Raw genomic sequence first — 56244 nt, forward strand, 5'->3', positions numbered from 1 at the left:
AACTCTCGACCTCAACCTTGGCAAGGTTGCGCTCTACCAACTGAGCTACTCCCGCGTCATCAACAACAGGCCAGCATTATAGAGGGATTACAGGGGCTGTCAACGGGCAATATCTGGTCTTTTGCAAAATATTTGGGGTCGGACCCGAAGGGTACGCCCCCTTTCAATGCAAGTTGCCGGCCTTTTCCTTGATCAAGGGCCATGCCAGGCGCAAGTAATAGAACATCGACCACACCGTCAGCACGCAGGCGATCCACAGCAGCTTTTCGCCCCACACATGGGTATCGATCGCGCCAAAGATCACTTCGTGGTACAGCAGCAGGGGAATGGCCGTCATTTGCGCGGCCGTCTTGATCTTGCCGATCGAGCTGACGGCCACCGATTTCGATGCGCCGATCTGCGCCATCCATTCGCGCAATGCGGAAATCGTGATTTCGCGGCCGATGATGATGAAGGCCAGCACGGCATTGACTCTGTCCAGCTGCACCAGCACCAGCAAGGCGCCCGCCACCATCAGCTTGTCGGCGACCGGGTCGAGGAAGGCGCCAAAGGCCGAGGTCTGGTTCCAGCGCCGCGCGAGGAAACCATCGAACCAGTCGGTGACGGCCGCAACAATGAAGACCAGGGTGGCAACCAGGTTCTGGTCGCCATGCAGCAACATCGACGGCGGCAAATAAAACACGCCGACGACGAGCGGTATCAGGGCCACGCGCAGCCACGTCAGAAGGATGGGAATATTAAAAGGCATAAGGGTGCAATCGGCCGACGGGTAAATTGAATATGAAGAAAGGGTGAAGAAAGCGTCACTAGTCTACATGGCCCCGGGGTATTATCCTAGTCCGCTTGCCGCAGCGCCGGACCAGGCCACCTATCCATTAATGCAGCTGCCTGTAGATTTCTTCCGCGAGTTGCGTGGAAATCCCCTCCACCGACATCAGGTCTTCGACGCTGGCATCGACCACGCCGCGCAAGCCGCCAAAGCGCGACAGCAGCTTCTGGCGGCGCTTGGCGCCTATCCCTTCGATCTCTTCCAGGCGCGAGGTCTGGCGCGTCTTGGCCCGCTTGGCACGCATGCCCGTGATGGCGAAGCGGTGCGCCTCGTCGCGGATCTGCGCGATCAGCATCAGCGCCGCCGATTCCTTGCCCAGTTCCTGCGCCGCGCGGCCATCGACGAACAGCAGGGTTTCCAGACCCACCTTGCGCCCTTCCCCCTTGGCCACGCCGACTATCAGGCTGATATCGAGCCCCAGCTCGGCGAACACCTGGCGCGCCATTTCGATCTGTCCCTTGCCGCCGTCGATCAAGACCACGTCCGGCATCACGCCATCGCCATTCGCGACTTTCTCATAGCGGCGCATCAGCACCTGACGCATGGCCGCGTAATCGTCGCCGGGCGTGATGTCGTTGATGTTGTAGCGCCGGTATTCGCCGTTCTGCATGGCGTGGTGGTGGAACACCACGCACGAGGCCTGCGTTGCCTCGCCCTGCGTGTGGCTGATGTCGAAACACTCCACGCGCAGGCTGTCGAGGTCTTCCGTTTCCAGGCGCAGCGCTTCGGCCAGCGCGCGCGTGCGCGACTGCTGCGAACCCTGCTCGGACAACAATCGCGCCAGCGAAATCTCGGCGCCCTTCTGCGCCAGCTCCAGCCACTGACGGCGCTGCCCCTGCGGCTGGAAGATCAGGTTGATGCGGTGACCGCACTGCTCCATCAGCGCCACCATCAGGGCCGGCTGGTCGAATTCGATATTCAGGATCAGGGTGCCGGGGATGAATTTTTCCGTGTAGTGCTGCGCCAGGAAGGCCGCCAGCACTTCCACTTCGATCGGTTCTTCGGCAATCGCCGCCGCATCGCTGAGCTGGCTGGGGAAGTAGGCGCGGTCGCCCAGGTGGCGCCCGCCGCGCACCATGGCCAGGTTGACGCAGGCGCGTCCGCCCTGCACCAGCACGGCGAGGATGTCGACGTCGGCGTCGCCCGTCGTTTCCATGCTTTGCTGGTGCAGCACGCGCGACAGCGAGGCGATCTGGTTGCGCACCACCACGGCCTGCTCGAATTTCAGCTCGGCGGCGAATGCGTGCATCTTCTTTTCCAGGTCGGCCAGCACTTCGCTCTGGCGCCCGCGCAGGAAGCGCGCCGCGTTTTCCACGTCGTTCTTGTAGTCTTCCTTGCTGATCAGGTCGACGCACGGCGCGCTGCAGCGGCCGATCTGATGCAGCAGGCAGGGACGCGTGCGGTTCGCATACACGCTGTCCTCGCAAGTGCGGATCAGGAACACCTTCTGCAGGATCTGCATCGATTCCTTGACGGCCCAGGAACTGGGGAACGGCCCGAAATACTGGTTTTTCTTGTCCACCGCGCCCCGGTAATACACCATGCGCGGCGCGTCGCCATTCGTGATCTTCAGATACGGATACGACTTGTCGTCGCGGAACAGGATGTTGTAGCGCGGCTGCAGCGCCTTGATCAGGTTGTTTTCCAGGATCAATGCTTCCGCTTCGCTGTGCGTGACCGTCGTTTCCAGGCGCGCGATGCGCTCGACCATCATGGCGATGCGGGGGCTGGCCAGGTTTTTCTGGAAGTAGCTGGAGACGCGCTTTTTCAGGTCGCGCGCCTTGCCGACATACAGCACCTTGTCGGCGGCGTCGAAATAGCGGTACACGCCGGGCAAATTCGGCAGCTTGGCGACGGTGGCCAGCACCTGCGCGCGCGGGTCGGGCGGCGTGTCCGCGGAATTAAGGTCGGGTATTACTTCAGTCATTGCTGGCTCTTAAATGGGGTCAGACCCGCCGGGGGAATACGTCCCAGTGGGGCGCATTCCGATCGAAAAGACTGATCCCGGCATCTCATTGCTACTCAGCCTGCTCCACGATCACGAACGCGACCGCATAGTCTTCTTCGTCGCTGATGGTCACTTGCGCGCTCAGGCGGTGCTGCTCCATGAACTCCGCCAGCACGCCGCTGCAGACGATCATCGGCTTGCCGCTGGGGTGGTTCAGCATTTGCGCGGCGGGCCAGGTCATCGGCATGCGCAAGCCCAGGCCGATGGCCTTGGAAAACGCTTCCTTGGCCGCGAAGCGCGTGGCCAGGAAGCGCACGCCGCGCACGGCGTTCCTGGCGCTGCGGGCGCGGAATTTCTCCAGCTCCTGCGGCCCCAGTATCTTTTTCGCGAAACGCTCGCCGTGGCGCGCCAGAGCCGCCTCGACGCGGGGGATCTTGCAGATATCGGTGCCGATGCCGTAGATCATGCCCTGCTCCTCTGTCAGGCCCTGTGGCCCAGGCGCGTGGCCACCATGATGGCCTTCATTTCGCGCACGGCGTTTTCCCAGCCGACAAACACGGCATGCGCGACGATGGCGTGGCCGATGTTCAATTCAGCGATATCGGGAATGGCGGCGATGGCTTGCACGTTGGTGTAATGCAAGCCGTGGCCCGCATTGACTTTCAAGCCGCGGCCCACGCCAAACAGCACGCCCGCCTTGATGCGCTCGAGCTCCATCAATTGCTTGGCACCTTGCGCATCGGCATAGCGCCCCGTGTGCAGCTCGATCACGGGCGCGCCGAGTTCGGCGGCGGCGGCGATCTGCTGCTCGTCCGCATCGATGAACAGGCTCACGCGAATGCCCTCGCCTTGCAATTGCTGCACCGCCGCCTGCACTTCCTTGAAGTAGCGCACCACGTCCAGCCCCCCTTCGGTCGTCACTTCCGTGCGCTTTTCCGGCACCAGGCAGACATCGGCCGGCTTGATGCGGCAGGCGAAATCGATCATCTCGGCAGTGACAGCCGCTTCCAGGTTCATGCGCGTCAGTAATTGCGGTGCGATGGCGATCACGTCCGCATCCTTGATGTGGCGGCGGTCTTCGCGCAGATGCAGGGTGATGGCGTCGGCGCCGGCCTGCTCGGCCAGCAGGGCCGCGCGGATCGGGTCCGGATACGCGGTGCCGCGCGCATTGCGCAAGGTCGCCACGTGGTCGATATTGACGCCCAGGTCGATGACGGGGCCGGAAGGCTGCAAAAAGCTCATAAAATGGTATCCATAGTGTGCCGCAGTCAATCAACAACTACAGCTGCATTAAATCGATCAATATCTGGCGCGTATTCAAGGTGGCGCCACCCAGTTGATGGGCCAGCAAAAAGCGCATCAGCAGCTTGCTTTGCGCCTGCGTGGCCACGTCAAGATAATCTTCGCGCTCCATGTCGAGCAGGGTCTTGCCCGTGATCTTCGGCCAGGCGTCGGCCGCGCGGGCCGGGCGCGGCCCCCGTTCCGGATCGACCACGTACACCTGCCCCGCCTCGACAGCCTGGCGCGTGCCCGTGCAGCGCGTCAGGTCGGCCGCCACGCCCGTTTCCTTGAGCAGGGCGCGCTCGAACTTGCGCAGCACGATGGGCGGCGGCTCATTGTGCGCCAGTTGATTCAAGGTGGCAACGTAGTGGTCGAACAGGACGGGATGCGGGTCGTCGCGCGCGAGCAATTTGACCAGCAATTCGTTCAAATAAAAGCCGCACAGCAAGGCCGTCTTTTCCAGCGGCAACATGCCGCCCACCCATTCCGCGCCCGTCAAAATGCGCAGCTCGGACTTGCCCGTCCAGCCCGCCTGCAGCGGCTGGAACGTCTGCAGCACGCCACGCAACTGCGAATGGGGCCGCTTGGCGCCCTTGGCGACGAGCGCGATGCGGCCATACTCGCGCGTAAACACGTCGACGATGAGGCTGGTTTCTTTATGCGGATAGCTGTGCAGCACGAAGGCTGGCTGGCCCGTGATGCGACCGTCGCGCGCGGGCGGACGGCTGCGCCGGGGTGCTGCGGAAGGTGCGGCCGGCGGCGCGATGGCCACCGGCGCGGGGACAGGTGCAGATGCGGCAGATGCAGCAGGCGAGGCTGGCGCGATGTCAGGCTGCGCTGGCGTGGTGGTGCTCATGCGTGTAGCGTCGCCCCCGGTTTGCGGATTACTCGTAGCCGTAGGCGCGCAAGCCCGCCTCGTTGTCGGCCCAGCCCGACTTGACCTTGACCCAGATTTCCAGGTACACGGGGCCGCCGAACAGCTTTTCCATATCCAGGCGGGCCTGGGTGGAGACTTCCTTCAGGCGCGCGCCCTTGTTGCCGATGATCATGGATTTATGCGTATCGCGCTCGACCAGGATGGCGGCAAACACGCGGCGCAAATCGCCCTCCTGCTCGAATTTCTCGATCAGCACGGTGCTCGTGTACGGCAATTCGTCGCCGACAAAGCGGAACAGTTTTTCGCGCACGATTTCCGAGGCGAGGAATTTCTCGCTGCGGTCCGTGATGTCGTCCGGGCCAAAGATGGGCTGGTTTTCCGGCAAGAAGCGCTTGATTTCGTTCTGCAAGCCTTCCAGCTGGAAGTGCAGCTTGGCCGAGACAGGCACGATGGCGGCGAAGTCGCGCATGGCGGCGATCTTTTGCGCGAACGGCAGCAGCACGGCCTTGTCCTTGACGCGGTCCGATTTATTGATCACGAGGATGCATGGCACTTCCTTCGGCAGCAAATCCATCACTTGCTGGTCGGCCGGGCCGAACGTGCCCGCCTCGATCACGTACAAAATCACGTCCGAGGAAATCAGGGTGTTCGTCACGGTCTTGTTGAGCGTCTTGTTCAGCGCGTTCGAATGGCGCGTCTGGAAGCCAGGCGTATCGACGTAGATGAATTGCGCGTCCGGCACCGTCTGGATGCCCGTGATGCGGTGGCGCGTGGTTTGCGCCTTGCGCGAAGTGATGCTGACCTTCGCGCCGATCAGCACGTTCATCAGGGTCGATTTGCCCACGTTCGGGCGGCCCACGATGGCGATATAGCCGCAGCGGAAGTTGTCGGGCATTTTGGTGGCTGTCATGCTAGTGTCGATTCTGTTTAGTGTGAGCGGCGATCGCCGGGGCTGCAGGAGCTTGCGCGTCGTCGCTCTGGATGGTGGCAATGCCGGCCAGCTTGAGCTGGGCGGCGCGCGGTTTCGGCTTGCGGCTGGCGGCAGGCGACTTCAACAGCGCCTGCTCGGCCACGTCCAGCGCCAGTTTGGCGGCGGCTTGCTCACCGGCGCGGCGGCTTCCGCCACGGCCGTAGACCTGGATGTTCAATTTCGGCACCAGGCATTCGATCTCGAATTCCTGGCTGTGGGCGGCGCCGTGGGTGGCCACCACGTTGTACTGTGGCAGCGAAATTTTCTTGCTCTGCAAAAACTCCTGCAGCAGGGTCTTGGCATCCTTGCCCAGGGTTTGCGGATCGACCGAGTCGAGGATGGGAATATAGAACGCGCGGATCACCGTGCTGGCGGCGTCGAAGCCCGTGTCGAGGAAAATCGCGCCCAGCAAGGCTTCCAGCGTGTCGGCGAGGATCGATGGACGGCGGAAACCGCCCGACTTCAGTTCGCCTTCGCCCAGGCGCAAAAATTGCGACAATTCCAGCTTTTGCGCGATTTCATACAGCGACTGCTGTTTCACCAAATTGGCGCGCAGGCGCGACAGGTCGCCCTCGTCGATGGACTTGAAACGTTCGTACAGGATGGAAGCGACCACGCAGTTGAGGATAGAGTCGCCGAGGAATTCCAGCCGCTCGTTATGCAAACTGCTGTGGCTACGGTGCGTCAAGGCTTGCTGCAACAGGCCAGCATCCTGGAACGTATAGCCTAAACGGGTTTGCAATAGCTGAAGATTCATTATTGTTTCTGTATCATCTGAGTAATTCGGCTGGCCGCCGCGCGGGAAACGGCGCGGCGGCCATGGTTGGCCCATTACAGACCAGGCCGGCTTAGTGTATGCCGCCCACGCGTTTCGGATTGCTGAAGTTCATCCACACCAGGAAAGCCTTGCCGACGATATTCTCGTTCGGCACGAAGCCCCAGTAGCGGCTGTCCGCGCTATTGTCGCGGTTATCGCCCATCATGAAGTAATTGCCTTGCGGCACCACACACGTAAAACCGTCTTCGTTGTAGTTGCACGCCTCCTTGTGCGGGAAATCCTTCACTTCACGCAAGTTCAACGTGGGAGCGGGCTCGTCGTTGAGGATGCGGTGGCTCACGCCCGTCAGGTTTTCTTCCAGTTGCTTGTGGTAGACCGTGCTTTCATCGTCCAAGTAGTCGTCCAGCGGGGTGTACGCCACTGCCTTGCCGTTGACCGTCAAGCGCTTGTTTTCATAGGTGATTTTATCACCGGGCACGCCGATCACGCGCTTGATGTAGTCTTGCGACATATCTTTCGGATACTTGAACACCATCACGTCGCCGCGCTGCGGATCGTTGACTTCAATGATGCGCTTGTTGACGATCGGCAAACGAATACCATACGTAAACTTGTTCACCAGAATCAGATCACCCACCAGCAAGGTTGGCACCATCGAGCTCGACGGGATCTTGAACGGCTCGTACAGGAACGAGCGCAGGCAGAACACGAGGGCGATGACGGGGAAAAAGCTGCCCGAATACTCGACCCAGGTCGGCTGGCGCAACAGCGCCGCCTCGATGGTGGCGCGGCTGCCGCCCGCATCGGACTTGATGCCTTCGGCGGCCAGCTTGGACTGGCGCGCATCGAAATCAAACAGCGCGCGGTCGGCCGCCTTGCGGCGCTGCTTGGACAGATAAAACACATCCAGGCACCAGACCAGGCCCGTCAACACCATCAGCACGAACAGGATTAAAGCGAAATTTCCTAAAATCACTTGCAGGTTCATTGATTAACCATCCACTTGTAAAATTGCCAGGAATGCCTCTTGCGGGATCTCCACGGAACCCACTTGCTTCATGCGTTTCTTACCCGCTTTTTGTTTTTCCAGCAATTTTTTCTTGCGGCTGATGTCGCCGCCATAGCACTTGGCCAGCACGTTCTTGCGCAAGGCTTTCACGTTCTCGCGCGAAATGATGTTCGCGCCGATGGTCGCCTGGATGGCCACGTCGAACATCTGGCGCGGGATCAGTTCGCGCATCTTGGCGGCCACCTGGCGGCCACGGTACTGGCTGTTCGAACGGTGGACGATGATGGCCAACGCATCGACTTTTTCGCTGTTGATCAGCATGTCGACCTTGACCACGTCAGCCGCGCGGTATTCCTTGAACTCGTAATCCATCGAGGCATAGCCGCGCGACGTCGATTTCAGGCGGTCGAAGAAGTCCAGCACGATCTCGGCCATCGGCATTTCATACACGAGCTTGACCTGGCGGCCGTGGTAGCTCATGTCCATCTGGATGCCGCGCTTGCCGATACACAGGGTGATCACGGAACCGACGTATTCCTGCGGCATGTACAGATTGACCGTGACGATAGGCTCGCGCACTTCCTCGATGCGCGACGGATCGGGCATCTTCGACGGATTGTCGACGTTGATCATGGTGCCGTCGCGCTGGATCACTTCGTACACCACGGTGGGTGCCGTGGTGATCAGGTCCATGTCGAATTCGCGTTCGAGGCGCTCCTGCACAATTTCCATGTGCAGCAAGCCCAGGAAGCCGCAGCGGAAGCCGAAGCCCAGCGCCTGCGACACTTCCGGCTCGTACATCAGGGCCGCATCGTTCAGTTTCAGCTTTTCCAGCGAGTCGCGCAGCGCGTCGTACTGGTTCGCTTCCACCGGGAACAGGCCGGCAAACACTTGCGGCTGCACTTCCTTGAAGCCGGGCAATGGCGCGGCGGCAGGACGGCTGACCAGCGTCACGGTATCGCCCACTTTCGCCGCCTTCAATTCCTTGATGCCGGCGATGATGAAGCCCACCTGGCCTGCCGACAATTGCGGCAGGGATTGCGAACGGGGCGAGAACACGCCGATGTCTTCCACCAGCTGCACCGAATCGGTGGCCATCAGGCGGATCTTGTCTTTCGGTTTCAGGGTACCGTTGACCACGCGCACCAGCATGACCACGCCCACATAGGCGTCATACCAGGAGTCGACGATCAGCGCCTGCAGCGGCGCATCGGGGTCGCCCTTCGGTGGCGGCACCTTGACGATCAGTTGCTCGAGCACGTCCAGCACGCCGAAGCCCGTCTTGGCCGAGCAATGCACGGCGTCGGCCGCGTCGATGCCGATCACGTCTTCGATCTCGGCAATGGCGTTCGGCGGGTCCGCGTTCGGCAAGTCGATCTTGTTCAGGACGGGCACCACTTCCACGCCCAGGTCCAGCGCCGTGTAGCAGTTGGCCACCGTTTGCGCTTCCACGCCTTGCGACGCATCGACGACCAGCAGCGCGCCTTCGCACGCCGACAGCGAGCGCGACACTTCATAGCTGAAGTCGACGTGGCCAGGCGTATCGATCAGGTTCAGGTTGTAGATCTGGCCATCGCGCGCCTTGTAGTGCAGGGCCGCCGTTTGCGCCTTGATGGTAATGCCGCGCTCGCGCTCCAGATCCATCGAATCGAGCACCTGCGCCTCCATCTCGCGGTCGGACAAGCCGCCGCACAATTGAATGATGCGGTCAGCCAGGGTCGATTTACCGTGGTCAATATGGGCGATGATGGAGAAATTGCGTATGTTGTTCATTAACTAATATAAGTGCGAAGTTGACGACACTGCTTTAACAGGAATCAGGGGGGTCATGTCCGGGCCAAACAGGGCCAAAACCGGGCGCCCCACTCATGATGAAAAAAAGCGCCCCGAGCAGGACATCTGCATGCCCAGGCGAGCGCTTTTGAAGCGACAGAAGCTGCTGCCTCGGACAGTAGCTTTTTCGACCTCCCCATTTTACCGGATTTCAGAGTAGAAAGCCCGTCTTATGAGGCCGGCACCGGGGCAAGGTGACATTTTCGGCTGTTTTCGGCACCAGAATGGTGCAATGCAGTGTCAATATTGGTATTTAAGCTACATCAGGCGGCGCCGTACAGCCGCTTCGTCGAGGAAATAGTGACACAGCTCCGGCTGCGCCAGGTCGCCGAACAGCACCGGCACCAGCTCATCGAAACGGGCCAGCAGCGAGGCGTCGGACGACGCATCGATGTCGATCACGTCCACGGTGAACGGTTTGTCAGGCGGCTGCAGCAGGAGCAAGGCGTCGAGCATATCCTGGCAAAGGTGGCAGTAACTGCGGGAATACAGGGTGAAGTGCATACGTCGGTGGTTGGCAGCGGAGATCCGGGGTCGGACCCGACGGGGGAATTCAAGCCTGTGGCTTGAATTCCGATCCCGAAGGGACCGACCCCGGCAGTTAAAAGTTACTTCGCCGACGGACGCAGCGAAACGAATTGCGCCACGTCGCCACGGCGCACCAGCACGGCCGACGACTTTTTCGGATCGAGCTTGGCGACCAGGGCATTGAACTGCCTGGCGTCTTTCACAGCAACATTATTCAATTGCAAAATCACGTCGCCAGGCTGCAGGCCGGCCAGGGCCGCCACGCCATCCGCCTCGTCCACTTGCACGCCCGCATCGATTCTCAATTCCAGCTTCTTCGCGGCCGGCACGTCGCTGACCTTCAGTCCCAATGCATTGACGGCTTGCGCTTCCGGCTCCCTGGCGCCCTTCTTCGCCGTTTTCTCGCTTTCCAGCTCGACGACGGTGACGGGAATATCCTGCTGCGCGCCCTTGCGCCAGACGGTCACCGTGGACTTGCCGTTGACGGCGGCGCCGCCTACCAGGCGCGGCAGGTCGGAGGAGCGCTCGATTGCCGCACCATTGAATTTCAGGATGATGTCGCCCGGCTTGATGCCCGCCTTGTCGGCCGGACCGCCCGGCTCCACCATCGACACTTGCGCCCCCTTGGCATTCGGCAAGCCCAGCGATTCTGCCACGTCCTTGCTCACTTCGCCGATCTGCACGCCGATCCGGCCGCGCACCACCTTGCCCGTCTTTTTCAGCTGTTCGCCCACGCGCATGGCTTCATCGATGGGCACGGCAAACGAAATGCCATTGTAGGCACCGGACAAGGTGGCGATCTGAGAATTGATGCCGATTACCTCGCCGCGCATATTGATCAAGGGACCGCCGGAGTTGCCGGGATTGACGGCCACGTCGCTCTGGATCAGCGGCAAGTAGTCTCCCGTGTCGCGCGATTTGGCGGAAATGATGCCGGCGGTGACCGTATTTTCCAGGTTGAACGGCGAGCCGATGGCGATGACCCACTCGCCCACGCGAATCTTGTTCGAGTCGCCGATGGTCAGGCGCGGCAGATTGCCGCCCTCGATTTTCAGCAAGGCAACGTCGGTGCGCGCATCGGCACCGATCACCTTGGCCTTGAATTCGCGCTTGTCCGTCAGGGTCACGTACACCTCGTCGGCGCCATCGACCACGTGGGCATTGCTCAGCACGTAGCCATCGTTTGAGATGATGAAGCCGGAACCGACGCCGCGCTGCACTTCCTGCTCCTGCGGCACGGCACGGCGGCCACCGCGTGGCCCCTGCTGGCGCGGCGTCGGCATGGCGCCGCCAAAGAAGCGGCGCAGGAATTCCTGCATTTCCTGCTCGTCCTGGCCACCGGCGCCGACACCGGTGCCGCCCATTCTCAGGCGCTCGGTGGTGCGGATATTCACCACAGCCGGGCCGACGGCGTCGACCAGGTCCGAGAAATCAGGCAATTTCACGGCCGGCACGGCGGCGTGCGCCTGTGGCGCCAGGCCCAGCATGGCAGGAGCAAGGAAGACGCCAGCCGTACCGAACAATAAGGCGGAAAGCGTCTTCACTGAAAACGCCTTGCTGGCAGCACACATGTTTTTTTTCATGGAAAGGATCTTTTCGAGTATATAAACGGATCAAAACGCGGATCTGGCGACTGCCTGCGTGCATGATTGACCGTCATGACGGAATCCCAGGGGCAGGCCCACCTGATAGCGCGCATGGCAGCAACAATATATCGCAAAAGCAAGACATTGCCTGCGCACAGTGTCAATCGTACCGAAGGCCAATGTCAAGAGGGCAAAGAGGGCGTTAAGCCTGGCATAAGATGGAAAACGCGGCAACTAGCGCTGCGCCAGCGGCCCCGCCTCCAGCGGTTCGGCCGCGCCTGGCGGCACGATAGCAGCGGACAGCGGTGGTAGCGGCCCGACATGGACAGCCGGCTCCCCAGGTGCCGGCTCGACGGCCAGGCGGCCGGCCAGGCGCGCACCGAATTGGGCGCTCAGTGCGTGGCCGCACTGCTCCGAGCGCAGCACGTCACCGATATGGCGATACGCCTCCCAGGCCTGGCGGCCCTCATCTGTGTCGAGGGCGGCAAAAGCCAGTTCGAGTTCGCTCGCCGCCAGCTCGCCATCGGCCAGCGCGGAAATAGTCTCGTGCAATCGTGTATGCGTATCCATGATGGGTCCTGCCATTTCAAGAGGATAGTTGCGGAAACCGGACGCAGCCATGCCAACCTCATACTCTCCAGATTACCAGCGCTTGTCAATCGGCATGTCCAACAACGGTTTCAATTTCTCCGCAATCACTTCGCGCGCACGGAAAATGCGGCTGCGCACGGTGCCGATGGGGCACGCCATGATCTCCGATATCTCTTCATAGCTGAGGCCCTCGATCTCGCGCAGTACGATAGCCGTGCGCAATTCGATGGGCAGCACATCCATGGCCGCATTGACGGTGGCTGCAATCTGCTTGCTGGCCAGCACCGATTCGGGCGTATTGTTGTCGCGCAATTTATTGCCGTCATCAAAGGACTCCGCCTGCTCGGCGTCGGCATCGCTGGACGTGGCGGCGCGCCGCCCCTGCGTGACGAGATAATTCTTGGCCGTATTGATGCCGATGCGATACAACCAGGTATAAAAAGCGGCCTCGCCGCGAAAATGGCGCAGCGCCCGGTAAGCCTTGATAAAGGTTTCCTGCACCACATCTTCGGCCTCCGCCGGGTCATGCACAAGGCGCGACACGAGGCGCATCAAGCGGCGCTGATATTTCGATACCAGCACGTCGAATGCCCGTTTGTCGCCAGCCTGTACCCGCTCGACCAGTAACTGATCATACTCGCGCTCTGTCCTCACGCCCAATGTCCCTGGTGGCATGCAGCGTGGGCGCCTGTATGGATATAGAGTTGGCCCGCTGCAAGAAGTTCAGTGTTCGTCCCACTTTTATTCTTCCCTGTTCCGCGCCGCGATGGCCCGGCAAGCCACGGCCAGCGGGCGGAAGGCGGCGCAACTGCTGCCGCGCTGCACCAGCACATCCGTGCGCCGGCCGGCGGCATCGGCCAGGCACAGCACCAGCAGTGACGGCCACAAGGTCGAGCCCGGCAACAGGCGCAACCCCGGCACCACCACAGGCCCCGGCCCGGCCGGCTCCGCTACCGCGTTGGCAATAGCCTCTGGTAGCTCGCCATGCTCCAGATATACCGCCAGCCGCAACTGGCCAACCGGCGAAATATCAAGCGCCTGCGGCTTTCTGCGCCGGCGCAGCAAAGCCAGAAAAAACACGCCACCAGCCGCACTCAGCAGCGCACCACTCCAGCCCAGCGCGTAGCCGCCCACCAGCTGACCGGACACGGCAGCAACACGCCACGCACCGCTCAAGGGCCAGGCGGCCAGCACCGCGCACAGTCCCAGCACCGCTTGCAACAGGCGCAAACAGACAGGCGAGCGAATGACAGCCGCTACCGCGATCGACATACTTCATGGGAAAAAAAAGGCGCGCCGGCACTATGCCGGGCAAATTCAGGCGCCAACGAGCGTTGGCGCCGAATCAGCGCTCACTACGGTTTGACCGTAGCGAGCGCTTGAAAGTTCCTGCTTATTTCGCTTTGCCGAAAATCAGCGTGCCATTCGTACCGCCGAAGCCGAACGAATTCTTCACTGCATAATCGATCTTCATATCACGCGCCGTGTTGGCACAGAAATCGAGATCGCACGCCGGATCCTGGTTGAAGATGTTGATGGTCGGTGGCGACACCTGATGGTGCAATGCCAGGACCGTAAACACCGCTTCCAGACCGCCCGCGCCGCCCAGCAAATGGCCCGTCATCGACTTGGTCGAGTTGACGACCAGACTCTTGGCGTGATCACCGAAGGTACGCTTGATGCCCATCACTTCCGCCACGTCGCCTTGCGGGGTCGACGTGCCGTGCGCGTTCAGGTACTGAATCTGATCCGCGTTCAAGCCAGCGTTGTTAAGGGCCGCGATCACCGATTTGCTGCCGCCGCTACCATCTTCCAGCGGCGAGGTCATGTGATAAGCATCTGCGCTCATCCCGAAACCATGCACTTCGGCATAGATCTTGGCACCACGGGCCACCGCGTGCTCGTACTCTTCCAGCACCATGACGCCAGCGCCCTCGCCCAGCACGAAGCCGTCGCGGTCGGTATCCCACGGACGCGATGCCGTTGCCGGATCATCGTTGCGGGTAGACAAGGCACGCGCCGAAGCGAAACCGCCCAGGCCCAGTGGCGACACGGTCGATTCAGCACCACCGGCAATCATGACGTCGGCATCGCCGTACTCGATCATGCGCGCGGCGGCACCGATGCTGTGCAAACCGGTGGTACACGCTGTAACGATCGCCAGGTTCGGGCCCTTCAGACCATATTTGATCGAAAGGTTGCCAGAGATCATGTTAATGATCGAGGCAGGCACGAAAAATGGCGAGATACGGCGCGGACCGCGCTTTTCGTACTCGGACTTGGTGTCTTCGATCAGCGGCAAGCCACCGATACCGGAACCGATGATCACGCCGATACGCTCGGCGTTTTCTTCGCTTACTTCCAGGCCGGAGTCCTGCATCGCCTGGATGCCTGCAGCCATGCCGTAATGGATAAAGGTATCCATATGGCGGGCTTCCTTACCGGAGATGTACTCTTCGATATTGAAACCTTTGACTTCACCAGCAAAATGCGTGGTGAATGGCAGTGCATCGAACTTGGTAATCGTGGCAATGCCGGATTTACCTTCAATGATTGCGCCCCACGCCTCGGCAATAGTATTGCCGACAGGTGAAACGCAGCCCAGGCCGGTGACAACAACACGACGGTTTTTAGAACGGCTCAAGCGATTCTCCTGAAGTCGGTCAGACAGGCTTAGGCCTTGACGTGTGCAGTGGCGTAGTCGATCGCCTGTTGCACGGTGGTGATTTTTTCAGCTTGTTCGTCAGGGATTTCCATTTCGAATTCGTCTTCCAGGGCCATGACCAGTTCCACGGTGTCCAGGGAATCGGCGCCGAGATCGTCGACGAAGGAGGATTCGATTTTGATGTCTGCTTCTGCAACGCCCAGTTGCTCAGCGACGATTTTCTTAACGCGTTGTTCGATATCCGACATGTTATGGCTCCAAAGTGTGTGTTACGGAAAGTGCGCGCATTTTATCAGGTTTGCGCGTCCGAATACTAATTTCGGTGTCTGCTGCTAATTCAACCGAAGCTGCTGCTAAAAGATGCGATTATAGACAAAACGGCCCTTGAATCATGCCACAAACACCCGTCCCGTCTACCTTTCACATCAATTCATATACATTCCACCGTTCACGTGCAGGGTCGTGCCCGTGATATACGCCGCTTGCGGCGAGGCCAAAAAGGCCACGGCCGCTGCCACGTCTTCCGGCTTGCCCAGGCGGGACAGGGGAATTTGCGTCAACAGAGCCGCGTGCTGCTCTTCGCTCAGCGCCTTGGTCATGTCGGTATCGATGAAACCCGGGGCGATGCAGTTCACGGTAATGTTGCGGCTGCCGATTTCGCGCGCCAGAGCACGGCTCATGCCTTCCACGCCAGCCTTGGCCGCCGCGTAATTCATTTGCCCCGGATTACCCGACGAGGCCACCACCGACGTGATATTAATGATACGCCCAGTTTTGGCTTTCATCATGCCGCGCAGCACGGCGCGCGACAGGCGGCCGACGGCCGACAGGTTCGTGGAAATGACGCTATCCCACTCTTCGTCCTTCATGCGCATGGCCAGCTGGTCTTGCGTGATGCCCGCATTGTTGACCAGGATCGACAGGCTGCCGTAGGTTTTCTGCACTTCATCGACGACTTGCGCGCAGCGCGCCGCATCGGTCACATTCAGGACCAGACCCTTGCCGGCCACGCCTTCGGCGGCCAGATAAGCGGTGATCGCTTGCGCGCCGCTTTCCGAGGTGGCGGTGCCGACCACGGTGGCGCCCTGCTTGCCCAGTTCGGTGGCGATGGCGCGGCCGATGCCGCGCGAGGCGCCCGTGACCAGCACGACTTGATTTGCTAAATTCATGAGTATCCTTAAGAGCAACCGCGGCAGGCAAGCTGCCGCGATCTGATGTTTATTTGAGCTGCGTCAAAATGCGATCCAGCGATGCCTGGTCGACGATGGCGTCGCCCACCAGCACCGGATCGATGCGCTTGGCCAGGCCCATCAGGACCTTGCCCGGACCGCATTCGATCACTTGCGTGATGCCGTCAAGAGCGACCTTTTGCATGGTTTCCACCCAGCGCACTGGGCTCGCTGCCTGGCGTACCAGCGCATCCTTGATGCCGGCGACGTCGTTGACGATGGCCACGTCGACGTTGTTGATCAGGGCGATTTGCGGCGCGGCGAACGTCAAGCCGGCCATGTACTCGCGCAAGCGGTCCGATGCCGGTTTCAGCAGCGACGAGTGGAATGGCGCCGAGACGGGCAGCTTCATGGCGCGCTTGGCGCCCTTGGCCTTGGCCAGTTCGCAGGCGCGCTCGACAGCCGCCGTATGGCCGGCGATGACGACTTGCGCAGGCGCATTGAAATTGACGGGCTCGACCACCAGGGCCGGGTTTTCCGCCGCCGCTTCCGCACAGGCGGCGCGCACGTCGTCATCCGACAGACCCAGCACGACAGCCATCGTGCCCTGCCCCACGGGCACGGCTTCCTGCATGGCTTGCGCGCGGAAACGCACGAGCGGCACGGCATCCTTGAACGAAATGACGCCGGCGGCGACCAGCGCCGAGTATTCACCGAGACTGTGACCGGCCACGACCGTCGGCACGGGGCCGCCGGCCGCCAGCCAGGCGCGGTAGAAGGCCACGGCCGCCGTCAGCATCACCGGTTGCGTGTTGGTGGTCAGATCCAGTTCCTCCTTCGGACCTTCGGCGATCAGCTTGCCCAGGTCGAATTGCAGGGCGTCCGACGCTTCGGCGACGGTCTGCGCAACCACCGGGTTGCCGGCGAAACCGTCGAGCATCGCAATCGCTTGCGAGCCTTGACCTGGGAAAACAAATGCAAATTGTGTCATGTCGACTCCGTTTTTTTAATAGTGTTGCGGGATTACATGCGCGCCAGCACGGCGCCCCAGGTAAAGCCGCCGCCCACGCCTTCCATCATGACGTTGTCGCCCTTCTTGACACGGCCATCGCGCACGGCGATGTCGAGCGCCAGCGGGATCGAGGCGGCCGAAGTGTTGCCATGCTGGTCGACGGTGACGACCATCTTCTCCAGCGGCAAGCCGAGCTTCTTGGCCGTGCTGTTCATGATGCGGATGTTCGCCTGGTGCGGGATCAGCCAGTCGATCTGATCCGCCGTCATGTTGGCATGCGCCAATGCTTCGTGCGCGACCTTTTCCAGCACGGAGACGGCCAGCTTGAACACGGCCGGGCCATCCATGTAGAGGAAGGCGCTGCCGTCCAGCGCGCCGCCAGCCAGGCTGCCCGGCACGCTGAGGATGTTCGAGTGGCGGCCGTCCGCGTGCAGCTTGGTGGCCAGGATGCCCGGCTCCTTGGAGGCAGTCATGACGATGGCGCCGGCGCCGTCGCCGAACAGCACGCAAGTGCCACGGTCGTCGAAATTGAGGATGCGCGAAAACACTTCGGCGCCGATCACCAGCACGTTTTTATGCATGCCCGACTGGATGAAGCTGTCGGCCGTGGCGACCGCATACACGAAGCCGCTGCAGACGGCTTGCACGTCGACGGCGGCGCAGTTATTCGTGATGCCCAGCTTGCTTTGCACGATGCAGGCGGTGCTGGGGAAGCTGCCGAAGAAATCGGGGGTCGAGCTGGCGACGATGATCAGGTCCAGGTCGTTGCCGTTCAGGCCGGCCATTTCCAGGGCCTTTTTGGCCGCTTCCACGCCCAGGTCCGAGGAATTTTGCGTCGGCGCCGCGTAATGGCGCGCCGAAATGCCGCTGCGCGACACGATCCATTCATCCGAGGTCTCGATGCCCTTGGCGGCGAGCTGCTCGGTCAAATCCTGGTTGGTGACGCGCTTCTCCGGCAAGTAGCTGCCGGTACCGATAATTTTGCTGTAAGTTTTGCTAAAAACAGTCATGCAAATACCCGTCCACTAAATGGTAGAGCTTGTTGATGTAGGTTCTTCCGGTACTGGCGTGCGCGGCATCAGCTCGGCGATCAGGCTGGCCAAGTGTGCTTGCACGTCATTTTTTGCCGCATCAAAGGCGCGGCGCAAGGCCCATTCAAACGAATAGGCATCGGCGCTGCCATGGCTCTTGAAGACGAGGCCACGCAAGCCCAGCAGGCTGGCGCCGTTGTAACGCGATGGATTCAAACGGTTGCCGATGGCTTTCAGGGCCCCGCGGGCGATCAGCGCGCCCAGCATGGTAATCGGATTGCGCTTGAATTCGGAAGTGAGCACGTCTTTCATGAGGCGCGCCAGGCCTTCGATGGCTTTCAGCGTGACATTGCCGACAAAACCGTCGCAGACGACGATATCGGTCGTGCCTTTGAAGATATCGTTGCCTTCCACGTTGCCGTAGAAGTTCAGCGCGCCACGCTCGTGGTCGGCCTGCAGCAGCTTCGAAGTGAGCTTCACCACTTCATTGCCCTTGATATCTTCCGTGCCCACATTCAGCAAGCCGATCGTCGGGCGCGCGATGCCTTCCATGGCGGACACCAGCACGGACCCCATGATGGCGAACTGGTGCAAGTGATGCGGTTCGCAATCGACGTTGGCGCCCAGATCCAGCATGTAGGTGGGGCCGTTCTTTTGATTCGGCAAGATGCTGCAGATGGCCGGGCGATCGACGCCGGACATGGTTTTCAATACGTAGCGCGACACGGCCATCAGGGCTGCCGTATTGCCGGCGGAAACGGAGGCTTGCGCCACGCCACTCTTGACCTGTTCGATGGCCACGCGCATGGACGAATCCTTCTTGCGGCGCAGGGCCACTTCCAGGGGATCGTCCATGGTAACTTGTTCGGAGGCATGCAATACCGACAGGCGCGGATGCGTGTCGGCTTTATGTTTTTTCAGTTCGGCACGGATCACGTCTTCCAATCCAACAAGGATCAGTTCGGCTTCAGGCTCATGTTTTACGAAGGAAATTGCTGCGGGGATAGTGACTGAGGGACCGTGATCTCCGCCCATGCAGTCGATAGAAATTTTGATTGTCATTTGTGTTGATTCAATACCGCTGCGGGCGTGCGGCAAGATGTGAATCGGACTGGAGCATATGCAGGGCGCAGCATGTCATGCACCGCCTGAGCAAGCTTGATTCAAAATGACGGGTGCGCAAGATGAATTGCAGCCGATAAAAAAGAAGAAGCGGCGCCACGCCGAATAACCACGCAACACCGCTTTCATCTTACCCAACAAAAACGTCGATTACTCGTCGTTTTTGGTCTTCAACACTTTACGGCCACGATAGAAGCCGTTAGGGCTGATATGGTGACGCAGGTGTGTTTCGCCGGTAACTGGCTCGACGCTCAATTGCGGCGCGACCAGGAAGTCGTGCGAACGGTGCATGCCGCGCTTGGAAGGGGTTTTCTTGTTCTGTTGAACTGCCATGATGACTCCTAATACATAAGTTCTAAAATTTTAGCACAATCGATTGGCAAATACATGCGAATCGAGTATCCCAGCGGCAAAGACTACCCGAAAATAGCCCGGACCGACATCGTTTATTACAATTACATTTCACTACACTTGCCATACTCGATTACAACACGCGTTTGACACGTTCTCTAAACGGGACCTCACAAACCTACTGCGCGTCCCACTATCGCCTCGGCGTTGCTCAGCGTACTTCCGTACGCTTGCGCTACTCAAGACGATATTGGACCGCTCGCTACGGTTTTTGAGGCCCCCTACAAACTACCACTACTACTTAACTTATTCTCTTAACTTATTCTGGCTTCAAGTTTTTCAGTGCCGCAAACGGCGACTGCTTTTCAGTCTTGAGAGCATCGAGCTGCGCCGTATCGGGGCAGACGTCGTGTTTGGGTACCTGCGGCAGAGCCAGCAAGGCTTCATCTTCGATCAGGGCCGCGGCATCCATGCTGCGGCTGCCGACGATCACGTCGATCGTTTCATCGTTGATGACTTCTTCGATCTCGTCCGCGTGCTCGTCATCCTTGCCCAGCATCAGAGTGGTCGTCGAATCAATCGCGTATGCATACGGAGTCAGGCAGCGCTGGCAAACCAGCTGAACGGTGCCGTTGACCGACAAGGTCAGTTGTGGGTAGCCCAGCTTGCTGGTGCCGCCGACGATCTTCCAGGCGATCTCGCCGGAACTATCTGCACAATCCTTGGTCAACCGGGTCATTTCAGCGACAGGAGTTACACCCTCGCGGCTCCCGCTGATACGACAAAAATCAAAGGCGTCGATCACAAAAGCATTCATTGGTAGAAAATTTCCCCGGAAAACCTGCGATAATAACAGGGTTTTTAGCACGGAGTCAAAGCCTAAGCATCTTTTTTGACGCAATCACTGCCATAAACATGACAACTTCATCAACACCGTCATGCCGCATGGAGCCTCAGTTATGGGCTTCGCGCCCTGGAATTTCCGTGAAATTCCGCTGACACCGACTAGCGCGGCCATGCCGGCCGCCATCGACTACCGAATGATACCAACTTCCGCCCCATCGCGCTTGATTCTTGCATCGAGTTCGACTTACCGCAAAGAACTCCTGGAACGCCTGCGGCTGCCTTTCGAGGTGGCCGTGCCCGATCTCGACGAAAGCCCCCTGCCCGGCGAAAGTCCCAGCGCCACGGCCCTGCGCCTGGCGCAAGCGAAAGCGCAGGCCGTGCTCGACCGCCATCCCGGCAGCCTCGTCATCGGCTCCGACCAGGTCGCCACCCTGGACGGCGCGCAGATCGGCAAGCCCGGAAACCACGCGAATGCCCTGCTGCAACTGCAAACCATGCGCGGGCGCCAGACCGTGTTTCATACGGCCCTGTGCCTGCTCGACGGACGCCACTCGCCCGCCGTGGCGCAAGTGGAAGATATCCAAACCCGCGTCACCGTGCGCGACTTGCCCGATGCCGAACTGGACGCCTACTTGCGCATCGAGCAACCGTACGATTGCGCCGGCAGCGCCAAGAACGAAGGCCTGGGCATCGCCCTGCTCGAACGCATCGACAGCGTTGACCCCACCGCCCTCACCGGCTTGCCGCTGATCGCCCTGACGGGCATGCTGCGCAAGGCGGGCGTCACGTTTTTTACCATTTAAATTACCGACAAGAAGAATATGACCGGCACCCTGTACCTGATCCCCAACCACCTTGGCCTGTCCGAAGGCGCAATCGATCCGCTGGCCCACCTCATCCCCGAACAGGTGCGGCACATCACCTCGCAGCTCGATTATTTCGTCGCGGAAAATGCCAAGACGGCGCGCGCCTTCCTGAAACTGATCGGCAACCGGCACCCGCTGGCCAAGCCGCTGCAGGAAATCACGATTTCAGAACTCAACGTAAATACCCCGGCGCAAGCGCTGGCCGGCTTGCTGGCACCCCTGCTGGCGGGCCGCGATGCGGGCCTCGTGTCGGAAGCGGGCGTGCCCGCCGTGGCCGACCCGGGCGCCGACCTGGTACGCCTGGCGCATCAGCACGGCATTAAAGTGCGCCCGCTGGTGGGACCGTCGTCGATCCTGCTGGCCGTGATGGCCAGCGGCTTGAACGGCCAGAGCTTCGCCTTCAACGGCTACCTGCCCACGGACGCGGCCTTGCGCGCCAAGCGCATCAAGGAACTGGAAGTGCGTTCGCGCACTGAAAAGCAGACCCAACTGTTCATCGAAACGCCCTACCGCAACGCCGCCATGCTCGAAGCGCTGGTGGCGCAATGCGCGCCGTCGACCCTGATCTGCGTCGCCACCGACCTGAGCCTGGACACGGAAAGCGTGCAGACGTGGAATGGCGGGCAATGGAAGAAACAATTGGCCGCCGGCAAAGCGCCGGACTTCCACAAGAAGCCGACCGTGTTCTTGCTGCTGGGACAGTAAACGACAAACGCCACGGACATATTATCCGTGGCGTTTTACTTTATTCCACTACGACAATCACTACACCCGACGGGTTCCGGTATTCTTCTGCCCGCCCTTGCCCGTTTCCAATACGAACTTGGCGCCATCGTCGCGGCCCAATACCTTCACCAGGTACGGCATGACTTCGCGCAACATCGGCTCCAGCGTATACGGTGGGTTCAGGATGAACATGCCGCTGCTGTGCAAGCCGAAACCATCCGGCGACGGCGTGTTGACCGTCAGGGTAACGTGCAGCCAGTCCGAGCTGGGCAATTGCTTCAGCTTGTCGGCGAACTGGCGCGATTCCATGCGCTGCAGCACCGGGTACCAGACAGCATACATACCGGACGGAAAGCGCACGAGGGCGTCGGCCAGGGTGTCCTTGACCTTGCGGTAATCCATCTTGTCTTCATAGGGCGGGTCGATCAGCACCAGCGCGCGGCGCGATGGCGGCGGCAGCAGGGCTTTCAGGCTCTGGAAGCCGTCGGCCTTGGTGATGAGCACGCGCTTGCCGCGCACGGTCGGACGCTCGCCCTGGGCCAGCGCATGCGCCTCGACCTTGCGGAAGTTGTCAGCCAGAATCTTGGCATCGGCGGGATGCAGCTCGAACAGGCGCAAACGGTCTTGCTCGCGGCTGACCTTGTCGGCGCAATACGGCGAGCCCGGGTAGTAGCGCATCTTGCCGCTCGGATTCATTTCCTTGATCAGCTTCATGTACTCGGCCAGCGAAGCCGGCAGGTCCGTGCGGTCCCACAGGGGGGCGATGCCCGTTTCGTACTCGGCATTTTTCGAGGCATAACCACCGTCGAGCGCATACACGCCCGCGCCGGAGTGGGTATCGATATAACTATAGGCGGTATCTTTTTGATTCAGATATTGCAACAACTGAATCTGCACATAATGCTTCAACACATCGGCGTGATTACCCGCGTGAAAGGCGTGGCGGTAACTCAACATAAGCTGGCTAATTCCATAATAAAAATAAACAAAGGCGGTGGCGCTGACACCGGGCAGGGCATGAAAACAGACTGGAGGGGGTCAGGCTGCGGGGCCAGGAAACAGCATGGACCAGCGTAATCAGCGCGCAATAACCCGCATTATCCACCAGAAAGGTGGATTGCATCAAAAAACACCCATAAACAAGCGCATGCATTCTCGGGACTGTGGTGGCCGGGCGCGGTAGAATACGCGCATCGGGCGCCCCGCGCCCATCCGCCTACTAATCAGATACGAGCATGCACAGCCTGACCCTCACGACCGATAACCGCGCCGACGTCGCGGCAGCCCTGGCCGGCCCGCGCTGGACGGTGGCTTGCCTGTGCGCGCTGTGGTGCGGCACCTGCGGCAGCTACCGCGCCACGTTCGAGGAACTGGCCGCGCGCCATCCGGACACCGTCTTCGTCTGGGTCGACATCGAAGACCAGGCCGACGTGGTGGGCGACCTCGACATCGACAACTTCCCCACCCTCTTGATCCAGCGCGAGGACAACGTGGCCTTCTTCGGCACGGTGCTGCCCGACGGCGGCCTGGCGCACCGCATGGTGCAGGCGCAGCAGGCCCTCAGCGGGGATGAACTGGCGGCGCTGGCCAGCAGCACGCAGGAGCGGCGCGACTGGCAGCGCGACTGCAATCTGCGCAACCTGCTCGCCGCCACCCTGGCGTAATAAATATCAGGCCAGGCGCAGCGGCAGGCTGCGCAGCCTTTTCCCCGTCAAACTGAACACGGCGTTGGCCACGGCCGGCGCAATCGGTGGCGTACCGGGTTCGCCCACGCCTTCCGGGTGTTCGGCGCTGGCGATGATGACGGTTTCCACCTCGGGCGCTTGCCCCATGCGCAGCACGGGATAGTCGTGGAAATTAGCCTGCTCGGCCTTCCCCTCCTTGAAGGTGATTTCGCCGCCCAACGCCGCCGACAGACCGAACAGCACGGCCGATTCCATCTGCTGGGCGATGATGTTCGGATTGACGGCGATGCCGCAATCGATGGCGCACACCACGCGCTGCACGCGGATTTCTCCGTTTTCCACGGACACCTGCGCCACTTGCGCCACGATGCTGCCAAACGACTGGTGCAGGGCCACGCCGTGCGCATGGCCGGGCGGAGGACTGCCCGCCCTGGCGACGGCCGCGTCGAGCACGGCCAGGTGGCGCGGATGCTTGCGCAGCATGGCACGGCGGAAGGCGATGCCGTCCTGCCCCGCCGCGTGCGCCAGTTCGTCGATAAAGCTTTCCTTGAAAAAGGCGTTGTGCGAGTGGCCCACCGAGCGCCAATAGCCGATCGGCACGGGGCTGTCGGCGATCACGTGGGCGATGCGCTGGTTGGCGATTTCATACGGCATGTCGAATTCGCCTTCGGCCGTGGTCTTGTCCGGTCCCGCACCGGGCAAGCCGAAATTGCGCTGCAAAAACTGGTGCGTGATGGAGCCGCTGACGGATTTATTGTCCCAGGAAGCGATGCGGCCGTGCTCATCGAGGCGGGCCGCAAAGCGGGCCAGCGCGGCGGGACGGTACATATCGTGCTGCGTATCCTGTTCGCGCGTCCACACCAGCTGCACGGGCGCGCCGCCGCACTGCAGCGCGATGGCGACGGCCTGGGCGATCATATCCACTTCCAGGCGGCGGCCGAAACCGCCACCGAGCAGCAGCACTTCGATCGTCACATCCTTCGCATCGACGCCGGCCACTTTCGCCGCCACGTCGACGGCGATGCCGGGCGCCTGCGTCGAGACCCACAGCATCACCTTGCCATTTTTCACCTGCGCGGTGCAGTTGACGGGTTCCATGGCGGCGTGCGCGAGGAACGGGGCGCGGTACTCCGCACTGACCTGCCGCATGCCCTGCACGGCCTTGCTTTCCACCTCGCCGCTGGCGTGATACGCATAACCGGCTTCGCTATCGAGCAGGCGGGCAAACTGCGCATACACGCCGGCGCTGGACAAATTCGCCTGCGGGCCCGCCTTCCACTGCGTCGGCAAGGCGGCGGCCGCCTGTTTCGCGCGCCACCAGGTGTCGGCCACCACGGCGGCACACGAGACGCTGCGCTGCGCCAGGTGCGGCGTCAGGTCCAGCACTTTTGTCACGCCAGGCATGGCCCGCACGGGGGCCGCATCGAACGCGGCCAGGGTATCGCCCAGGCGCGGCGGCAGATGCAGGGCCGCATACAGCATGCCGGGCGGACGCGCATCGATACCGAAACGCGCGCTGCCATTCACTTTGGATGGCGTATCGCGGCGCGGCGCCGGCTGGCCGATCAGTTTGAAATCCCTGGGCAGCTTCAGCACGGGCGTGCCCGGATCGATGGCGGCGGCGCGCTGCGCCAGGCTGGCGTAGCTGGCGCGCCGTCCGTCCGGGTGCAGCACTTCGCCATTTTCCGTGCGGCACTGCGCAGCCGGCACCTGCCACAACGCGGCGGCGGCACCCACCAGCATGGCGCGCGCCGACGCGCCCGCTTCGCGCATAGGGCCCCAGCCATCCTTCACGCTCGACGAACCGCCCGTGACGATCACGCCCAGTTCGCGCGCCGCCTTGGCCACCGTCCACTGGGCCAGCGCCTTTACGCGGCCCTGGTCGTCCGGGTGGAACGGCAGGCTGTCCTTGAGCATGGCGACATTACCGAAGATTTTATCCATGGGCGCCTGCATCAGCTTCACGCTGTTCAAAGGCACGTCGAGCTCCTCGGCCACCAGCATCGGCAGGGCCGTATGCACGCCCTGCCCCATCTCACTGCGCGGCATGGCCAGGGTCACCGTGCCGTCCGTGCCTATGGCCAGCCAGCCGTTCAGTGCCACGGCGCCATCCTGCAGGGGCAGCGGGGCGCTGCCATGCAGGCGCTGGCGCGGCGGCAGCACGCCCCAGCCCAGCACCAGGGCGCCCACGCCGGCCACGCCGAGGCCCAGGCCGCCGAGCAGGAAACGCCGGCGCGACGTGGTGTGTTGTCCGCTCATGAGAACTCCCCTATTTAATTAGTCATCGATCCAGCGCTCCAGCATATCCTGCGCCAGCACCGGACGGCTATAAAAATAGCCTTGCGCGAGTTTGCAGCCATGGCGCAGCAGGAAGGCGGCCTGCTCTTCGGTCTCCACGCCTTCGGCGATCACCGACAAGTGCATGCTCTTGCCCAGCTGGATGATGGCAATCGCGATCGCTTCGTCATTGACGTCGGTCGAAATATCCTTGATGAAGGAGCGGTCGATCTTCAGCGTCTGCACGGGCAGCTGCTTCAGATACGCGAGCGAGGAATAACCGGTGCCGAAATCGTCGATGGCCAGGCCCACGCCGATGGCGTGCAAGTCGTTGATGAAGCCGAGCGCGTCGCCCGTGTTCATGATCACCGACTCCGTCACTTCCAGCTGCAGACGCTGCGGCTCGAGGCCCGTTTCCTTCAGGATGGCGGCCACCATGCCGGCGATGCTGCCCCGCTCGAACTGCTTTACGGACAGATTCACGGCCATCTTCGGCACATGCAAGCCCTGCGCCTGCCAGCGCATCATCTGGCGGCACGCTTCGTCGAGCACCCATTTGCCCAACTGGTTGATGAAACCGCTGTCTTCGGCCAGCGGGATGAAGCGCGCCGGCGGCACCAGGCCCAGTTCCGGATGATTCCAGCGCACCAGCGCCTCGACGCCGACCAGGCGGCCCGTGTCGATTTCCACCTGCGGCTGGTAATTCAGGAACATCTCGTTTTTCTCGATCGAGCGGCGCAGGAAGGTTTCCAGGCGCAGCCGCTCGACGCCCTCGCCCGTCATCGACGGCGCATAGAAGCGGTAGCCATTGCGCCCGCGCGCCTTGGCCTGGTACATGGCCACGTCGGCGTTGCGGATCAACATGTTCAAGTCCAGCGCATCGTCCGGATACAGGCTGATGCCCACGCTGCAGGTGACGAACAGTTCATGGCCGGCCACCGTAAATGGCTGGTCGAACATGGTCATCAGCTTTTCCGCCACCTGCGTGGCGCCGTACTCGCCGTCGACGCGTTCAAGCAGCACGATGAACTCGTCGCCGCCCAGGCGCGCCAGGGTATCGCCTTCGCGCAGGCGGGCCGCGAGCTGGCCGGCCACCTTTTGCAGCAATTCGTCGCCGACATGGTGGCCCAGGGTGTCATTGACGTTCTTGAATCGGTCCAGGTCGATGAACAGCACGGCCAGTTGCTCGCCGTCGCGCGCGGCGCGCAGCAAGGCATGCTGCAGGCGGTCGTGGAACAGCAGGCGGTTCGGCAGCGCCGTCAGCGGATCGTGGTGGGCCATGTGGTCGAGCTTTTCCTGCGATTCCCTGATCAGCGTGATGTCGCTGAACACGCCCACGTAATGGGTGGTGGTGGCGTGCGTGTCGCGCACGGCGCTGATGGTCAGCCATTCCAGGTAGACCTCGCCGTTCTTGCGCTGGTGCCAGATTTCGCCGCGCCAGAAACCGCTGGCCTTCAATTCGTTCCACATGGCCTCATAGAACGCCGCGTCGTGGCGCGCCGAGCGTGTCAGCGAAGAATGCTGGCCCACCGCTTCAACTTCGGCATAACCGGTGATCTGCGTGAAGGCGGGATTGACGGTGACGATGATGCCGCTGGCATCGACCACCATCACGCCATCGGCGATATGTTCGAGCACGGTGGCCGACAGGCGCAGTTTTTCCTCGGCTTCCTTGCGCGCCGTGATGTCCGCATACACCCAGATGCTGCCTTCGTTGGGGCGCAGCGGATCGAGCGCGCAGCCGCTGACCAGCGCCCAGAACAGGCTGCCGTCGCGGCGCCGGTACTGGCGCTCCTCGCTGAAATCGCCGCCCGTGGCCAGGGCAGGATACTGGCGCTCGCCGGCCGCCTCGAAGTCATACGAGGTCATGAACACGATGGCGGTAGAACGGCCCGTCATCTCGGCATGGCCGTAGCCGAACAGTTCCTCGCAGCGGCGGTTGACGGAAATGATGCGGCGGTGGCGCACGAACATCACGCCGAACATCACATTGTCGAGAATCGCGCTCTGCTCCGTCAGCAGCGCTTCGATGCGCATCTCGTGGTGCTTGCGCTGGCTGATGTCGGCAATGATGCCATCGACCCAGATGACGCCCTGCTCGCCCGCCTGCGGCTGGCCGTTCTCGGCCACCCAGCGCTCGATGCCGAAAGCGTCGATGATGCGGTATTCCAGCGCATACGGCCGCACCTCGGCCACCGCCTGGCGCACGGCGCGGCGGTGCTCGCGGCGGTCTTCCGGACAGATCAGGTCGGCCCAGGCATGCGTGCTGCCGCGCATGAACTGGCGCGCCGAATAGCCGGCGATGTCTTCAATGGCATCGCTGACGAAGTCGATGGGGCCGTCGGGCCGGTAGCGGAAGACGGCGCCCGGCACCTGCGTGACGATGGTGCGGAAACGTTCTTCGCGCTGGCCCACATCCTCGAACAGCTGGCCGATGGCCGCGCGCATTTGTTCGAGCTGGGCCGTCAGGCGACCCAGCTCGTCATTGCTGTGCGAGGCCAGGGGCGTGTCGAAATCCCCGTGCGACAGGCGGTCGGAAAAGCGCGTCAGGCGGCGCAGGGGTTTGAGCAGGCGGCGGTTCAGGAACAGCACGATCAGCGCCATCGACACGGCCAGCTGCGCACCCAGCACGAAAAGATAGGACATCTGCTTTTCGCGCAACTCCTGCTGGCTGCGCGCATCGTCCATCTCGACGACGACGTGGCCGATGCGTTCGCCGCGCACGAGGATGTCGCGCCCGGCGCGGTACAGATTGCCCACGGGCCGCTGCGGCGCCTGCAGGCGGATGAATTCCGTGTCGCCCTGCCCCAGCACCTTCACCAGCAGCACGGAACGGTCGCGCATCACCGATTCGACCAGCGAATGGGCCGATTCCGCATTCATGTTCCACAGCGACTCCTGCATGCCCAGCGCCAGGATGTCGGCATTGCGCTGCAAGGCCTCGTTCAGGCTGGTGCGCGCCGACTCTCGCTCGTGCACGCCGACCAGCACATAGCTGCCGAAGGTGGCGGGAACGACCAGACCGCCAAACACCACCAGCAGCAAGGCGCCATAGATCGACGAGCCGTACAGCACACGCAGGCTGGCGCGCAGGCGCTGATAAGGTGAATTAAACATGCGGCAAGAGGGCAACAGGGATCAGGCGGGCGATCATTGACTTTACAGGGGAATCGGGTGGTCAGGCGGGAAGAAACTTTATCAGGAGCAATTATGCATGGAAAAAGCGGGAAAAGTCACCAATAAACACGCGCCAGCGACTCCCTCATGTCATATAGACAGGGTTGAAAAACCACACGCGGGCCGGCGCGCCCGGCCGGCGCCAGCAGAAAAACGCGCAGCTTGCTATCATCGCGCCACTTTACCTAGAGGAACCACCATGACCTTCTCCATCTACTCCGCGTCGATCCCCGTCTTCAAACAGATCCTGGGCAGCCTGGCCGCCATCCTGGACAAGGCGGAAACGCATGCGCAAGACAAGAAAATCGACCCGAACGCCCTGCTGCAATTCCGCCTGTTCCCGGACATGCTGCCATTCGTGCGCCAGATCCAGATCGCCACCGACTTCGCCAAGGGCTGCGGCGCGCGCCTGGCCGGCGTGGCCGTGCCGCCGTATGAAGACAGCGAACAGAGCTTTGCAGAACTGAAAGCGCGCATCGTGAAAACCATCGCCTTCCTGGAAAGCCTGCCACAAGCGGACATCGACGGCAGCGAAACGCGCGCCATCACTACCGGCAGCGGCGAAAAGACCAAGCACTTCACGGGCCAGACCTACCTGTTCCACTACGCGCTGCCGCACTTCTTCTTCCACGCGACGACGGCGTACGACATCCTGCGCCACAATGGCATCGAAGTGGGTAAAAAGGATTTTATTGGTAGTTACTAATCGTTAGCGTCAACAGTACCGGGGTCAGACCCTCAATGCCACTCACACAAAAGTCATCGCTGACATGTGAGGGGGTCTGCCCCCAGCCCTTGCCGTTGGGTTAAATCAGGTATTCCGGCGCGGATACCCTTGAGAAAGAATCCGCACCCACACCACTTCCTTCTCCTCATCCGTCATCGACACCCAGTGGGCCACTTCCACCACGCTGCGGCCGCAGCCGCGGCAGATTTCATCGAAGGTCGTCGAGCACACGGCCACGCAGGGCGTATCGGGACGCGGCGGCAATTCCTTGTCAGCCATCAGGACACCTTCGGCAAGCCGAGCTTTTCCCAGCCTTCGGTGCCCAGCGCTTCCAGGGTGGCAATATTCTTGTCAAAAATTTCCGACGCTTCCGGGAACGCCTCGACGGCGCGCGCTATGCTGTCTTCGCGCAGCAGGTGCAGGGTTGGGTAGGGCGAGCGGTTGGTGTAGTTGCTGATGTCGTCCTCGAACGTTTCGGCGAACTGATAGTTCGGGTGGAAACTGGCCACTTGCAGTTCGCCGGCCAGGTGCATGTCTTCCACGGCCGCGTCGGCCACATCGAGGAACTCGTTGTAGTCGAGGAAATCGTTCAGCGTATACGGATGGATCAGCAAGGTCGTATCAATCTGCTCGGGATCCGTGTCGGCCAGGGTTTGCAGCTCGTCCATCAGCATCGCCAGCAGATCTTCCGGATTGCCCGATTCGCACACCACATAGCGGATCTGCTTCTTGACGTGCACGGCCTTGGCAAACGGGCACAGGTTCAGGCCGATCACGGCCTTTTCCAGCCAGGCAACGGTATTGGCGATGATGACGGCGTTGTCGTCATCGTGACGCGGCGGGGTGTTCATATGCAAGACTCTCTATCAATAAGGCGGCCGGCAGCCGAATGGCCGGCCAAAGCCAAATTGTACGCACTCTTTGCGCAGTCTCATACCGGACGGCTGCCAGGCTTGCGCCAGCCTCATCGCCATGTATGCTATAACAGCGGCCGAATCACGCATTGGGCAAATTAAATTTGCAATAATGACAGCATTTGTGAATGGAAACCCTGCCGTTTCCCACTTATTGCCGCTTATTTCCTGTCATCATGCTGACATAATTCTTGACTCCTGCATGTGGATATACGTACACTCGCAGCTTGATCATGGGTCTGTCCGATGTTTCTCCGACGACAACAATGGAACACTATGCACGAAAACTCCTTTAAATCTACCGTCCTGGCGGCGTTGGCCCTGGCGCTTGCGCCCGCCCTCAGCCAGGCGTACGAAGCCGGTGTTGAGAGCGATAACGCGCCAGTCGCTGCAACCACACCTGCCCTGATCCCGATGACCGCCCAGGTCACGGCGAAACTCCCCACCCTCGACAACCGCCTGCAAAAGACCGACCGTCTGCTGAAAAATCTCAGCGACAATTCCGATCCGCTGCGCGAAGCCGACGTCTGGGGCCGCATCCGCAGCGGTTATGCGATTCCCGACATCAACAACCAGCTGGTAGCGAACCACGTCAACTGGTACGCCACCCGCCCCGACTACATCGCCCGCACTACGGCGCGCGCCTCGCGCTACATCTTCCACGTGGTGCAGGAACTGGAAAAGCGCGGCATGCCGACGGAACTGGCCTTGCTGCCGTTCATCGAGTCCGCCTTCAACCCGCAAGCATTCTCCAGCGCCAATGCAGCCGGCATGTGGCAATTCGTGCCCGCCACGGGGCGTGACTTCAACCTCAAGCAAAACATGTTCAAGGACGAACGCCGCGGCGTGCTGACCTCGACCGATGCGGCATTGACCTACCTGCAACGCCTGTATGACATGTTTGGCGACTGGCAACTGGCGCTGGCCGCCTACAACTGGGGCGAAGGCTCGGTGCAGCGCGCCATCAAGAAAAACCAGGCGCTGGGCAAGCCGACCGACTTCGAAAGCCTGGCCGACCTGATGCCGGCCGAAACGCGCAATTACGTGCCGAAACTGCAGGCGGTGAAAAACATCATCGCCAATCCGGCCCAGTTCGGCCTGACCCTGCCCGTGGTCGACAACCAGCCATACTTCACGGCCATCGACAAGACCAGCGACATCGACATCACCGTCGCCGCCCAGCTGGCCGAGCTGTCGATGGATGAATTCAAGGCCTTGAATCCGCAATTTAACCGCCCCGTCATCATCGGCGGCGAAAAGACCAAGATTCTGTTGCCGCAGGAAAACGCCGCCAAGTTCACCACCAACCTGGCGCAATGGGGCCATGCCTTGTCGAGCTGGACCACGCACAAGATCACCAATGCGCGCGAACGCATCGAAACCCTGGCATCGAAATTCGGCACCACTGCCGACGTGCTGCGCCAGGCCAACAATATTCCCCAGCGCACCAGCCTGCGCGCCGGCTCCACCATCCTCGTGCCGAAAACCTCGGCCACGATGAACAAGGACATCACCCAGGAAATCGCCGACAGCGCCACCATGCTGCTGGAAGCGGACCGTCCGGAACGGGCCGCCAAGGCATTGCGCCGCGCCGCCAAGGGTGGCAAGGTGCGAGCCGCGCCAATTTCCCTGGTGAAACCGCGCATCCAGCGCGGCGGCGGCAACAGCCGGGCAAAAGCGCGCCACTGATCGCCTGAGTTGTATTGACGCACCTCACCGGCCGCCACAGCTTTGCTGTCGCGGCCGGTTGCACATCCGCCCACCCATCCAGACAGGAGTCGCCATGGCTTTCTTGCAAGGCAAAAAAATCCTCATCACGGGCCTGCTGTCGAACCGTTCGATTGCCTATGGCATCGCCAAGGCTTGCCACCGTGAAGGCGCCACCCTCGCCTTCACCTATGTGGGCGAACGCTTCAAGGAGCGCATCACGGAATTTGCGGCAGAATTCGGCAGCGAACTGGTATTCGACTGCGACGTTTCCAGCGATGAACAGATCAGCGCCGTCTTCAGCGACCTGGCGCAGCATTGGGAACATTTGGATGGCCTGGTCCACGCCATCGGCTTCGCGCCGCGCGAGGCGATCGCCGGCGACTTCCTCGACGGCCTGTCGCGCGACAGCTTCCGCATCGCGCACGATATTTCCGCCTACAGTTTTCCTGCCATGGCCAAGGCCGCCCTGCCCCTGCTGCATCCGGGCGCTTCGGTCCTGACCCTGACCTACCTGGGTGCCATGCGCGCCGTGCCCTATTACAACACCATGGGCCTGGCCAAGGCCTCGCTGGAAGCGTCCGTGCGCTACCTGGCCGAATCGCTGGGCCCGCGCGGCATCCGCGCCAACGGCATCTCCGCCGGCCCCATCAAGACCCTGGCCGCGTCCGGCATCAAGGATTTCAGCAAACTGCTGGGCTTTGTGGCCGAACACGCCCCGCTGCGGCGCAACGTCACCATCGAGGAAGTGGGCAACACGGCCGCCTTTTTGTTGTCCGACCTGGCCTCGGGCATCACGGGCGAGATTACCTACGTCGATGGCGGTTTTTCGCAAGTGATGGCCGTCAATCCCGAAGTAGAGTGATGCGGTGATGGCCGATATCTTTCGGCTGTCACATGACAACCGAAAGATGTTGACATACATTCGAGACATCACATGGCGCGCTCCTCGCACCCGAAGAAAGAAATCGAAGCGGCGCCGCGCCACGCGGAAAGCCAGGGCTGGAGAGTGGAAATGGGCGGCAGCCATGCCTGGGGGAAAATATATTGCCCCTACAATGACGGCGGCTGCCGCTGCGGCGAATTTTGCATCGCCTGCATCTGGCGCACGCCGAAAAATCCGGGCAACCACGCGCGCGCGATCTTGCGCGTGGTCGATAACTGCACGTTGAATAAGCTGATGCACGACTGCATGCAACGCAAGTCCAGGGGATAGCCATCATGGATTACATCTTTACGCTCAAGTACCGACTGCCCGACCACGAACACGACCTTGGCGCGCTTGCCGAACGCCTGGGCAGCGGCGGCTGCGACGATGCCCTGGCCGGCATCGGCCAAGCGGGACGCCTGGCGCTGGAATTCACGCGCGAGGCCAGCAATGCCAGGGAAGCACTGCTCAGCGCCCTGGCCGACGTCAAAGCCATCGTGCCCGAGGCGGTGCTGGTCGAGGCCTCGCCCGACCTCGTGGGCCTGACCGACGTGGCGCAGGTGCTGGGCCTGTCCCGGCAAAACCTGCATAAACTGATGAGCAAATACCGCCACAGCTTCCCTGTGCCCGTGCATGAGGGCAGCGCCACCATCTGGCACCTGGCCGATGTGCTGGCGTGGCTGCATGCCAAGGGCACGTATCGGCTCAAGCGCAGCCTGGTCGAACTGGCGCAGGTAACCCGGCAAATCAATCTGGCCAGGGAAACGCGACAGGCGCCGCCGCTGCCCGCCGACATCGTGGCCATGCTCAATTAACCGGGCAAAATCTACGTATTCCTACTTATTTCACATAGGAAACATGAGCAAAACGTGGTAGGACTTTCGTTTCTTCCCATTTAGCCCGTGCAAAACGGCATCAAATACGATATAGTGTCGTTGTGCGCTGCAATATGTTCCCTTGAAGCGATGGCAACACCGCAGTACTGCACTACAAACTTAGCAGCTTCGCAAGCCTTAGCGCATCCACAGGATGCCGCTTATAAAGCCCTCCCGCCTTGTGTGTCGCACCTGACACCGTCCCGGCGCAAAGCTTTTGTGCCGAAATTTCTTTCTAGTTGAGTCATTTCGTTTTGGTTGGCGTTGCTATTTTGCGTTCTGCTTTTTGCAAGAACGCTGATTTTTACGAAAGAAAAGAATGACATTTGAATCCTTAGGCCTGCATCCGTCCATCATCGCCGCTCTGACCGAATCGGGCTACACCGCGCCAACCGCGGTACAGTCGCAAGCGATTCCAGCCGCGATCGAAGGCCGTGACCTGCTGGTCTCGTCGCAGACCGGTTCGGGCAAGACCGCAGCATTCATGCTGCCGTCGTTGCACAAACTGGCCAGCGCCGAACAAAGCACCGCCGGCAAGACGCCGAACCAGGAAATGCAAGCATCGCGCGCCCGCGGCGAGCGTCCACGTTTCAAGGCTGCCCAACCAAAAATGCTGGTGCTGACGCCAACGCGCGAACTGGCCCTGCAAGTGACCACCAACACCGACAAATACAGCACCGGCATCCGCCGCATCAAGGCTGTGTCGATCCTGGGCGGCATGCCTTACCCTAAACAGATGCAATTGCTGGCCAAGAATCCCGAGATTCTCGTCGCCACGCCTGGCCGTCTGATCGACCACATGGACTCGGGCAAGATCGACTTCTCGCAACTGGAAATCCTGGTGCTGGACGAAGCCGACCGCATGCTGGACATGGGTTTCATCGACGACATCGAAAAGATCGTGGAAGCGACGCCAGAAGGCCGTCAAACCATGCTGTTCTCGGCAACGCTGGACGGCGTCGTTGGCAACATGGCGCGCCGCATCACGAAAAACCCGCTGGTCATCCAGATCGCCGGTTCGTCGAACAAGCATGAAAACATCACCCAGCGCGTCCACTTCGTCGACGATCTGTCGCACAAGAATCGCCTGCTGGACCACCTGCTGCGCGACGAAACGCTGGACCAGGCTGTTGTGTTCACCGCTACCAAGCGTGACGCCGACACCATCGCCGACCGTCTGAACATCGCCGGTTTCTCGGCTGCCGCCTTGCACGGCGACATGCATCAGGGCGCGCGTAACCGCACCCTGGACGGCATGCGCCGCGGCCAGGTCAAAGTGCTGGTTGCCACCGACGTTGCCGCCCGCGGTATCGACGTGCCAACGATCACCCACGTGTTCAACTACGATCTGCCGAAGTTCCCGGAAGACTACGTCCACCGCATCGGCCGTACCGGCCGCGCTGGCCGCAATGGCCTGGCCATCTCGCTGGTGAACCACGCTGAAGGCATGAACGTCAAGCGCATCGAACGCTTCACCAAGCAATTGATCCCGGTCAATGTCATCGAAGGTTTCGAGCCGAAGAAAACGGCGTCGGCACCACGTTCGAGCGCCCGTCCAGGCGGCTGGAAACCAGGCGACAACCGTGGCGGCGCGAAGCCAGCGCAACGCACGTTCAGCAAGCCCGGCGCACCACGCAAAGACGGCGCACCGAGCACCGGCGGCGGCTACAAGGGTTCCAACCCGCGCAGCACCGACGGCGCACGCCGCAGCTATGGCGACCGTTAATCACGGCGCACCGCCGCCAATAGGCGGCAGGCAATAAAAAGCGGCCACCAGATCACTCTGGTGGCCGCTTTTTCATGTCCGCCGCATTTATTTCTTCGACACTTTCTGGCGCGACAACTTGCGCAGCTTGGCTTGCTCGAAGCGCGCGTGCTGCTCCGGCGTCTCGAGCACCAGCGGCGGCACGGCCACGGGCTTGCGGTTGGCATCGACGGCCACCATCGTGAAATAGCAGCTGTTGGCATGGCGCACCAGGCGCTGCTGGATGTTTTCCGTCACCACGCGGATGCCCACTTCCATCGACGTCGTCCCCGTGTAGTTGATCGAGGCGAGGAACGTCACCAGTTCGCCCACGTGGATAGGCTGCAGGAACATCACCTGGTCCACCGACAGGGTGACCACGTAGCTGCCCGAATAGCGGCTGGCGCAGGCATAGGCAACGCTGTCGAGGTATTTCAGGATGGTGCCGCCGTGCACGTTACCGGAAAAATTGGCCATATCGGGCGTCATCAAGACCGTCATCGTCAGTTCGTGGGCCGACCAGTTCATCGCGCTGTCCAAAGTGTTCTCCAAAGGGGAAAAGAATAAAAAGAGGGGGATGCAAAAACCGGCCCCAGGGGCCGGTTGCCGGGACAGGCTGCTACAGTCCCAGGGTGTCGATGTCGGCCAGCGACTCGCGGCCCTTGTCGGAAATGTCGTGGCCCTCGCCTTCGGCGCGCGCCACGATATGGGCTTTCTTGCCCAGGAAATAGGCCACGTCCGACTCCAGCTTGGTCAGCGGATCGGCGGCGACGGCGCGCAAGCCCATGATGCAGCGGCGCAGGAACAGCAGTTGCTGCGCTTTCTCGGTGATGGACAGACGGCCATCGCGTGCATAGCTGAGCAGCTTCAGGCCGGACAGGCGCTTGGCATTGCGGGCAACGCAAGCGCTGGGGCGCTCGGTCTTGATGCCGCGTGCAACTTGCTCCAGCGCGTCATATTCATCGGTTGTTAATTTCTCGTTCTTCATTACTTTTCCATAAAAGGCCAGGTGTTCGGCCCCCATGGTACGCGCCCCGCTGCGCATCGGCAACAGGCAACGTGAATCGGTCACCGCTCGCGCCGCGAACGGACGACTGAAAGGCGGGCTGGACAGCCCTTATTTATAGCTGCGCAGCAGCAGCCATGCCAGACCACAACCCGCCACGGCGCCCGCCAGCGCCAGTGCCAAAAGGTTTTTGCTGGTCATCACAGGACGACGTCCCAGGTAGATTTTGTTATGCAAGGAATTGCCCATGATGGTCTCCTGTACAAGAATTTTTATGATGTCTCATTATAAGAACAGAATCGTGACGGCCGCATGACACTCGACAGTTAGAGCTTGATTTGTATCCACTCGGCAACATTTATGCGCATTTTTGTTGTTTAAATGGCGTGGCGCCGGCGGCGGCACCGCAGTCCATTTCCGATTGGAAATAAACGCGGTACAGGTCTCCCCGCGACCGCGCATGACGGGTCGCCATGCGCCATGGCTGCGGGCTGCGAGAACTTGCCGCGCGATCCGGTCAATGCATTTTCACGGGCAGTGGTGGCGGCGTCGGCTCCTCGACCGGCACGGGGTCGATGTGGGGCGGCTGTTCCGGCGGCGGCGTGACGGGATCGCCTTCCGGCGGTGGCGGCATATCGGGTTCGGGCGTGCTGTGCGCACGCAACGGGGCAAGATGGAATTGTGGCTGCATGGTGACCTCCTTTGCCCCACTGTAGCCGATGCGGCCAAATCCTGGCGCCCGCCACTGGCAGGCTGCGGGGGAACTAAACGGCGTGGCGTCACTCCAACTTGGCAGGTATCTCCTCCTGCGAGTGCAAGCGATCCCCATGGCGCGCAAGAAAATCCTCTTTATGGCCGAGGCAGCGACCCTGGCCCATGTTGGCCGCCCCCTGAGCCTGGCCCAGGGCCTGGACGAGCAAGAGTACGAGGTGCATTTCGCCTGCGCCGATGGCTACGACTTTTGTTTCAAGCAAGCCCCCTTCCGGCGCTGGCGCATCGACAGTATTTCATCGCTGCAATTCCTGCAGGCGCTAGCCCGCGGCAAGCCTGTCTACACGGAAAGCACGCTGCACGCGTATGTGGAAGACGACTTGCGCCTGCTCAATGCCGTCCAGCCCGATCTCGTGATCGGCGACTTTCGCCTGTCGCTGTCGGTCAGCGCCCGCTTGCAGCGCATTCCCTACATCACCATCAGCAATGCCTACTGGAGCCCTTACGTGCGCCAGCACTACACGGTGCCCAGCCTGCCCCTGACAGGCATGCTGCCCATCTGGCTGGCCGCCCCCCTGTTCCGCCTGATCCGCCCGCTGGCCTTCGCCTCGCATGCCGTGCCCCTGAACCGCGTGCGCCGCCGCCATGGCCTGCCATCCTTGGGCAGCGACTTGCGGCGCATCTATACGGATGCCGACCACACCTTGTACGCGGATATTCCGCAACTGTTCCCGCCGCATGCCATGCCGTCCACGCACGACTACCTGGGCGCCATCATCTGGGCGCCGCCGCTCGACTTGCCGGACTGGTGGCAGCGCCCGGAACTGAGCAGCGGACGGCCCATTATTTATGTCACCCTGGGCAGCTCCGGCCAGGGGCAGTTGCTGCCGCGCGTGCTGCGCGCGCTGGCGCCCCTGCCCGTCACCGTACTGGCGGCCACGGCCGGCACCATCCGCATCGACGCCGTGCCGCCGAACGCCTGTGTCGCGCCCTTTCTGCCGGGCGACGCAGCGGCCCGGCGCGCCAGCCTGGTGATCTGCAACGGCGGCAGCCCGACCAGCCAGCAGGCGCTGACGGCAGGCGTACCCGTCATCGGCATCGCCGGCAACCTCGATCAATTCCTCAACATGCATGGCATCGCGGGGGCCGGCGCCGGCCTGCTGCTGCGCGCCGACCGCTTCCAGGAAACCGCCCTGCGCCATGCCGCCACGCGCATGCTCGACGATGGCCGGGCCAGGCTGGCGGCGCGCCAGCTGGCCACGGCCATGCGCGACTATGTGCCAGGGCAGCGCTTGCTGCCCCATATGCGCGCCCTGTTGGGCCCGTTGCCGCATGGCAGCCAGCCTTGACGGGCGGCGTCGGTTTTTCTTACAGTGCGTCCGGCAACACCTGCACCGCGCCAACAAAAGCACGCCAAGTCATTGATTTCAAAAGAACCTCATGCGTTGGCATGGAAGTCGCTAGGTACTGGCCATGAGCACCTGCCGACAGGACTCAGGCAACACTTCCAGACTCACTCAACCACGAGGTGAACACAATGAAACTCTCCAAACTGAAACTGCTCCCGGCCGCAACGGCACTGGCCATGCTGTGCGCCGCCGGTAGCGCACAGGCGGGCGCCTACGGCTATTCGTACAACAACATCTTCGGCCTGGTGATCGCCGTGCCGACGGGCCAGATCACGGTCGCCAACAGCACCACCATCTCGCGCAGCACGGCCACCCTGAATGGCGTCAGCGTCATCAATGGCGGCTCCGGCTCGCTCGATGCCCCACGCGCCAACGTCGGTGCCGTCACCAAGGGCGAGAATGACTTCACGCAGCAAGGTCCATCGGGCAATTATTCGCGCGGCGATGCGCAGATCGTCAGCACGCAGTTTCCCTCGTTCCCGCCCGGCTCCACCTCCACCCAGGTGGTGAACGTGGCCGAAGCCCACCTCGACGGCCCCGCCGGCACGGCCGACGCCTCCGGGCGCAATGGCTCGACCACGGGCTTTTCCGTCGATTTCATCGTCGGTTCGCCCACGGCAACCCTGAGCTTTGACTTCCTGGCATCGCCCTTCATGCAAGTCTTCCTGCAAAGCACGGTCGGCCAGCTGTCTACCGCAACGGCCAACCTGGTCGTCACCTTCACCATCACGGATGCGACCGGCGCGACGGTATTCAACTGGACACCCGATGGCGCGATCGGGTCTGGCATCTTCGGCGGCACGGAAAACGCCGATGGCGCCAACCTGAACACCAGCCTGGCGACCAATTTCCTCACGCGCGGCAACCTGTTCACCTACGACCCTTCCGGCTGCGGCACGCCCACGGGCACCGGCGTTGGCACAGCGTGCGGCAGCAACTTCAGCTCCGTCAGCAATGCTTTAACGGCCGGCAACTACACGCTGACCCTGAATGCGGTGGAAAGCGTGGACCTGGTGAAACAAGCGGTGCCGGAACCGGGCACCCTGGCCTTGCTGGGCCTGGGTCTGGCCGGCCTGAGCTATGCCCGTCGCCGCAAGGTTGCCGCCTGAAGCAGGCAACAGGAGGGATTCACAGGCGAGGGGCTCTCCTCGCCTTTTTTATGTGGCAAGCCTGTCGGTTTTCCTTACAACGCGGCCGATCAGGAGATGAGGATTTTCATGACTATATTTTCTTGCAGCCGACTGCCAACGGTCTTCTTGGCCTGGCTATTGCTGGCCAGCAGTGGCACCGCCAGTGCCGCCGCCTACGGCTATTCGTACACCAGCGTCTTTGGCCTGGTCATCAGCAATCCCAGCGGCTCCACCACCTTGATCAACAACATCGACCTGTCGCGCACCACCGCCACGCTCGACGGCAGCAGCATCATCCATGGCGGCAGCAATGAGATCGATGCGCCGCAAGCGAAACGCGGCGCCGTCACCAAGGGAGAAAACGACTTTACCCGGCAAGGCATGGGCAATGCCGCGTATGCGCGCGGCGAGGCGCAGATCGTCACTTCGCAAATCCCCCCCTTTCCACCGGGCTCGACCAGCACGCATACGGTGAATGCGGCAGAAACCTTCCTCACAAGCGGCGGCAATGCCGACGCCTCGGGACACAATGGTTCCAGCACCGCGATGACGGTCAATTTCGTCGTCGGCCAACCGGGCGCGACCCTGGCCTTCGACTTCCAGGCCCTGCCCTTCATGCAGCTGTACCTGGATGCGCTGGCCGGCACGGGATCGGCGGCCACCACCAACATGGCGCTGACGTTTACCATCATCGATGAAAATGGCCAGATCGTCTTCAACTGGGCGCCCGACGGCACCCTCGGCTCCGGCATCCTGGGCGGCACCGAACTGGCCGATGCCGCCAATCTCAATACCGGTTACGCGCAAACGCCGCTCACCAGCGGCAGCATGTTCACCTACGACCCCAGCGGCTGCGGCGCGCCCACAGGCACGGGCATCGGCACGACGTGCGGCGGGCAGTATAGCGCCGTCACGGATACCCTGGCGGCGGGCAATTACACCCTGGTGTTGAACATGCTGAACAGTTCCGAACTGGCCTACGTGCCAGGCGTCACGCCAGTGGCGCTGCCGGGCACCTTGCCGCTGCTGGCGGCTGGCCTGGCGGCGCTGGCCAGCTTCGTGCCACGGCGCCGGCGCTGGCACTGACGAGGCTGAGACGCCCGCATGGCCTCACGCGCGCCTCACTGCCCCGCCGTGGGCGGCACCAGCAAGTCTTGCAGCGGTCGGCGCAGCGAGCGCGCCCTGGCGGCCGGTCCCGCACCGATACGCCCAAGAAACACGGCCCGTTCAAACACCGCCTCCCCCAGCACGGCCTGGCACCGCACAGCCAGTTCCTGCGCCATTTCCTGCATGCCATCGGTGCGCGAAAAAGTACGCCGTTCGCGCACATAGCGGGCAAAAATCAGCGGCGTCAGTTCCGGCTGCAATTGCAGGCCCAGCTGCGTTGCCGTCAGCCAGAAACGCTGCATGGCGCGGCCGGCCGCCACGTAGTCGTCGATCTGGCGTGGTGGCGCATCGGCCAGCAGCACGAAATGCGCGGCGCAATACAGGCCGGGCAGCAAGTCCATCTGCAGGCGCGGCGCCAGCGTGCCCGCCAGCCAGGTATTGAAGAAATCCACGCGGCGCCAGCTTTGCATGATCCAGCGCATCAGCCGCGCCGTCATGGGGTCGACGCCGAGCGCCTGCTCCGGGATGCGGTCGCTGCTGTAGCGCGCGCCCCATTCGATGACGTCGCGGTGCACCTTGTGCGCTTCGGGCATGGTCAGGCGCAGCTTCGCATTGTCGAACATCAGGCGCGCACAGGCCATGCGCGCCCGCCCGCCTTCGAACCACTGCACGCCGTAACCGGGCGGCAAGCTGGCCGCCAGCGCGGTTTTTTCGCTGGCGCGCAGGCTGCGCGTGCTGAGCCGGCGCCGCTGCACGCTGCGCTGCGGCAGGAAGGCCGCCAGCGGATCGGGCAGCATGCCGGGGCTGTCGACAAATTGCACATCAAACGTGGGCAAGGTGTCGGGCATGGACAGACGCCGGCGCGCCTCCATGCGCAGGCCATGGCTGCTGGCCGCCAGCGCCATGCTTTCGAGCAAGGCACCGAGCGACAGCTGGCTGGGGTGGCCGTCGAGGTCATACACGCAATGGCTGCGCGTATCGAAGCCATGCACGACCACGTGCCGCTGGTCGACGATTTCAAAGCGCCACGGCTGCGTGTTGTCGCCGCTGGGCGCCCAGCGCGCCTGCTCGAGGATGTTTTCCAGCACAGAATCGATCTGCGCGATCAGCGGTGCTTGCGCCATTTATGCCCCCTGCGCCGCGCGCCGGCGCTTGATGATGGCCATCGTCAGGCGCTGCAGCGGATGACGGTTGCCGCCGGGACGCCAGGTATGCACGAGCTTGTTGCGGTAGGCGTCGAAATGCATGCCGTGCGGCGCCGCCATCACCTTGCCGCGTTTCAACAATATCTTCAAGGCTTCCGTGGCGGCCGCGCCCGCGCACAGCTGGCAGCCCATGATGGTCGACGGCCCGCGCCGCTCCTTCAGGTTGATGGCGGACGGGTCGACCAGGTAGGGACCGTGCAAGCCGGCCGGCGCCAGCCCGACGAGAAAGCGCAGGGCTTTTTCTTCCTCGGGCAAGTCGCCCCAGCCAAAATACGCTTCGAACGTCATGCCGCCCGGCAGGAAGCTGAGCACGGCCGTGCCCATGCCCAGCGGCGCGGCCGTGATGGCGGGGATGCCCAGGCGGGCGCACGTGGCGAAGGTCGCCTGGCGCGCGGGAAAGGCGAAGAAATCCAGGCCGTCCACATACAGGTCGACGCCGGCAAAAAACTCGGCCAGGTTGCTGTCGTGTATGCCGTCAGTAAATTGTCTAATCTCCAGTTCGGGATTGATGTCCGTCGCCATCTGCGCCAGTACCGCCACCTTGGGCTGGCCCAGGGTGGACACCATGGCGCCAGCCTGGCGGTTGAAGTTGGCGATATCGAAGGTGTCGAAATCGGCGATGTGAAAGGCGCCGATGCCCAGCCGCGCCAGGGTCAGCAAGTGCACGCCGCCCACGCCGCCCATGCCGGCAATAGCCACGCGCTTGCCGCGCAAGCTGTCCTGCTCCGCCTGCGTGACCCAGCCCAGGTTGCGGGCAAATGCCGCGTGATAGGAAAAACCGTCTGTCATGCTCACCTCTTCTGTGCATCCCTTGCGGACGAAGAAGGTTGGACAGGTGAGCCAGGGATAAGTTCCCCAATGACAGACGAAAGCGCTTAGCGCGCCAGGCGCCGCGGCGCCGCGGCAGCTGCCGGTGCCACTGCGCCCACCTTGAACACGCTGACGATCTGCGCCAGCCCGGCCGCCTGCTCGTTCATGGCCTGCGCCGCCGCCGACGCCTGCTCGACGAGGGCCGAGTTTTGCTGCGTCATGTTGTCCATCTCGACGATGGCCTGGTTGATCTGCTCGATGCCGGCGCTTTGCTCGGCGCTGGCCGAGGAAATCTCGGCCACGATATCGGTCACGTGCTGCACGCTGGAGACGACTTTTTCCATCGTCTCGCCCGCCAGCGCCACCAGCTTTTCACCGGCGCCCACTTGCTCGGCGGAACTGTCGATCAATTGCTTGATCTCTTTCGCCGCGGCGGCCGAGCGCTGCGCCAGGTTGCGCACTTCGGACGCCACCACGGCGAAGCCGCGGCCCTGCTCGCCCGCGCGCGCCGCTTCCACGGCCGCGTTCAAGGCCAGGATATTCGTCTGGAAAGCGATGCCGTCGATGACGGCGATGATGTCGCCGATCTTTTTCGACGAGGCATTGATGGCGCCCATGGTATCGACCACCTGGCTCACCACGCCACCGGCCTGCGTCGCCACTTGCGAGGCGGAAATGGCCAGCTGGTTGGCCTGGCGCGCATTGTCCGCATTCTGACGCACGGTCGAGGTCATTTCTTCCATGGTCGAGGCCGTTTCTTCCAGCGACCCCGCCTGCTGCTCCGTGCGCGCCGACAGGTCGTGGTTGCCGGAAGCGATTTCGCCCGACGCCGTGGAAATGGATTCCGCATCGTTGCGCACCTGGCTCACCAGATGGGCCAGGTTGTCGCGCATGGCCTTGATCGCCATCAGCAAACTGGACGTATCGCCGGGGCGCGTATCGATCTGCGTCGTCAAATCTCCCTGGGCGATTTGCGCGACGATGGCCGCTGCATAGTCGGGTTCGCCACCGAGCTGGCCCAGGATGCGGCGCAGCATCAAGGCCGCCAGGGCACCCACCACCAGCATCAGCGCGCCGCCGATGGCCAGCAGCACGCCCGCCTGGGCCCAGAACTTGTGGTTGATGTCATCGATGTAGGTGCCCGTGCCGATCAGCCAGTCCCACGGCGCAAATTTCACCACCGCATACATCTTCGCCACCGGGTCCTTCACGCCGGGACGCGTGCCGTCCGCCTGCACCAGGCCGATGCGGCTGTTGGCCAGGGCCGCGCGGTAGCGGTCGCCCGACTGTTTCATGTTCTTTTGCGGCACGCCGATGCGCGACGCATTCGGGTGCACGTACAGCAAGTCGGTGCTGAAATCGCGCACAAAATAATACATCTCGTCCTTGACGAAGCTGCCGATGGCCAGCTTGGCCTGCTGCTGGGCCTGTTCACGCGTCAGCTTGCCCGACTGCTCCAGCGCATACGCCTTTTCCACGGAGGCATGGGCCAACTCCACCAGCACCGTCAATTGCTCGACCCTTTCGGCCATCATGGTCTGCCGCAACGAATACAGAGAGAATGACGCGATGAGGACGATGCCCAGCAAGGTGCTGAAACACAGGAGGAGAATGCGCGAACGAAGTGTCATGGGAGCCTGGGTAAAGAATAAAATGTGGAATTATAAACAATTTCCATGTGGAAATCTTTTCGGAAAAGCAAAGCGGGCGGCGCTACCAGGCGGATGCCCGGCAGGCACCGCCCGCATATGTCTTGCTGAAGTCTTGCTGAAAGGTCAGGCCAAGGCTTCCTTGGCCGCCTCTTCCGGCGTCAAGCCGTCGTAGAACTGGTCGGTAAACCACTCGACCTGCTCTTCGATGTGGTCCTGCGCCTGCGCCACGGTGGCGCCACCGGCCACGAGGAAGCCTTCGACCTCGATGCACCAGTTGATCAACTCCAGGGTTTCCGGATCGAGTTCTTCTTTCTTCGCCATCATATTTCCTTGCTTGTTAAATTGCGATCACATCCATCGGCAGCAGTTTAACAGCTTCGCCGCCCCCGCCCCTGCAGTTCAACAATGAAGATTACTTTGCTGCAACGTTTTTGCGTTCCGGATACAGTACCACCTGCACATAATTATGCATGTCCAGATAGCGCTGGGCCGCCAGCTTGACGGCTTGCGGCGTGATGGCGCGCACGCGCTGCGCGTAGCGCAGGATGTGCGCGGGGTCGCGCCCCTGCGTTACCGAACCCATCAATTGGTTCATCCAGTAATTATTCTCCCGCAAGGATTTCTGCTGGCGCGTGATCCAGTTCAGCTTGACCTTTTCCAGGTCCGCTGCGGACGGCCCGTCCATCTTCATCTTGTTGATTTCGGCAAAGGCGGCGGCGATCACCTTGTCGACGTTTTCCGGTCCCGTCGGCAAGTTCAAGGCCACCGAGTAATGGCCATACGGATGCTGGCCCATCGAGGTTTCAAAGCCGCCGCCATAGATCATGCTCATCTTTTCGCGCAGCACTTCGATGACTTTCAGGTTCAGCACCTCGCCCAGCGCCTGCAGGGTCAGCTTTTGTTCGTCCGAATACGCCACGTCGCCATTGAAGGTGATGGAAATCGTGCTTTTGGGCTCGCTGCCCATGTAGATATCCTTCTTGACGACCCCGGTCACCGGGCGCATGCCCACGTCGCGGTAGGCGTGCGCCACGTCGGCCACGGGCAAGGTGCCCAGGTAGCTGGCGATCAGCGGCTTGATCTTGTCGAAATCGAAGCTGCCCGCGAAGATGAAGGTCATGCCGCGCGCGCTGGAAAAGCGCTGGCGGAAGATGTCCAGCGAACGGTCCAGGTCCACCTTGTCGAAGTCGGCCACGCGCGGCACGCCATCGACACGCGGGTTGTCGCCAAACATGGCGTGCTGGATGGCATCGTAGAACACGGCTTCCGGCTGCGCCATGCTGTTTTTCGCCAGGTCCTGCTGCTTGCCAATGAAGGACTGGTACAAGCCCGCATCCTTGCGCACGTCATGGAAATACAGATATACCAGTTGCAGCATGGCTTCCACGTCGGCGCTGCTGGCCGAGCCGCCAAAGCCTTCGCTCAGTTCACCCAGCGAAGCGCCCACATTGACCGTCTTGCCGGCCAACACCTTTTGCAGGTCCAGCGGCGCCAGATCCTTCAGGCCCATGCTGCCGACCACGGCGCTGGCGTAGCGGGCGTTATAGATATCGGCGTCGCCAAACAGGGACTGGCCGCCGAAGCGCGTCGAGCCCATCAGCACCTGGTCATTCTTGAAGTCGGTCGGTTTCAACAGCACGCGCACGCCATTGCCCAGGGTCAGTTCCGTCACGCCGATGGCGCCATTCAACTTTTCAGCGACGACGCTGCCGCCGGCCGGCGGGCCGTCCATCAGCTTGCTGGCCAGGACTTTTTCCGTGCGCGGCTCGACCTTCTGCTGCTCGGCTTGCGCCACGGCGTCGAGCAATTGCTGCCGCGTGGGAACACTGGCGCCCGCTTTCGGCTCGGTGCCCATGAAGACCACCAGTTTCTTTTGCTGGTCAGGGATGACCTTGGCCACCGTCTCGTTGATTTCCTGCAGCGTTACCTGCGGCAAGAGTTCCTGCGCATACAGCAATTCATTGGCGATGCCGGGGATGGCTTCCTGCTCCAGGAAGTTGCGCGAATACTCGGCCACGAAACCGGCCGAATCGGACTTGTCGCGTTCGCTGTATGCGCGCTCGTAATTGCGCAGCATGTTCTTGCGCGCGCGGTCCAGCTCATCCTGGCTGAAACCGAAGCGGCGCGCCCGCTCGTCTTCCTGCACCAGCGCATCGACGGCCGGCTGCACGCCGCCCTTGCCCAGCAAGGCATACGCACTGAACGATTCATAGCCGCGCACCAGCTTGCCCATGCTGCTGCCGCCCTGGATGAATGGGGGATTGGCTTGCTGCGTCAATTCCTGCATGCGCGCGCTGAGCATTTGCCCATACAGGTTTTCGATCATCTGGCGGCGGTAGTCGGCAATGGTGACGGGCTCCTGCGCGGCGCGGATCGGGTAGCGGATGAAGACCGTGTCGTCCGGCGCTTCCTTGTCCGTGATCACCAGCGCTTCAGTCTGCGAGCGCTGCGGCACTTCCGCATACAGGCGCGGCCGCGGTTTCGCGGGGTTTTTCAGCTTGCCGAAATGCTGCTGGATCAGCTTTTCAGCCTGGCTCGGTTCCACGTCGCCGACCACCATCACGGCCATCAGGTCGGGCCGGTACCAGTCTTTATAGAAGCGCTTGATGGCTTCCGGCTTGAACGTCTTCAAGACGGACTCCTTGCCGATCGGCATGCGCTGCGCATAGCGCGAACCGTTCAGCAGCTTCGGATACAAGACCTTGTTCATGCGGTCGCTGGCGCCCTTGCCCAGGCGCGCCTCTTCCAGCACGATGCCGCGCTCGCTGTTGATGTCGGCAGGATTGAACTTCAAGCCATGCGCCCAGTCTTCCAGCACGAGAAAACCCTTTTCCAGGTTTTCCTTCTTGTTCGTCGGAATCGGCAGCACGTACACGGTTTCATCAAAGCTCGTGTAGGCGTTCAAGTCGGCGCCAAACTTCACGCCGATCGATTGCAAGTAGGAAATGAGCTCATTGCGCTTGAAATGCGTGGAACCATTGAAGGCCATGTGTTCCGTGAAATGCGCCAGGCCTTGCTGGTCGTCATCTTCCAGGATGGACCCGGCTTTCACCACCAGGCGCAATTCCACTTTCTGCGCGGGACGGGCATTTTTCTTGATGTAATAGGTCAAGCCGTTCGGCAATTTTCCAACGGTCACTTCGGGTGCCAGCGGCAAGGGATCGCTCAAACGGATTTCCGCCTGGGCCATGCAGGCGCACGCCAGCAAGACGGCGCCCGAGATCAGGCGTAATGTACTCAGCTTCATGTATTCTCAACGGTAAGATTCAGTAGGCGTACCTTACACTGAAATCGTCTTTCCGCCATTAAAAACAGCTTAGGAAAAATTGCTTTTCCCAGGCAACTTTGCCGAATGACAAACGCAACAGTGCCCTGCCAGTTTTGGTCAATTGTGCTAAAGTATTGCCGCCGGTCATGTGGACCGGCACAACGACGTCTTCGGGGCGGGGTGCGATTCCCCACCGGCGGTAAGACCGGCAACGGTCGAGCCCGCGAGCGCTTGTCAGGTTCCGCCTGATGAGGTCAGCAGATCTGGTGAGACTCCAGAGCCGACGGTATAGTCCGGATGAAAGAAGATGTGCAGTAGTGTGATGTCCCATCGCCACGGCGATGCGGCCAGTTGCGTCTATTCGCTTGCCCTGCAGCGTTTTTCGCCTATGCGAGGAGCGTTTCACCATGTTAGTCAACAGCTATACCCTGCTTTCCAACGACCTGGAAGGTCGCATCCAATCCGCCCTGGCCGCCATGCGCGCCGGCATTCCCGTCATCCTGCTCGACGATTTCGACCGTGAAAACGAAGCCGACCTGATCCTGTCGGCCGAGAAACTCACGCACGAAACCATGGCCCTCCTGATCCGCGAATGCAGCGGCATCGTCTGCCTGTGCCTGCCGACGGACGTCGTCAGCGCGCTGGAATTGCCGCCCATGTCGTCCGATAATGGCAGCCGCTACGGCACGCCGTTCACCGTCTCCATCGAGGCGCGCGACGGCGTCACGACGGGCGTGTCGGCCGCGGACAGGGTCACCACCATCCGCGCCGCCATCGCGCCGGACGCCAAGCCGGCCGACCTGGTGCGCCCTGGCCACGTGTTCCCCCTGCGCGCCGCGCCCGGCGGCGTGCTCGAGCGCCGTGGCCACACGGAAGGCTCCGTCGACCTGTCGCGCATGGCGGGCTTGAACCCGGCCGCCGTGCTGTGCGAACTGATGAACCCGGACGGCACCATGATGCGTGGCGACGCTATCGAGCGCTTCGCCGAGCTGCACGGCATGCCGATTCTGACCATCGAAGAACTGGTGGAATGGCGCAGCACGCGCGAACAGTAAACCTGCTTCAGGCAGCGGCCACGGCCTTCGGCAGATGCACGTGCCGGTAGACGAGGCCCGCCGCCAGGCCATACGCGACGGCGATCGTCGCGTAGGCCAGCGGCAAGCGCAGCGACCAGTCCGGCACCATGTGCAGGATGCTGCCGATCACGGCCACGCCCACCAGGGCGCCGATCTGGCGGTTGGCATTCAGGGCCGCCGCCGCGCTGTTCGCATGCTGCTTGCCGGCCACCCGCATCACGGTGGCCGTCATGGCGGGAATGGCGATGCCGATGGCCACGTTCATGACGGCCGTGCCCAGCGCCAGCAGGAAATATGGCGTGCCCGGACGCAATGCCATCAGCAACAGCGCCATCACGGCGCCCACCAGCAAGCCGGCCAGCATGGGCCAGCGCGTGCCATGGCGCGCCGCGATACCGCCCGCCAGGAAATTTCCCACCGTATAGGCCGCCATCATGGGCAGCAGGCGCAAGCCCGACTGCAAGGCATCGGCGCCGCCCGACTGCTGCAGGAATAGGCTCAACAAGAACAGCTGGCCAAACACGCAGAAATTGATCAGAAAACCCACGCCGTTGGCCGCGCCAAAGCTGCTGCTGTGAAACAGTGCACTCGGCAACAACGGATGGCTGCCGCTGCGCTCGCGCCGCAGCAATTGCCCGGCGGACAATACCGTCAAGGCCCCCGCCGCCAGCACACCCGGCGACAGCCAGCCCAGCACGGGCCCTTCGATCAAGGTAAAACTCAGGCCCGCCAGCGCCGCCACGCCCAGCGCATGGCTGAACAGAGACAAATCGCGCGGCTGGCGCGCCGGCGCGGCCAGCAGCAGCTGCGCCATGACGATGGCCAGCACGCCCAGCGGCACATTCACCCAGAACACGCTGCGCCAGCCGAACTGGTGCACGAGGATGCCGCCGATCAGGGGACCGGACGCGCCCGCCACGCCTACCAGGGCCGACCAGGCGCCCAGCATGCGCGTACGCTCGCGCTCGTCGTCAAAGCTGTGCGTCAGCAGGCTCAGGGAACTGGGCATGAACAGGGCCGCGCCCGCGCCCTGCAGCAGGCGCGCCGCCGTCAAAAAATGCCCGTCGGGCGCGGCGCCGCACAGGATCGAGCCGAGGATGAAGACGCCGAGGCCGCCCTGGTACACGGCTTTCGGCCCGTAGCGGTCGGCCAGCGCGCCGCCGGCCAGCAGCAGCGCGGCAAACGTCAAGGTGTAGCCGTCGACCACCCACACCAGGCCCGTCAGCGGTATGGCCAGGTCCAGGGCGATATCGGACAGCGCCACGTTGACGGCAGTGACGTCGAGCATGGCCATGACGAAGCCGAAGGCCAGGGTCAGCAGGATCAAGCCGCTGGCGCGGTGCGGTGTGGGGGCAATCATGATATTTCCTTGCAGGGACAGCGGGGCAGCCATTATGCGAGCGTTGCATGATGCAGTAAACAGGCATAAAATCGGCGCATTGATGCAAAAATGCATCAACAACCGGACGAAGGAAACGCAATGGACTGGGATAACGCGCGCATCTTTCTGGCCATCGGCCGGGCCGGCACCCTGCGCGGCGCGGCGGCCCTGCTGCGCATCGACCAGGCCACCTGCGGGCGCCGCCTGGCCGCGCTGGAAAGCTCGCTGGGCGCGACCCTGTTCCTGCGCACGCCATCGGGCTATGTGCCCACGCCGGCCGGCGAGCTGGCGCTCACGGCCGCCGAAGCGATGGAGCGGGCGGCCGACAAGCTGCAGCGCGAGATGCAGGGCGTCGACAACCGCCTGTCTGGCCTGGTGCGCGTGGCCACCACCGACACCATGGCCAGCCACTTCGTCATCCGCGCCATGCAGCAGCTGCATGCGGCGCACCCCGACATCCGCATCGTGCTCAACGTGGCGCCGGCGCTGGCCAGCCTGACGCGGCGCGAAGCGGATCTGGCCGTGCGCGGCGTGCGCCCCACCGACCCGGATCTGATCTCGCGCCACCTCGTCAAGCGCAGCCTGGGCCTGTATGCCTCAAAAAGCTATCTGGCGGAACGGGGCGAGCCCGTGCGCGGCACGGCGCTGGCCGGGCACGACATCGTCATCTACCACCATTCCGTCACGCCGCGCCATGGGGAGAACATCGCCGGCGAGTCCGTCGCCAACGCCCGGGTCGCCATGGAAGTGAACTCGGCGGCGATGCTGCAGGAAGCCACGCGCGCGGGCCTGGGCGTGGCCGAGCTGGCCACCCACCTGGGCGACATCGACCCGCAGCTCGTGCGCATCTGGCCCGAGCGGGCGGAAAGCTACGACGTGTGGCTGGTCATGCATGCCGACCTGAACCGCTCCGCCCGCGTGCGCGCGGCGGCCGACGCGATTATCCACAGCGTCGCCAGCGTGGCCGGTCAATAGGAACAGAAAGAGCAGCGCGCGCACGCTAGCCGTGCTTGCCGGGGCGGCCTGATGTTAAGATGCCATGATGACCCTATCCGTCTCCCTCATCATCAGCCTGCGCCGCCTGCACCGGGCCACCATGGCCTGGCTGGTCAGCTGGTGGCGCATGCTGCATTTCGCCATCCTCGTGTTTTCGCTGGCCCTGTCGCCCTCGAGCTACAACCGCGACAACCGCCCCATCCTCGCGCACCGCCTGGTGACGAACACGGCGCCCAACCTCGTCTGGTTCAGCGTGGCCAGCGCGCTGGTCAGCCTGGTGCTGATCCGCATCGTCGTCGTCAGCGCGCAAAGCTACGGCCTGTCGCGCTATGCGCTGGAAATGGTGGTGCGCGTGCTGGTGCTGGAACTGATCCCGCTGACGGCCGCCCTGTTCGTGGCCCTGCGCCTGACCCTGCCCGACGGCATTGCATTCGCGCAAATGCGCTCTTCCGGCATGCTCGACACCATGCAGCGCCAGGGCATCGACCTGCTGCGCCGCGAATACTTTCCGCGCGTCATGTCCGGCATCTTCGCCGTGTGGATGCTGGCCATCGTCAGCTGCGTCACCTCGCTGATCCTCGCCTATATCACCATCTACGGCTTTACGCCGTGGGCGCTGCAGGGTTATACGCGCGTCGTGGGGCAGATCTTCAATCCGGCCGTGGCCCTGATCCTGATGCTCAAGGTGATCTTCTTCAGCTTTGCCGTGGCCCTGATCCCGCTGGCCTCGTCCTACTATCCGGACGAGCCGCACGGCCGGCGCAAGCGCCTGTGGGCCGCGCACGGCCTGTCCGAAATGCTGCGCCTGTTTTCCGTCATCCTGCTGGTCGAAGTGGCTTCGCTGATGGGCAATTACTACTGATGCCCCGCCCGCCGCCGCCAGCGATCCCCGAACCACCCATACGAGAGCCAGAATCCATGAGCCAGAGCCAGCCCCCCAATCCCGACCAGGTCGACGTCACGGCGCCCGCCGGTCTCGCGCAAGATGCCGTCTTGCCCGCCCCGCCTCCCGTGCGCCACGCCGAACTGAAGGCGGCCATCCTGCTCGTCTTCATGTTCGTGCTGGTGGTCGGCTCCGTCGTCTATCTGATGTATGCGCGCGGCGCCTTCGAAGCCACGCAGACGCTGGTGCTGACGGCCGACGATTCCGATGGTGTCGGCGTGGGCGCCGACCTGACCTTTTCCGGCTTTCCCATCGGCCGCGTGCAGCGCATCGAACTGGCGCCGGACGGCCGCGCGCGCGTCATCGTCGACGTGCCGCGCAAAGACGCGCACTGGCTGCGCACCAGTTCCATCTTCACCCTGGAACGGGGCATCGTCGGTGGCGCCAAGCTGCGCGCCTACAGCGGCATCCTGACGGACCCGCCGCTGCCCGACGACGCCACGCGCGACTTGCTGGTGGGCGACATGGCGGCGGAAATCCCCCGCCTGCTGGCCGCCGCCAAGGACTTGCTGAACAACGTGGCCAGCCTGACGGGCAGCGATTCCGCCCTCGACGGCACCTTGCGCAACGTGCAGGCAGTGACGGGCAAATTGAGCGGCCCGGGCGGCGCCATGGGCTTGCTGACGGGCGACGACAAGCAATCGCGCCTGCTGGTCGAGCGGGCCAACGCGCTGCTGGTCACGGCCGACCAGCTGGCGCGCCGCACGGATGGCCTGGTGGCCAATGCCGATACGCGCGTCTTTGGCGACAAGGGCGTGATGACGGATGCGCAGGCCACCATCGTGCAGCTGAACGCCCTGCTGGCCGATACGCGCGCCAGCCTGAAAAAAGTCGACGCCGTGCTGGTCGAGGCGCAAGCCGTGGGCGCCAATGCCAGGGCGGCGACGGCCGACCTGGGTCCGCTGCGCGCCGACGTGGAAAGCAATCTGCGCAAGGTCGAGCAGCTGGTCAATGACATCAACCGCAAATGGCCGTTCAAGCGCAATCCGGAGATCACACTGCCATGACCATATCCCGCCCCGCCATCGCCGCCCTGCTATGCACCTTGCTCGCCGCCTGCGCCGGCGGCCCGCCCGTGCCGGACTGGAAAATGAATGCGCAAAGTTCCATCGAACGGTTTCAAGCGGCTTATTTGAATGGCAACACCCTGGTCGAGCAGACGGAATTCCGGCGCGCCCGCAGCCAGGTGGCCGGCACGGGCAAGCTTGAACTCGTGGCGCGCATCGAACTGCTGCGCTGCGCCGCGCGCGCGGCCAGCCTGGCCTTCGAGGACTGCGCCGGCTTTGACGCGCTGCAGGCCGACGCGACAGCCGCCGACCGCGCGTATGCGGCCTGGCTGGCCGGCAAGGGGCAGGCGGCAGACGTCGCCCTGCTGCCGCAAGCGCAGCGGGCGGCCGCCGGCGCCGCCTCCGACACGGCCGCCGCCAGCGCCGTGGCGGCCATCAATGACCCGCTGTCGCGGCTGGTGGCGGCCGGCGTGCTGCTGCGCTCGGGCCGCGCCACGCCGGCGCTGCTCGATACGGCTGTCGCCACCGCCTCGGACCAGGGCTGGCGCCGGCCTCTGCTGGCCTGGCTGGGCGTGCAGCGCCTGCGCGCCGAACAGGCGGGCGACACGCAAGCGGCGCAGCGCATCGCACGGCGCATGGCGATCGTCGAGCAGCCGCTGGCTCCTTGATGCGCCGATGACGATCGGTGGCCCAAGGCAGGCGGAATCAGGCATAATCGAGCCAGGATGACAGCTATGCCGTGCAGGCAGCGAGGTATGACGATGCAGTTCGAGGATTTCGACCTTTCCACGCCCGATACCGGCCGGCAAGCCGCGGCGGCGCCTGGCGATGAGACGCCGGCCGCCACGGCCGTGCGCCTGCAATACCTGCTCGACAATACGCCCTCCATCATCTATTGCACCGTGCCCAGCGGCGACTTCAAGATGACGTTTGTCAGCAACAATGCCTTGAATGTGCTGGGCTACCAGCCCGAGGAGATGGTGGCCGATCCGAACTTCTGGTTCGACCACATCCACCCCGACGATGCGCCCGGCATTTTTTCCAGCCTGGCGCAGATCTTCGTCGAAGGCGCGCGCGCCTACGAATACCGCTTCCGCGTGCGCGACGGCAGCTATCTGTGGATGCATGACAGCCTGCGCCTGGTACGCGACGAACACGGCGTGCCGTTCGAGGTGATCGGTTCGCTGACGGACATCACGGAACGCAAGGGCATGGAAGCGATGCTGCAGGCGCGCGGCGAAGAGCAGCAACTACTGATCAGCAAGTTGCAGGAAGCGCACGACCAGCTGCTGCAATCGGAAAAGATGGCCTCCATCGGCCAGCTGGCGGCCGGCATCGCGCATGAAATCAATAACCCGATCGGCTTCGTCAATTCGAACATGAGTTCGCTGCAAGGCTATGTCGGCACCCTGTTCGACGTCATCGCCCAGTATGAGGCGGCGATGCGCGAACCGCCCGCTGGCGCGGCCCTGGACAAACGCGTGGCCGAGGTGCGCGCGCAGGCCGATCTGGCCTTCCTGCAGGACGACATCGGCGACCTGGTGCGCGAATCGATGGACGGCTTGAAGCGCGTGCGCGACATCGTGCAGGCGCTGAAGGATTTTTCCCACGTGGGCGAGACGGACTGGCAGGTGGCCAGCCTGCATGCGGGCCTGGACAGCACCCTGAATATCGTCGCCAACGAATTGAAATACAAGGCGCGCATCGAGAAACACTATGGCGAGCTGCCGCCGATACTGTGCCTGGCCTCGCAGCTGAACCAGGTCTTCATGAACCTGCTCGTCAACGCGGGCCAGGCCATCAGCAGCGACGGCGTGATCAGCATCCGCACCGGCCACGCCGGCGACTGGGTGTGGGTGGAGATCGGCGACACGGGCGCCGGCATCGCGCCCGAGCACCTGAACCGCATCTTCGAACCGTTCTTCACCACCAAGGCCGTCGGCAGCGGCACGGGCCTGGGCCTGTCGCTGTCGTACGGCATCGTCAACAAGCACGGCGGACGCATCGAAGTGGCCTCGGAAGTGGGCCGCGGCACGCGCTTTACCGTGCACCTGCCGCTGCAGCCCCCTGGCGCCGCAGCGAACGCCTAGGCGTCTTTCGGCGGCGCATACACGCGGATGCTCAGGCGCCCGCCATTCTTGCTTTCGAAATCGAGCAGCTGGGCGATCACGCGGGCCGTCAGCACATGTTCGGCCGCCAGCAGCATCAGGCCATCGCGGCTGATCAGGTCGCGCGACAGCATCATGCCCGGCTCCAGCTGGCCCGACAGCACGGTCAGGTCGCGCGCCGGCGGCTCCGTCTCGTCCATGATGCTGCGGAAGGCGGCCACCACGGCCGGGTCGTAGCGCTTGCCGACGCTGTCGTAGATCAGGGTGCGGGCCTCGTCGGCGCGCAGGCTGCGCTGCACCATGGCGCCGATCTGCAAGCCGTCGTAGTCCGACGCCAGCGCCAGGATGCGCGCGCCCAGCGGAATGGCCAGGCCCACCAGGCC

General features: G+C 62.5%; 56 protein-coding genes and 1 riboswitch (1 of these 57 only partly in view). Of the genes, 18 read left to right on the plus strand and 38 right to left on the minus strand.

Annotated features, from left to right (window positions below; translation table 11 throughout):
- Positions 1 to 163: 163 nt before the first annotated feature.
- From pgsA to AC54AF_RS17570, 22 genes are all read right to left on the minus strand, one after another.
- On the minus strand, positions 164 to 748 hold the full coding sequence (gene pgsA / locus AC54AF_RS17465) for a CDP-diacylglycerol--glycerol-3-phosphate 3-phosphatidyltransferase (RefSeq protein WP_034749601.1): 585 nt from the start codon (positions 746 to 748) through the stop codon (positions 164 to 166).
- Between the two features lie 127 nt (positions 749 to 875).
- On the minus strand, positions 876 to 2756 hold the full coding sequence (gene uvrC, locus AC54AF_RS17470) for an excinuclease ABC subunit UvrC (protein WP_496637554.1): 1881 nt from the start codon (positions 2754 to 2756) through the stop codon (positions 876 to 878).
- Positions 2757 to 2847: 91 nt separating this feature from the next.
- Complete coding sequence (gene acpS, locus AC54AF_RS17475; RefSeq protein ID WP_496637555.1) at positions 2848 to 3243, minus strand: holo-ACP synthase; 396 nt, start codon at positions 3241 to 3243, stop codon at positions 2848 to 2850.
- 14 nt (positions 3244 to 3257) lie between these two features.
- Positions 3258 to 4019 carry a pyridoxine 5'-phosphate synthase gene (gene pdxJ / locus AC54AF_RS17480; protein ID WP_496637556.1) on the minus strand — a complete coding sequence of 254 codons (762 nt, stop codon included), beginning with the start codon at positions 4017 to 4019 and terminating at the stop codon, positions 3258 to 3260.
- Between the two features lie 37 nt (positions 4020 to 4056).
- Positions 4057 to 4914 (minus strand): DNA repair protein RecO, encoded by an 858-nt coding sequence (gene recO / locus AC54AF_RS17485; protein ID WP_496637557.1) that lies wholly within the window; start codon positions 4912 to 4914, stop codon positions 4057 to 4059.
- Between the two features lie 28 nt (positions 4915 to 4942).
- A complete protein-coding gene (gene era / locus AC54AF_RS17490) occupies positions 4943 to 5845 on the minus strand; it encodes a GTPase Era (RefSeq protein ID WP_034749612.1) in 903 nt (300 codons plus the stop codon).
- 1 nt (position 5846) lies between these two features.
- The gene (gene rnc / locus AC54AF_RS17495; RefSeq protein WP_034749615.1) at positions 5847 to 6662 is read right to left on the minus strand and encodes a ribonuclease III; all 816 of its coding nucleotides are present in this window, start codon (positions 6660 to 6662) and stop codon (positions 5847 to 5849) included.
- A 91-nt stretch (positions 6663 to 6753) separates the two neighbouring features.
- Positions 6754 to 7671 (minus strand): signal peptidase I, encoded by a 918-nt coding sequence (gene lepB, locus AC54AF_RS17500; protein WP_131686255.1) that lies wholly within the window; start codon positions 7669 to 7671, stop codon positions 6754 to 6756.
- Positions 7672 to 7674: 3 nt separating this feature from the next.
- Complete coding sequence (lepA, locus tag AC54AF_RS17505; protein ID WP_101481965.1) at positions 7675 to 9465, minus strand: translation elongation factor 4; 1791 nt, start codon at positions 9463 to 9465, stop codon at positions 7675 to 7677.
- Positions 9466 to 9783: 318 nt separating this feature from the next.
- Positions 9784 to 10029 carry a glutaredoxin family protein gene (locus AC54AF_RS17510; RefSeq protein WP_496637558.1) on the minus strand — a complete coding sequence of 82 codons (246 nt, stop codon included), beginning with the start codon at positions 10027 to 10029 and terminating at the stop codon, positions 9784 to 9786.
- A gap of 104 nt (positions 10030 to 10133) precedes the next feature.
- Complete coding sequence (locus AC54AF_RS17515) at positions 10134 to 11636, minus strand: Do family serine endopeptidase (RefSeq protein WP_131686253.1); 1503 nt, start codon at positions 11634 to 11636, stop codon at positions 10134 to 10136.
- 237 nt (positions 11637 to 11873) lie between these two features.
- Complete coding sequence (locus AC54AF_RS17520; protein ID WP_496637559.1) at positions 11874 to 12209, minus strand: sigma-E factor negative regulatory protein; 336 nt, start codon at positions 12207 to 12209, stop codon at positions 11874 to 11876.
- A gap of 72 nt (positions 12210 to 12281) precedes the next feature.
- On the minus strand, positions 12282 to 12905 hold the full coding sequence (gene rpoE / locus AC54AF_RS17525; RefSeq protein ID WP_215408940.1) for an RNA polymerase sigma factor RpoE: 624 nt from the start codon (positions 12903 to 12905) through the stop codon (positions 12282 to 12284).
- Between the two features lie 66 nt (positions 12906 to 12971).
- A complete protein-coding gene (locus AC54AF_RS17530; RefSeq protein WP_496637560.1) occupies positions 12972 to 13502 on the minus strand; it encodes a hypothetical protein in 531 nt (176 codons plus the stop codon).
- 121 nt (positions 13503 to 13623) lie between these two features.
- Positions 13624 to 14874, minus strand: coding sequence for a beta-ketoacyl-ACP synthase II (gene fabF, locus AC54AF_RS17535; RefSeq protein WP_496637561.1), 1251 nt, complete (start codon positions 14872 to 14874; stop codon positions 13624 to 13626).
- Between the two features lie 29 nt (positions 14875 to 14903).
- Complete coding sequence (gene acpP / locus AC54AF_RS17540; RefSeq protein ID WP_008449912.1) at positions 14904 to 15143, minus strand: acyl carrier protein; 240 nt, start codon at positions 15141 to 15143, stop codon at positions 14904 to 14906.
- A 177-nt stretch (positions 15144 to 15320) separates the two neighbouring features.
- Positions 15321 to 16064, minus strand: a complete 744-nt coding sequence (gene fabG / locus AC54AF_RS17545) for a 3-oxoacyl-ACP reductase FabG (protein WP_131686248.1) — start codon at positions 16062 to 16064, stop codon at positions 15321 to 15323.
- Between the two features lie 49 nt (positions 16065 to 16113).
- A complete protein-coding gene (fabD, locus tag AC54AF_RS17550) occupies positions 16114 to 17055 on the minus strand; it encodes an ACP S-malonyltransferase (protein ID WP_496637562.1) in 942 nt (313 codons plus the stop codon).
- Between the two features lie 32 nt (positions 17056 to 17087).
- A complete protein-coding gene (locus tag AC54AF_RS17555; RefSeq protein ID WP_496637563.1) occupies positions 17088 to 18086 on the minus strand; it encodes a beta-ketoacyl-ACP synthase III in 999 nt (332 codons plus the stop codon).
- A 15-nt stretch (positions 18087 to 18101) separates the two neighbouring features.
- The gene (gene plsX, locus AC54AF_RS17560) at positions 18102 to 19169 is read right to left on the minus strand and encodes a phosphate acyltransferase PlsX (RefSeq protein ID WP_131686245.1); all 1068 of its coding nucleotides are present in this window, start codon (positions 19167 to 19169) and stop codon (positions 18102 to 18104) included.
- 210 nt (positions 19170 to 19379) lie between these two features.
- A complete protein-coding gene (gene rpmF / locus AC54AF_RS17565) occupies positions 19380 to 19562 on the minus strand; it encodes a 50S ribosomal protein L32 (RefSeq protein ID WP_010399517.1) in 183 nt (60 codons plus the stop codon).
- Positions 19563 to 19899: 337 nt separating this feature from the next.
- Complete coding sequence (locus tag AC54AF_RS17570; protein ID WP_496637599.1) at positions 19900 to 20397, minus strand: YceD family protein; 498 nt, start codon at positions 20395 to 20397, stop codon at positions 19900 to 19902.
- A gap of 223 nt (positions 20398 to 20620) precedes the next feature.
- Between AC54AF_RS17570 and AC54AF_RS17575 the strand changes: the two genes are divergently transcribed.
- Positions 20621 to 21229, plus strand: a complete 609-nt coding sequence (locus AC54AF_RS17575) for a Maf-like protein (protein WP_496637600.1) — start codon at positions 20621 to 20623, stop codon at positions 21227 to 21229.
- A gap of 18 nt (positions 21230 to 21247) precedes the next feature.
- A complete protein-coding gene (locus tag AC54AF_RS17580) occupies positions 21248 to 21997 on the plus strand; it encodes an SAM-dependent methyltransferase (RefSeq protein ID WP_496637564.1) in 750 nt (249 codons plus the stop codon).
- 60 nt (positions 21998 to 22057) lie between these two features.
- Here the strand turns inward: AC54AF_RS17580 and AC54AF_RS17585 are convergent, their stop codons facing one another.
- A complete protein-coding gene (locus tag AC54AF_RS17585) occupies positions 22058 to 22975 on the minus strand; it encodes a 23S rRNA (adenine(2030)-N(6))-methyltransferase RlmJ (protein WP_034749665.1) in 918 nt (305 codons plus the stop codon).
- A gap of 278 nt (positions 22976 to 23253) precedes the next feature.
- Here AC54AF_RS17585 and AC54AF_RS17590 point away from each other — a divergent pair, with 278 nt between their 5' ends.
- Positions 23254 to 23682, plus strand: a complete 429-nt coding sequence (locus AC54AF_RS17590; protein WP_131686242.1) for a thioredoxin domain-containing protein — start codon at positions 23254 to 23256, stop codon at positions 23680 to 23682.
- A gap of 6 nt (positions 23683 to 23688) precedes the next feature.
- Here AC54AF_RS17590 and AC54AF_RS17595 read toward each other — a convergent pair whose 3' ends face one another.
- Positions 23689 to 25962, minus strand: a complete 2274-nt coding sequence (locus tag AC54AF_RS17595) for a xanthine dehydrogenase family protein molybdopterin-binding subunit (RefSeq protein WP_496637565.1) — start codon at positions 25960 to 25962, stop codon at positions 23689 to 23691.
- 18 nt (positions 25963 to 25980) lie between these two features.
- Entirely contained in the window at positions 25981 to 29097 is a 3117-nt protein-coding gene (locus tag AC54AF_RS17600) for a sensor domain-containing protein (RefSeq protein WP_496637566.1), read from the minus strand.
- Positions 29098 to 29356: 259 nt separating this feature from the next.
- On the opposite strand from AC54AF_RS17600, the gene AC54AF_RS17605 reads away from it, so the two are divergent.
- Positions 29357 to 29863 (plus strand): DUF1993 domain-containing protein, encoded by a 507-nt coding sequence (locus AC54AF_RS17605; protein WP_034779265.1) that lies wholly within the window; start codon positions 29357 to 29359, stop codon positions 29861 to 29863.
- Positions 29864 to 29968: 105 nt separating this feature from the next.
- Here AC54AF_RS17605 and AC54AF_RS17610 read toward each other — a convergent pair whose 3' ends face one another.
- Together AC54AF_RS17610 and AC54AF_RS17615 are read right to left on the minus strand one after the other, a co-directional pair.
- Positions 29969 to 30163: a DUF1289 domain-containing protein gene (locus tag AC54AF_RS17610; RefSeq protein ID WP_070255368.1), complete on the minus strand. Its 195-nt coding sequence runs from the start codon at positions 30161 to 30163 to the stop codon at positions 29969 to 29971.
- Positions 30163 to 30735, minus strand: a complete 573-nt coding sequence (locus AC54AF_RS17615) for a DUF1415 family protein (protein WP_131686240.1) — start codon at positions 30733 to 30735, stop codon at positions 30163 to 30165. Before AC54AF_RS17615 ends, AC54AF_RS17610 begins: the two co-directional genes overlap by 1 nt.
- A gap of 339 nt (positions 30736 to 31074) precedes the next feature.
- Here AC54AF_RS17615 and AC54AF_RS17620 point away from each other — a divergent pair, with 339 nt between their 5' ends.
- The 5 genes from AC54AF_RS17620 (at position 31075) to AC54AF_RS17640 (ending at position 36034) form a co-directional block, all read left to right on the plus strand.
- The gene (locus tag AC54AF_RS17620; RefSeq protein WP_496637567.1) at positions 31075 to 32487 is read left to right on the plus strand and encodes a transglycosylase SLT domain-containing protein; all 1413 of its coding nucleotides are present in this window, start codon (positions 31075 to 31077) and stop codon (positions 32485 to 32487) included.
- Between the two features lie 94 nt (positions 32488 to 32581).
- Positions 32582 to 33370, plus strand: coding sequence for an enoyl-ACP reductase FabI (fabI, locus tag AC54AF_RS17625; protein ID WP_496637568.1), 789 nt, complete (start codon positions 32582 to 32584; stop codon positions 33368 to 33370).
- 72 nt (positions 33371 to 33442) lie between these two features.
- On the plus strand, positions 33443 to 33721 hold the full coding sequence (locus tag AC54AF_RS17630) for a hypothetical protein (protein WP_496637569.1): 279 nt from the start codon (positions 33443 to 33445) through the stop codon (positions 33719 to 33721).
- Positions 33722 to 33726: 5 nt separating this feature from the next.
- The gene (locus tag AC54AF_RS17635; RefSeq protein WP_496637570.1) at positions 33727 to 34248 is read left to right on the plus strand and encodes a helix-turn-helix transcriptional regulator; all 522 of its coding nucleotides are present in this window, start codon (positions 33727 to 33729) and stop codon (positions 34246 to 34248) included.
- Positions 34249 to 34627: 379 nt separating this feature from the next.
- A complete protein-coding gene (locus AC54AF_RS17640; protein ID WP_131686236.1) occupies positions 34628 to 36034 on the plus strand; it encodes a DEAD/DEAH box helicase in 1407 nt (468 codons plus the stop codon).
- A gap of 87 nt (positions 36035 to 36121) precedes the next feature.
- Here the strand turns inward: AC54AF_RS17640 and AC54AF_RS17645 are convergent, their stop codons facing one another.
- From AC54AF_RS17645 to AC54AF_RS17660, 4 genes are all read right to left on the minus strand, one after another.
- Positions 36122 to 36580, minus strand: a complete 459-nt coding sequence (locus AC54AF_RS17645; protein ID WP_034750191.1) for an acyl-CoA thioesterase — start codon at positions 36578 to 36580, stop codon at positions 36122 to 36124.
- Between the two features lie 91 nt (positions 36581 to 36671).
- Complete coding sequence (locus AC54AF_RS17650; RefSeq protein WP_131686235.1) at positions 36672 to 37040, minus strand: hypothetical protein; 369 nt, start codon at positions 37038 to 37040, stop codon at positions 36672 to 36674.
- A gap of 129 nt (positions 37041 to 37169) precedes the next feature.
- Positions 37170 to 37307 carry a hypothetical protein gene (locus tag AC54AF_RS17655; protein ID WP_219307004.1) on the minus strand — a complete coding sequence of 46 codons (138 nt, stop codon included), beginning with the start codon at positions 37305 to 37307 and terminating at the stop codon, positions 37170 to 37172.
- Positions 37308 to 37575: 268 nt separating this feature from the next.
- A complete protein-coding gene (locus AC54AF_RS17660) occupies positions 37576 to 37749 on the minus strand; it encodes a hypothetical protein (protein WP_496637571.1) in 174 nt (57 codons plus the stop codon).
- Between the two features lie 136 nt (positions 37750 to 37885).
- Here AC54AF_RS17660 and AC54AF_RS17665 point away from each other — a divergent pair, with 136 nt between their 5' ends.
- From AC54AF_RS17665 to AC54AF_RS17675, 3 genes are all read left to right on the plus strand, one after another.
- Positions 37886 to 39118 carry a nucleotide disphospho-sugar-binding domain-containing protein gene (locus tag AC54AF_RS17665; protein ID WP_496637572.1) on the plus strand — a complete coding sequence of 411 codons (1233 nt, stop codon included), beginning with the start codon at positions 37886 to 37888 and terminating at the stop codon, positions 39116 to 39118.
- Positions 39119 to 39306: 188 nt separating this feature from the next.
- A complete protein-coding gene (locus AC54AF_RS17670; protein WP_496637573.1) occupies positions 39307 to 40287 on the plus strand; it encodes an EDSAP-1 family PEP-CTERM protein in 981 nt (326 codons plus the stop codon).
- A gap of 108 nt (positions 40288 to 40395) precedes the next feature.
- Complete coding sequence (locus AC54AF_RS17675) at positions 40396 to 41394, plus strand: EDSAP-1 family PEP-CTERM protein (protein WP_496637574.1); 999 nt, start codon at positions 40396 to 40398, stop codon at positions 41392 to 41394.
- A 35-nt stretch (positions 41395 to 41429) separates the two neighbouring features.
- On the opposite strand, the gene AC54AF_RS17680 is transcribed toward AC54AF_RS17675, so the two are convergent.
- From AC54AF_RS17680 to AC54AF_RS17700, 5 genes are all read right to left on the minus strand, one after another.
- Positions 41430 to 42539: a nitroreductase family protein gene (locus AC54AF_RS17680; RefSeq protein ID WP_496637575.1), complete on the minus strand. Its 1110-nt coding sequence runs from the start codon at positions 42537 to 42539 to the stop codon at positions 41430 to 41432.
- Positions 42540 to 43409 (minus strand): ThiF family adenylyltransferase, encoded by an 870-nt coding sequence (locus tag AC54AF_RS17685; protein ID WP_496637576.1) that lies wholly within the window; start codon positions 43407 to 43409, stop codon positions 42540 to 42542.
- A gap of 86 nt (positions 43410 to 43495) precedes the next feature.
- Positions 43496 to 45061 carry a methyl-accepting chemotaxis protein gene (locus AC54AF_RS17690; RefSeq protein WP_496637577.1) on the minus strand — a complete coding sequence of 522 codons (1566 nt, stop codon included), beginning with the start codon at positions 45059 to 45061 and terminating at the stop codon, positions 43496 to 43498.
- A 144-nt stretch (positions 45062 to 45205) separates the two neighbouring features.
- On the minus strand, positions 45206 to 45406 hold the full coding sequence (locus tag AC54AF_RS17695; protein ID WP_131686228.1) for a hypothetical protein: 201 nt from the start codon (positions 45404 to 45406) through the stop codon (positions 45206 to 45208).
- A gap of 88 nt (positions 45407 to 45494) precedes the next feature.
- Positions 45495 to 48329, minus strand: coding sequence for a M16 family metallopeptidase (locus tag AC54AF_RS17700; RefSeq protein WP_496637578.1), 2835 nt, complete (start codon positions 48327 to 48329; stop codon positions 45495 to 45497).
- Positions 48330 to 48512: 183 nt separating this feature from the next.
- A riboswitch (FMN riboswitch) is annotated at positions 48513 to 48663 on the plus strand.
- A 94-nt stretch (positions 48664 to 48757) separates the two neighbouring features.
- On the opposite strand from AC54AF_RS17700, the gene ribB reads away from it, so the two are divergent.
- On the plus strand, positions 48758 to 49405 hold the full coding sequence (gene ribB, locus AC54AF_RS17705) for a 3,4-dihydroxy-2-butanone-4-phosphate synthase (RefSeq protein WP_131686226.1): 648 nt from the start codon (positions 48758 to 48760) through the stop codon (positions 49403 to 49405).
- Between the two features lie 7 nt (positions 49406 to 49412).
- On the opposite strand, the gene AC54AF_RS17710 is transcribed toward ribB, so the two are convergent.
- Positions 49413 to 50786: an MFS transporter gene (locus tag AC54AF_RS17710; RefSeq protein WP_496637579.1), complete on the minus strand. Its 1374-nt coding sequence runs from the start codon at positions 50784 to 50786 to the stop codon at positions 49413 to 49415.
- A 120-nt stretch (positions 50787 to 50906) separates the two neighbouring features.
- Between AC54AF_RS17710 and AC54AF_RS17715 the strand changes: the two genes are divergently transcribed.
- From AC54AF_RS17715 to AC54AF_RS17735, 5 genes are all read left to right on the plus strand, one after another.
- On the plus strand, positions 50907 to 51782 hold the full coding sequence (locus AC54AF_RS17715; protein WP_131686224.1) for a LysR substrate-binding domain-containing protein: 876 nt from the start codon (positions 50907 to 50909) through the stop codon (positions 51780 to 51782).
- 64 nt (positions 51783 to 51846) lie between these two features.
- On the plus strand, positions 51847 to 52665 hold the full coding sequence (locus AC54AF_RS17720; protein WP_496637580.1) for an MlaE family ABC transporter permease: 819 nt from the start codon (positions 51847 to 51849) through the stop codon (positions 52663 to 52665).
- 56 nt (positions 52666 to 52721) lie between these two features.
- On the plus strand, positions 52722 to 53753 hold the full coding sequence (locus AC54AF_RS17725) for an MlaD family protein (protein WP_496637581.1): 1032 nt from the start codon (positions 52722 to 52724) through the stop codon (positions 53751 to 53753).
- Positions 53750 to 54421, plus strand: a complete 672-nt coding sequence (locus tag AC54AF_RS17730; protein WP_496637582.1) for a hypothetical protein — start codon at positions 53750 to 53752, stop codon at positions 54419 to 54421. Before AC54AF_RS17725 ends, AC54AF_RS17730 begins: the two co-directional genes overlap by 4 nt.
- A 93-nt stretch (positions 54422 to 54514) precedes the next feature.
- Complete coding sequence (locus AC54AF_RS17735; protein WP_496637601.1) at positions 54515 to 55843, plus strand: ATP-binding protein; 1329 nt, start codon at positions 54515 to 54517, stop codon at positions 55841 to 55843.
- On the opposite strand, the gene nosR is transcribed toward AC54AF_RS17735, so the two are convergent.
- Positions 55840 to 56244 carry the 3' end of a response regulator c-di-GMP phosphodiesterase, NosR family gene (nosR, locus tag AC54AF_RS17740; protein WP_496637583.1) on the minus strand. It continues 939 nt past the right edge of the window, so only the last 405 of its 1344 coding nucleotides appear in the window; its start codon lies beyond the right edge, outside the window; the stop codon is at positions 55840 to 55842. The two genes, AC54AF_RS17735 and nosR, sit on opposite strands and share 4 nt — an antisense overlap.

It is taken from the genome of Janthinobacterium sp. JF4 (genome assembly GCF_059617925.1).

Excerpts from the sequence above, each read along its gene's own strand:
- AC54AF_RS17680 (WP_496637575.1), bottom strand. The coding sequence starts at position 42,539 with ATGGCGCAAGCACCGCTGATCGCGCAGATCGATTCTGTGCTGGAAAAC.
- pdxJ (WP_496637556.1), bottom strand. The coding sequence starts at position 4,019 with ATGAGCTTTTTGCAGCCTTCCGGCCCCGTCATCGACCTGGGCGTCAAT.
- acpS (WP_496637555.1), bottom strand. The coding sequence starts at position 3,243 with ATGATCTACGGCATCGGCACCGATATCTGCAAGATCCCCCGCGTCGAG.
- AC54AF_RS17575 (WP_496637600.1), top strand. The coding sequence starts at position 20,621 with ATGATACCAACTTCCGCCCCATCGCGCTTGATTCTTGCATCGAGTTCG.
- AC54AF_RS17655 (WP_219307004.1), bottom strand. The coding sequence starts at position 37,307 with ATGGGCAATTCCTTGCATAACAAAATCTACCTGGGACGTCGTCCTGTG.
- AC54AF_RS17640 (WP_131686236.1), top strand. The coding sequence starts at position 34,628 with ATGACATTTGAATCCTTAGGCCTGCATCCGTCCATCATCGCCGCTCTG.
- AC54AF_RS17660 (WP_496637571.1), bottom strand. The coding sequence starts at position 37,749 with ATGCAGCCACAATTCCATCTTGCCCCGTTGCGTGCGCACAGCACGCCC.
- AC54AF_RS17645 (WP_034750191.1), bottom strand. The coding sequence starts at position 36,580 with ATGAACTGGTCGGCCCACGAACTGACGATGACGGTCTTGATGACGCCC.
- AC54AF_RS17730 (WP_496637582.1), top strand. The coding sequence starts at position 53,750 with ATGACCATATCCCGCCCCGCCATCGCCGCCCTGCTATGCACCTTGCTC.
- lepB (WP_131686255.1), bottom strand. The coding sequence starts at position 7,671 with ATGAACCTGCAAGTGATTTTAGGAAATTTCGCTTTAATCCTGTTCGTG.
- AC54AF_RS17620 (WP_496637567.1), top strand. The coding sequence starts at position 31,075 with ATGCACGAAAACTCCTTTAAATCTACCGTCCTGGCGGCGTTGGCCCTG.
- AC54AF_RS17685 (WP_496637576.1), bottom strand. The coding sequence starts at position 43,409 with ATGACAGACGGTTTTTCCTATCACGCGGCATTTGCCCGCAACCTGGGC.
- AC54AF_RS17630 (WP_496637569.1), top strand. The coding sequence starts at position 33,443 with ATGGCGCGCTCCTCGCACCCGAAGAAAGAAATCGAAGCGGCGCCGCGC.
- AC54AF_RS17510 (WP_496637558.1), bottom strand. The coding sequence starts at position 10,029 with ATGCACTTCACCCTGTATTCCCGCAGTTACTGCCACCTTTGCCAGGAT.
- rnc (WP_034749615.1), bottom strand. The coding sequence starts at position 6,662 with ATGAATCTTCAGCTATTGCAAACCCGTTTAGGCTATACGTTCCAGGAT.
- AC54AF_RS17595 (WP_496637565.1), bottom strand. The coding sequence starts at position 25,962 with ATGAGCGGACAACACACCACGTCGCGCCGGCGTTTCCTGCTCGGCGGC.
- AC54AF_RS17635 (WP_496637570.1), top strand. The coding sequence starts at position 33,727 with ATGGATTACATCTTTACGCTCAAGTACCGACTGCCCGACCACGAACAC.
- AC54AF_RS17580 (WP_496637564.1), top strand. The coding sequence starts at position 21,248 with ATGACCGGCACCCTGTACCTGATCCCCAACCACCTTGGCCTGTCCGAA.
- recO (WP_496637557.1), bottom strand. The coding sequence starts at position 4,914 with ATGAGCACCACCACGCCAGCGCAGCCTGACATCGCGCCAGCCTCGCCT.
- lepA (WP_101481965.1), bottom strand. The coding sequence starts at position 9,465 with ATGAACAACATACGCAATTTCTCCATCATCGCCCATATTGACCACGGT.
- AC54AF_RS17665 (WP_496637572.1), top strand. The coding sequence starts at position 37,886 with ATGGCGCGCAAGAAAATCCTCTTTATGGCCGAGGCAGCGACCCTGGCC.
- AC54AF_RS17570 (WP_496637599.1), bottom strand. The coding sequence starts at position 20,397 with ATGAATGCTTTTGTGATCGACGCCTTTGATTTTTGTCGTATCAGCGGG.
- fabI (WP_496637568.1), top strand. The coding sequence starts at position 32,582 with ATGGCTTTCTTGCAAGGCAAAAAAATCCTCATCACGGGCCTGCTGTCG.
- AC54AF_RS17675 (WP_496637574.1), top strand. The coding sequence starts at position 40,396 with ATGACTATATTTTCTTGCAGCCGACTGCCAACGGTCTTCTTGGCCTGG.
- AC54AF_RS17555 (WP_496637563.1), bottom strand. The coding sequence starts at position 18,086 with ATGACTGTTTTTAGCAAAACTTACAGCAAAATTATCGGTACCGGCAGC.
- AC54AF_RS17650 (WP_131686235.1), bottom strand. The coding sequence starts at position 37,040 with ATGAAGAACGAGAAATTAACAACCGATGAATATGACGCGCTGGAGCAA.
- AC54AF_RS17515 (WP_131686253.1), bottom strand. The coding sequence starts at position 11,636 with ATGAAAAAAAACATGTGTGCTGCCAGCAAGGCGTTTTCAGTGAAGACG.
- AC54AF_RS17590 (WP_131686242.1), top strand. The coding sequence starts at position 23,254 with ATGCACAGCCTGACCCTCACGACCGATAACCGCGCCGACGTCGCGGCA.
- rpoE (WP_215408940.1), bottom strand. The coding sequence starts at position 12,905 with ATGCCACCAGGGACATTGGGCGTGAGGACAGAGCGCGAGTATGATCAG.
- AC54AF_RS17615 (WP_131686240.1), bottom strand. The coding sequence starts at position 30,735 with ATGAACACCCCGCCGCGTCACGATGACGACAACGCCGTCATCATCGCC.
- ribB (WP_131686226.1), top strand. The coding sequence starts at position 48,758 with ATGTTAGTCAACAGCTATACCCTGCTTTCCAACGACCTGGAAGGTCGC.
- acpP (WP_008449912.1), bottom strand. The coding sequence starts at position 15,143 with ATGTCGGATATCGAACAACGCGTTAAGAAAATCGTCGCTGAGCAACTG.
- rpmF (WP_010399517.1), bottom strand. The coding sequence starts at position 19,562 with ATGGCAGTTCAACAGAACAAGAAAACCCCTTCCAAGCGCGGCATGCAC.
- AC54AF_RS17695 (WP_131686228.1), bottom strand. The coding sequence starts at position 45,406 with ATGATGGCGAAGAAAGAAGAACTCGATCCGGAAACCCTGGAGTTGATC.
- AC54AF_RS17530 (WP_496637560.1), bottom strand. The coding sequence starts at position 13,502 with ATGTCGATCGCGGTAGCGGCTGTCATTCGCTCGCCTGTCTGTTTGCGC.
- AC54AF_RS17690 (WP_496637577.1), bottom strand. The coding sequence starts at position 45,061 with ATGACACTTCGTTCGCGCATTCTCCTCCTGTGTTTCAGCACCTTGCTG.
- AC54AF_RS17725 (WP_496637581.1), top strand. The coding sequence starts at position 52,722 with ATGAGCCAGAGCCAGCCCCCCAATCCCGACCAGGTCGACGTCACGGCG.
- plsX (WP_131686245.1), bottom strand. The coding sequence starts at position 19,169 with ATGACAATCAAAATTTCTATCGACTGCATGGGCGGAGATCACGGTCCC.
- AC54AF_RS17605 (WP_034779265.1), top strand. The coding sequence starts at position 29,357 with ATGACCTTCTCCATCTACTCCGCGTCGATCCCCGTCTTCAAACAGATC.
- fabD (WP_496637562.1), bottom strand. The coding sequence starts at position 17,055 with ATGACACAATTTGCATTTGTTTTCCCAGGTCAAGGCTCGCAAGCGATT.
- pgsA (WP_034749601.1), bottom strand. The coding sequence starts at position 748 with ATGCCTTTTAATATTCCCATCCTTCTGACGTGGCTGCGCGTGGCCCTG.
- AC54AF_RS17670 (WP_496637573.1), top strand. The coding sequence starts at position 39,307 with ATGAAACTCTCCAAACTGAAACTGCTCCCGGCCGCAACGGCACTGGCC.
- AC54AF_RS17520 (WP_496637559.1), bottom strand. The coding sequence starts at position 12,209 with ATGGATACGCATACACGATTGCACGAGACTATTTCCGCGCTGGCCGAT.
- AC54AF_RS17735 (WP_496637601.1), top strand. The coding sequence starts at position 54,515 with ATGCAGTTCGAGGATTTCGACCTTTCCACGCCCGATACCGGCCGGCAA.
- era (WP_034749612.1), bottom strand. The coding sequence starts at position 5,845 with ATGACAGCCACCAAAATGCCCGACAACTTCCGCTGCGGCTATATCGCC.
- AC54AF_RS17715 (WP_131686224.1), top strand. The coding sequence starts at position 50,907 with ATGGACTGGGATAACGCGCGCATCTTTCTGGCCATCGGCCGGGCCGGC.
- fabG (WP_131686248.1), bottom strand. The coding sequence starts at position 16,064 with ATGAATTTAGCAAATCAAGTCGTGCTGGTCACGGGCGCCTCGCGCGGC.
- AC54AF_RS17585 (WP_034749665.1), bottom strand. The coding sequence starts at position 22,975 with ATGTTGAGTTACCGCCACGCCTTTCACGCGGGTAATCACGCCGATGTG.
- AC54AF_RS17720 (WP_496637580.1), top strand. The coding sequence starts at position 51,847 with ATGATGACCCTATCCGTCTCCCTCATCATCAGCCTGCGCCGCCTGCAC.
- uvrC (WP_496637554.1), bottom strand. The coding sequence starts at position 2,756 with ATGACTGAAGTAATACCCGACCTTAATTCCGCGGACACGCCGCCCGAC.
- AC54AF_RS17710 (WP_496637579.1), bottom strand. The coding sequence starts at position 50,786 with ATGATTGCCCCCACACCGCACCGCGCCAGCGGCTTGATCCTGCTGACC.
- AC54AF_RS17600 (WP_496637566.1), bottom strand. The coding sequence starts at position 29,097 with ATGTTTAATTCACCTTATCAGCGCCTGCGCGCCAGCCTGCGTGTGCTG.
- AC54AF_RS17610 (WP_070255368.1), bottom strand. The coding sequence starts at position 30,163 with ATGGCTGACAAGGAATTGCCGCCGCGTCCCGATACGCCCTGCGTGGCC.
- AC54AF_RS17700 (WP_496637578.1), bottom strand. The coding sequence starts at position 48,329 with ATGAAGCTGAGTACATTACGCCTGATCTCGGGCGCCGTCTTGCTGGCG.